Below are 56,139 nucleotides of genomic sequence, written 5' to 3'. Positions count from 1 at the left end.
CCATGCAAGGCTGATAAAACGTTCGATGCGCGCTTCCAGATGCGCGATCGGCGCGTCGGGCAACAGGACCAGAATGTCGATGTCGGAGTGCGGCGCTAGTTCGCCTCGCCCGTAACCGCCGACCGCGAGCAGCGCCAGTTCGGGCGGCAACTCACAGGTATTCCAGGCGGCGCGCAGCGACTCGTCGGTGGCGCGCGCCAGGGCGGCCATCAGCGAGTCGACGTTGGAGGCGGTCTTGAAGCGTTCCAGCAACTGGGCTTTGGCCACTTTATAGTCCGCCTTGAGCGACGTGGCATGGGATTGGGCGACGGCTGGAACACTACTCATTGGCAGGTGGGCGGGTGAGGTCGGAAGTCGTTCAGGCCGTGGCTGCGACAACCGGCGGCCGCGCGGGCGTGCCGGCTGAAACAGTCAGCACGTCGTAGCCGGTTTCGGTAACGAGCACCGTGTGTTCCCACTGCGCCGACAGGCTGCGGTCCTTGGTCTTGACGGTCCACTGGTCCGGCATGGTGCGGATGTCGCGCCGGCCGGCGTTGATCATTGGTTCGATCGTGAAGATCATGCCGGCTTGCAACTCGAGCCCGGTGCCGGGACGGCCATAGTGCAGAATCTGCGGGTCTTCGTGAAACACCGTGCCGATGCCGTGGCCGCAATATTCGCGCACCACGCTGTAGCCTTGTCCTTCGGCATGTTTCTGGATCGCGTAGCCGATGTCGCCGAGATGGGCGCCCGGGCGCACCTGATCGATGCCGAGCCACATGCATTCGAAAGTGGTCTGCACGAGGCGTTTGGCCATGATCGAGCCTTCGCCGACGATGAACATCCGGCTGGTGTCGCCGAAATAGCCTTCCTTGATCACCGTGATGTCGATATTCAGCGCGTCGCCGTTCTTCAGCGTCTTGTCGCCCGGAATGCCGTGGCAGATCACGTCGTTCACGGAAATGCAGGTGGCTTTCGGGTAAGGCGGGTAGCCAGGCGGCTGATAGTTCAGCGGCGCCGGAATCGTGCCTTGTTCCTTCAGCATGTATTCGTGACACAGCCGGTCGAGTTCGCCGGTCGTGATGCCGGCCGTGACGAACGGCGTAATGTAGTCGAGCACTTCGCTAGCAAGCTTGCAGGCGACGCGCATCTGCGCGATATCGTGTTCGTTTTTGAGCGTAATAGCCATAATTCTCTCTGAAGCCTTGTGCAGTAAGGGTTTCCGTCTTTGGTGGATTCTGGATTTACGAAAATTCCACCAGCATTCCACCGAATTGACGAGAAACCACCAGCCAGCAGGGTTTCAGCGGGACGACAGAACGAAAAATTCCGCCGGTAGACCGCGCTACACCGTGCATTTGGGGCCGAATAACACATTTTAGCACCGTCCCGCCCGGTGGACCGCCTGACGGCCTTGCGCAATTGATTGCAGGCACGCCCAGCGGCGGGAAACGAGGCGGATGAGAAGAAATCCGGCATGGCATGGCGATGCCATAGAACAGTTTTCTAAAAATACGCGCCCTGCGTACTCGACGCCGGTCTGCGCAATTAATTAGCACAGCGCTCACGCACAGCGCTCACAGCTACGGCGTGTGCGTCAGGCACCGCACATAGCGTTACGACAGGTACTTGAAAGCATCAGTTTTACCGGATATCGTCCGTTATTCCGGGCCTGCCTCGGTTCCGGTGTGTGTTTGACTAGCCTGCCTGTTCTTACGGCGGGCTTCTTTTTGTCTCCTATCTCTGCCGATCACCTCTATAAGCCAAAAGAATGTTCGCCCGGTTTCCTATATGCCATTCGATACGGTGGTGTTTTTTGGTCGATTTATGCGGTTTTTTATCGAGTTGTGATTTTCCACCGATTTTGCGTAATTCGCCGATGGTTCTAATATCGGTACATAAGGTTATGTATTCGTATTGAACGTTATGTACTCACTGGGAGATTAAAATGGGCGAACCTCTTGAAGCCGGAATGACTACCCTAAAAATGCCGATTGCGCTCAAACAGCGCATAGGGCAACGCAGCGCGAAATCAGGCGTAAGCCAATCGGAAATCATCCGGCGCGGTGTTGCCATGTATTTGGATAGTCTCGACTCCGTTGAATCACAGGTTCAGGCATGGGAAGCAAAGAAACAGCAGAAAATCATGCAATCAATTGCGCAGGAAGGTGGGCAAAATGAGTAACCTGAAAAAGACACTTGTGGCTTTCCTGTTGACGCTGGTAGCAGAAGCGCTGGTTGTATGGATTGCACTTGCACTTATCGGAAGTTTTACGGCTACTACCATGCTGTTAGCAGCAATCGCCATTCTGCTGTTTATGGGGCTGGTGGCCGTGGTTTATGCGGGCAGGCCGGTAACCGGTCATGTTCGCAGCTAGAGTAGTTGCAGTAGATTTACCTTTGCCACTGCGAGAATTAGCCCCCGTAATATAGGGGGCGTTTTTTGTCGCCACTGAATTATGAGACGCTTATAATCAGGAAGCGGCATCGGCAACCGTTAAGTGCGTGGAAGTAACAGAGAAATCCCGGATAGAGTTTTTTGAGGGTGAAAGATGGTGCGATCCTCCCCACGTAGGGATTGCATCATGGCTTGCCAAAGCCCGCCCTCAAAATGCTTTACTGGGATTTTTTGTTGGTGCACGACGATCCGCCAGAAAGGTGGACGACAAATAGGTAGTACACACAGTCTCAAAGCAGTAGTTTAAGAGTCCATCCCGAAGGGTGGCTAAAACACTAGATATCGGCAAAATTTGAGCGGCAAAGAAAAGCCCGGACCCTGCAAAGGAATCCGGGCTGAATTTGTCCTGTGTTAGCGCACAGGCGAGTGAGGTAACTCGAAATCAGTTTACCTCGTTCGACGCACCCGATCAATCTGTGTTTGAATGAGGTAACAAAAATGTCAGTTTTCAACGAAGCCGAATATCAGGCCGCCGAAGTCGTCAGTACTTCGCAGAATGCTGGGCAAGTTTCTGTGCAATCAATTGCAAGCGGCAATTCCCCGTTAGACAATCCCGGCACTTGCGTTAAAAAGGCCAAAGCGCCACCGCCTGCCGCGATTCGCACGGTTTCCGTTTTGCCGGATTCTCATTGGAGACGGCACTATCTGGCGGTATGCCGTGGCAATCACAATGCCGCTACAGTGCTGGGGAAAATCGTATTCCGTTATCAGCACGACAACGGCAAATCCCGCCTGTATCTTCGCAATGGCTGTTACTGGTGGTATCACACCATCAGGGAACTGGCCGACGAATGCGAATTGACGCTGGAGCAGACCAAATACGCACTGGTGAAATTGCGCGAATGGGGTCTGGTGGAAACGCGGGCGAAAGGAGCCAAGGTAAAGGGTGAAAAGAAATCCCTATTCTGCCTGCCCATTGCACAGGGTGCGGGTTCCCTGAATGGCTGGCCGACCTTTGATCATGTCCCAGCTAAAGTTGAAAATTCCACTTTAGCTCATGCCGATCAGACAGCGCAGAAGACCGACGACGACACCCCAGCTAAAGTTGAAAATTCAACTACAGCTAAAGTTGAAAATTCAACTATTAAAGCCTTTAAGGTTGTAGGAAGTAAGGTTGAAGGAAGTAAAGACTTTGTGACGGCACCAGCGCCCGTCACAACCCCTGTAATTCCAGAAGCGATTTCAGGCGAGGGCGATAAGTCAAAGTCAAAGGCAACCCCTGAAAACAAACCCAAGGCCGTGCCCGCGTGGAAGCCTACCGGAGTATGGGAAAGGACCATGAGCGAGTACCACCCGAAAGCAGCAGTTCCCCTGACCCAGACTCAGGGGAAGATTTTGCGGGACGTGCGAACCAAGCTAGGGATACTTGGCTTGGATTCCGACCTGTTGATGCGGTACATCGTGCAGCACTGGTATTCCGTCATGTCTTGCGTAAAGGGTGGTTCGCAGATTGCGCCCCGGCCTGAGTTCTTTAGCGCGCACCTTGCGGAGTTCGTGCTGTACTTCAACAAGCATTACGAGACCGACCTGCAACGGCAAGCCAAGCAGGCAGCGACAGCCAAGTATCTGGCAGAGCTTGCGCAGGCGCATACGTCCACGCAATCAATTGCGCCGAAGAAGCCGAACAAGTTCGTACAGCTATTGCAGGCTGAGCAGCAGGCAAAGGCCAGCGCGACCGCATAGGCGGGCCGACAAAAAGATGCTGAGGGGTGGTTGATAGGCAAGTGAGGGTGCGCAGTGTCAGGCCGTCACAGAGCGTTTTTAGGATGACTGATTTTGCAATCAATTGCACATTTGACAATCGCCATAACTGCGCTTTAGTTAGTTTTACAAACGATTTATGAGCCATCACAATGGAACAAATGACCCGCTTGGAGAGCACGTCCGTGACCGAACAAACCACCGTACCGGGTCGCCACACTCCAGACGCGGTAATCGACTCGATTCTGGCATCGGTGGCGCGTGGTGAGCCGTTGATGGCCGCGTGTGAATCAGCCGGTGTAGGGAGAACGTCTTTTTACAGATGGCTCGACGCCGACCCGGAATTGGTAGGTCGATACGCACACGCTGTACAGCAGCAAACGCAAAGCAGATTTTCTAGGAGCTAGGGCCATGGCTATCCGCAGCAAGTATTACGAGACAGTGAAAAACAACCCCCTGAATGATTGGCCGGGGACGCGTGAAGTACTCACAGATGCAGGAACCGCCTATCTGCTGCAACACGGCCAGATGCCACCACGCGATGACGGTGCACGCGCCGACAGCACGGTAACCGGCGACGGCCTGAAAATGACTGTTCGTTATGACGAGGCCAATCGACCCATTAGGGAATTCAGCAACACCGGCACGCGCAAACGCTGGATGCTCGACTTCACGAGTCCCGCCTATCAGATGCTTCGAATCACGAATAAGCCGCAAACGGTGGAGCAAAACGCTCGATTCGAAACGGAATGGCGTGCAACCCAAGCCATGATTGCCAGCGGCAACATTCAACTCCCCGAGGTTTGAAATGCAGAGCCTTGCTGAAACCATGGCCTTTGAGGCCGTAGCGGCAGAGTACGTAGTACCTGTGCAGGCCGCTGGTATGCGTGTGGGGATCATCGACATTTGCAAGGCCGATGCCGCAAGCCCTGACGACTTGCGCCGGATGTTGACGCGACAGCTACAGCGCTCACTACCTAAGTCGGTTCCGTTGAGCGTGCGCGCCGATGCCTCGACCATGCCCGCCACCGAATTCGCCAAGACAGAGCAGCGCGTGAAGGCCGCTGTTTTCGAGCAGGCGCACGAATCACCGGAATTGCGGCCTGTGATTACGCGTGATCGCAGCGGGCGCGAATGCACCGAATATTACGGCAAAAAATCTGGCTGGATGCGTCCGTATCAAGCGCCCCCCATGCTGGCAAAAACCATCGGTGGACAGCCAGTGAAATTGCCGGTGGTCTTGTGAGCCGATCATGGTCAAGCCGCTTATGAAACAGTGCTCGACGTGCAGGCGGTTCAAGCCACTTGTCGCCTTTGGTCGCTGTCGCGCTCGCGCAGATGGTCTGCAACCGCAATGCAAATCCTGCCGGTCTGAATTCATGCGCGTGTATTACGCACAGAACCGCGAAGTACTTCAGGCGAAAGGGCGCGCGAACGCGCTCAGGATCAGGACCGAACGCGAGCAACAGGGGAGCACATCATGAGCACCACACGTAGCAACCGCTGGCCGCAACCGATACCTCGCCAGCAGGTACGCCCCCGCCGTGTTGATCCACCAGCGGGCACTAGCTGGTGTGAGAGGTTTTGCACGCCGCAGCGATTGAAAGAGATTGAAGCACCGAAAAGAGGCCGGAAATGAACGCACACACACACCAGCGCATTGTTGACTTGCTTTCATGCTCGGTTCGAAATCTGGAGCTTGATATTCCATCAATTTATCGACATGCCGGACCCGGAGCGCACGCCGAGGCCGCAGTGATTCGCAGTCTGCAATTCTCGCTTGGCTTGATGGTCGAAGCTATTTCGCTGGCCGACGAGAATACCGCCCGAGCAATCACCGCCCGCGCCGAAAAGATTCAGGATGCTATCGCAGACCACCGCAAACAGCTTGCCGAATGGATCGAAGTGGAGGGGTGGATCGTAGTGGCCGAAGGCGAAAACGAGACGAAGCATTGAGCTAGTCCGCGCAATCAATTGCGCAGCATCACCCTGAGAGGCATGTCATGACGGATAAAAAGATCATCGAAATTCCGGTCGAAACGGCCCAATGGGATGCCTTTGTTACGTCTTTCCACAACTGGCAAGATGAACTGGAAAAAACTAACGGCGCATGGTCTGCAACTGACAAGGGAGTGAAACGCCTTGCGACCAGTTTCGATAACGTAGAGGACGCATTCAACGATTTGGTAAGGGCCGCGACGGACCCGAAATTCAGCAGTCCCACGTCCGGTACATTCGTACGGATTCGGAAAGACACCGTTGAAACCGAGAAAAGCTGGCGCAACATCGCAAAGGAAATCGAACGGTCATCACGCGGGCTGACTGGTATTGCCCGTAGTGGGCTGGGTGGCATGCTGGGGCTTGCCGGTACTGCTGGTGCACTCACCAGCGCGTTATATGGTGCGACGCTTGGCGCTTCCAACAGTGTGGCCGATGACTACAAAAGTAGTCGCCAGCTTGGCTTGCAACTGGGCAAGGAAAAAGAATTCGGTATTGCCGGTGAGCCGTATGGACTTGGCCGCGATCAGCTAGAGGAAGCGGCAAATGCAAAGCAGGACGTAACCAAGCAACAGTCATTTCGTAATGCTGGCGTTACTGACTTTACTCAGGATGCAGCAGAACTGGCGTGGGCAAAAGCCAAGGGCGAGGCCGCGTTATACAGCCAGTGGGAAAAGACCAGCCCGCAATTTGCAGTGACACAGGCTCAGGCATTTTTCCCCGGTGAGAACCCGGACCAGCTTCGCTTGCTGGCTGACGCGTATAACAAAGGTGACCTCGACAAGGCGCACGACCTGTATGAGCAGAACTGGGAAAAAACAGGATACAGCCAGCAGCAGGCAGATCAGGCCACGCAGTTCAAGCAGGATCAGGCGCAGAAATGGGCAGAAATAGAAACGGCGTGGAATAAGGACATTCTATTGCTTGCCCCTCACCTCGACCGGTGGAGCAGCGCAGCAACGCACCTCGTAACGGGTTTCCTCGACGCCAGCGCAAAGACCATTAACGATTTGGCCGATGCTGGCGACAATCCCACGCCACCCGGTACTGAGCCACCGCCAGCAGCGCAGAATGACTACCCTGCACGTATCGCACGTGGCTTTGCAATTGCGGGCCAGTGGATGCAACAGCACGGATTGACTAACCCGTTTGATGGCGCTGGTGCAGGCACGGTAGATCAACAGGGCTTCACGTCCGATCCTGACAAAGCCGCACATATGGCCGCGCTCGAAAAGGCAACGGGTATGCCCAAGGGCTTTTTGCAGGCACAGGAAAATATCGAGAGCAGCGGTGGGCGCAATCTCGCCAATCCGAACAACCCGAATCACATCGGTGCATTCCAGTTTGATGCAGCCACGGCAGCAAACTATGGAGTTGATCGGCGCAACGAGTATTCAAACGAAGTGGGCGCAGCGCGCTACCTTGCCGACCTCAAAAAGAAGTACGGGTCATGGGACAAAGCCGTGGCCGCGTACGATGGATTCGGTGGACTCGATAAGGACATTGCCAAGTACGGCGATGCATGGAAGGAACACATCAGCGAGTTTCAAAAGAGCGGCGAGACCGAAATGTATTTGCGGAAACTCGCATGGCAGGGCATCGACCTTAACAGCAGTCAACCGATCACGCCTTTTAACGATAGTAAGGCCGTGAAGGCAGCAAAGGACGTTGACCGGCTGAATGTTGATCCGCAGATTGTGCCGTTTGATGACGTGGATAAAAAGGCCGTGGATGCAGAGCCGCAAACGCAAACGCAGGCACAAACAGATAAGGCTTACGTAGGAGAAGGGCTGACAGATCGGCTAATGCGTGCCGCAGGCATGGTTAGTGGCTGGTTCGGTGAGGGCGGTGGTGCGGCCTTGCGCACGCCCGATGCACCGGCACGCACGACCAACAGCACGCCCCAGCAGTTCAATATCCAGATGCAGGTTACTGCGCCTGCTGGAACCGACGTACAGGTAACGGGTGCGCAACTCGCGCAATGATCCATGCGCTACTACACCATTACACTTATCAACCCGACCACCTCACAGGTGTTGGTTCCGAATACCAACCCTTATGGCACGGCCTTTGTGTTTTCGAACGACCCCACAACAACAACGTGGAGTAGCCTGAACGTCGGAGCCAATGCGCATACTGTAGGTGGCAGCAATCCCGCTGCATTGCGTGTAGAGCTAGACATTACGAGTACGCCGCTGCATAGCCCTGACAGTCACGCAAAGCCGTTCATTCGAATCTACGGCATCCCGCTTTCGATAGTGGCTCAGGCGGCTGATTTGAATGGCATGTTCATCAGCGTTAGCGGTGGCATGGCCGCTGGCCTGCCGTTGGCAAATCCTAATCAGTCAGGCTTGCTGGTGACCGGACAGGTATTGCAGGCGGTGGGCGAATGGGTGGGCACCGACATGTCGTTGACGTTGTATCTTGCGCCGGGTGGATCGAGTGCGGACTATAGCAACGCCAGTGGTGGTGCGTCTGCCATGCAACCGGTCACCGCCAACACGCCTGCCAATCTGACATTCACGTGGGCACTGGGTCAATCCATGAGTACTGCAATTGCTCAATGTCTGGCAACGGCCTTTCCTGCACTCAACATTCAAATGTCGATTAGCGACTCGCTGGTGTGGGGTAGTGGCGTAGCGAAAACAGCATATTTCCAGAACCTTGCGCAATTCGCCACGTTTATCAACGAGACCAGCAAATCCATACTGGCCGGGCCGAATCCCGCCAGTACGATCTACGCTCAGAATGTCAATCCGGCCTATGCGGGCGTGACGATTGTGCTGCAAGGTGGCACGCTGATTGTGCAGGACTTCACGACTCAGACCAACCCGATACCGATTGCCTTTTTGGACCTGATTGGGCAACCGAACTGGGCTGCACCCGGCAAAGTGCAGCTAGTGACGTGCATGCGCGGAGATATCACCACAAGTGATTTTGTGCAGCTACCGCCTGCACTTGGCACGACCAGTAATTTTAATAGTCCTAACGGTGGCGTTAGTCCGCTTGCTATAGGTAACGCCAGCAACAGCCCATTCAAGGGCAATTCCGCATTTACGGGCGTAGCGCTGGTGACGAAAGTGCGCCACCTTGGCGACAGCCGCAACGCCAGTGGGCTGGCATGGGTCAGCACGTACGAACTGGTGTTTCAACAGCCGGTAGTAAGCAAGCTATTGAGTGCCATTCCGTATGTGTATAAGAGCAGCAGCGGCAACAGTTACGGCTTTACCGGAGGTGCATCGTGAGTATCGCGTACCTACGCACGCCGTTGGTTAGCACCTTGCCGGTGGGCGTCCGCGTGCAGATCGCGGACGCCATGCAATTGCAGGGAAAGAGCCTGCCTTGTCACGTTATCAGCGTAACAGGGCCGCTAATTACCGTGGCGTTCGATCTTGCACCTAGCGTGTGGACGTTGCCGCAGATCACTGTTCCGTTGTTCGGCCCTGAGTACGTGCGATATCCGATCCAACCGGGCGATAAAGGCTATGTAGTTGCCGTGGATACGCCCGTAGGATTCAGCAGCGGACAGGCGAGTAGTCCCGCCGATTTGAGTCAGCCGGGTAATCTCGAAAGTCTGTTTTTCATGCCCATTGGAAATGCCAAGTGGGTAGCAGTAGACCCGAATGCGGTAACAGCTTATGGGCCGAATGGTGTAGTGCTACGCGATACTGCATCAGGGAGTGTTATCACGCTATTGCCCGGTAGTATCACCATGACTACCGGGAGTTGTTCTCTCACCATGAGCGCCGACACCATCACTTTGCAGGCACCGAACATCGTGCTGGATGGTCAACTCACACAAGGTACAGAAAGCGGTGGGTATCCGGCTACCCTGCAAGGCCCGGTGACCGTTGTGCATGACGTGACAGCGGCAGGTACATCGGTACATGGTCACGTGCATGGTGGTGTGACGCCGGGTAGTGGTGATACCGGTACGCCGGTTTGAGTTTGCAATCAATTGCGCAGAGGCAGCTATGAGCAGCGAACACGAAGTACATTTCGAAGGGCGAGATAAACCACGCGCAGAGCGTCTTGCTACTGCGCTGGGCACTGCAATTGGCATCGCAAAACTGATTGAACGCTCACGCCATGGCGACGCAGCAGAGGCCGATAGTAATACCTCATGCGCGTTATCGTGGGCACGCCTGCTGGTGAGCGAATTGGAACAAGTGCCACCAGCAGATAGAGACCGAACGGCTGAATAGCAGCACCAGCAGTACCGACTACTAACCGGCATGGAGGCCACCCCAATGATTAAAGAGGTGAGCCGTGCCAGTGAAATTTACGAACAAATCTACGCAATCAATTGCGCAGAAACCGGAAGCGCCAGCCAAGACCAAGGCGAAGAAAACGCGCCGGAGAATCACAAACAAGGGCTATTCCGCCGCTGTATATGAACGGCTATTCGAGTACGTTGCCGAGGGTGAGGACTTAACTAAAGCGTGTCGTCATCCGAACATGCCTCACCCGGCTACCGTGCGCCGTCGCATGCTGGTGGACGACACACTAGCCAGCGCATTCAAGACCGCACAGGCCATTCGCCTGCATGGGCTTGCAGATCAGATGGTGCGCCTACCTGACGAAGCGCTCGAAGGTTATGCCAAGGTTAGCCCCGCTGACCGTCTGACCGCCGCGAAACAGAAGGCTGATTCGATTCGCTTCCTGTTGACCAAGGGCTTGGCGGACTATCAGGGCATTGGCGAGGATGGTGGGCAAGTCACGCTCGTTATTCAAAACGCCCCCGATTTGCCAATCATCGGTGCGCCCGCCGCACCATATGTGCCCGCAGGCCAGCCGGTGTTAAAGATTGTTGGCGGTGGCGCTCCCACTCAATCAATTGCGCAGCCTGCCGAGGGCAAGGAAGCGGGCAATGGTTGATCGCGCTCTCCCACTAATGCAGCTACATGCAGGCCAGCGTGAGGTAGGTAGTGGCTTGGCAAAACACTCGGTACTGCGTATTGGACGCAGATGGGGTAAGTCCGCACTCATGGAAGTCATTGCAGAAACCGCAGCGCTCAGAGGCCAGAAAGTAGGTTTTTTCTTTCCCGACCTCACGCGCGCCTCACCCACGTTTGACAGCATCGTTAATACGCTTAAACCGGCCATAAAGTCATCTAACAAAACTGACCTTATGATCAAGTTGATTACCGGTGGTTTGATCGAATGTTGGACACTCAACGATAAACATTCGGGTAGATCGCGCGGATATGACCTAGTGTTGATTGACGAAGCTAGTCTATGTGAAAACTTGGAAGAGGTTTATCAGTTATCGATAGCGCCTACGCTGTTGCTAAGTGGAGGCCCAACGATCATGGCGGGCACGCCGCTGGGTACTGACGAAGATAGTTTTTTTTACAAGTGCTGCACAATCAAGGAACCATCCGAAAAATGGCCGCTGATATGGAAAGAGTTTCATAAACCGACTAGCAGCAGCCCGCTAATTACCCCTGAAGCAATCGCGCTGTTAAAGACTCAGTTTCCACCACTGGTGTACGCACAGGAATACGAAGCACAGTTCGTTAGCTGGGCCGGTGAGTCGCTATTCAAACTTCCTTCACTGCTGGTGGACGGTCACGGCGCAGAGTATCCGCAAGTGTGCGAAATGGTATTCGCCACGGTGGATACCGCCGTTAAAGATGGTGCGGAAAACGATGGCACAGCAGTCTGTTACTGGGCAATCAACAAGTACGGCAAAGGCGCACCACTCACCGTGCTGGATTGGCAGATAGAGCAGATCACTGCTGATATGCAAGTCAACTGGATGCCGAGCATCTTTAAGCGTCTCGAAGAACTAGCGAAGGCATGCCGCGCACGCTATGGCTCGATTGGCGTTTTCATCGAAGACCGGCAGACCGGCACCATGTTGCTGCAACACGGTGAGAAAGTAGGCTGGGATACGCACGGCATACCCGGTGAGCTAACGCAGATCGGAAAGAGCGGCAGGGCTTCGCTTTCATCGGGTCCGGTGTTTCAAGGCCGCGTGAAGTTGAGCCAGTATGCGTTCGACAAGGTAACCGAATACAAGGGCATCACGCGGAACCACCTCGTTACGCAGGTTATGTCTTTCAGTCTGGGCGACAAGCAGGCATACAAACGGGCAGATGATTTGGCCGATTGTTTCTTTTACGGTGTACTGGTGGCGCTGGAAGGTGAAGCGCCTTTGTTGGATTGAATTTTTAAGTAGTACTACATGGAGAGCATCATGACTATCGTTGTTCCGGCACCTATCAACGGCACACAGGGCAGGCAGGTAGCGTATGGCGCGGGCACGGTCACAGCCGTGGCGAATGAAATGCCAGTAGCCAGCAACCCCGGCAATGCAATCCCGCCAGTGGGGAGCGGGCCGCTGTTTACCGGCAGCTTTACTGGCACCGCACCTATTGATATCAGCCTGTACGACAGCCCCGCTAATCAACCGGGCACGCTGGCTAATCCCGGTACTTTGCTGGCGACTGTCAAGAGCGCCAACGGGTACGCACCGGCAAGCCTGAATGTGTCTTTCACTCATGGGCTGTTCGTGATTCAACGCAGCCCCAGTACCGTAGTAATCACCGACTAACCGGAGAACATCATGAGCGACAAATCGTCAGGCCGTAACCCCGCTACTAACGCCGGTAGTGATTCGGCAGTACATCACAAGGGCACTGCACACGGCCAGTACAGCAGCACGCCCAAGGTGGAGCGTAGTACGCCAGTCACTAACCGGCATCCGAATGGTGCGGTGGGCAATGGTACGCCGCTGAAGGCCGATCAACGCAGCGCGGTGAAGTAAGGAGAACATCATGACTGAACTGACAAAAGAAGAAATTGAAGCAAAGTTACAGATGGAATGGGAAGCCGAACGGATGGATGAGTGGGCACGACACGCGGAAAAACAGGCCGATCGTTTGAAGGAGCATCTTTATACGTACAGGACCTTAGTCTGGAAAAACTTCCCAGATATGCGCAAGTACTACAGCGGGAAGCTGTTCCGCGAGATATTGAATGAATTGCGGATTGCTGTTGACCAGATTGAGTTGCTTGCACAGGGCAAGACACTTACGCACGTACTGGAATCCAAAGCCGTATTTGTTCCGCTCGACGATCAGCCCGACGAAACTGCCGAGCAACCGCAGGACGAACAGCCGCTGGCGTCCACAGTGACACCCGGCACCAAGGCTGGCTAGGGGAACACCATGGCGCAACCATTTATCTCAGGCCCGCCCGGAAGTGCTGCATTCGCGTATTTCAGCAGCGCGGGCAGCAAGCTACTAAAGACCGGGCCGGGCAGTTTGCGAGCCGTATCTATTGGCGTGCCCGCCACAGCGGCGCAAGTGAAGTTATTCGACGGCGTAGACGACACAGGCACGCTGATAGCCACGGTGGACGCCGGTGAAGGGCGCGATATTGATTTTAGTGCGCAGTTCAATGTCGGTCTGTACGTACAGGTGACAGGCGGCAATCCGAATTTGACCATTACGTTTTTCTAAAGATGCACGCGCAATCAATTGCGCGAAGGGAGGGGGTTAGCCATGCTCAAGACGGTGGACGAAACGCTCGCCATGCTGGCAGCAGAGGCAGAGCAACTGGGGTATGTCGTCTTTGTATCTGGCAAGTTGCGTATTGATGCGGAGTATCACCGGGGGCAGACAGTCTGGTTTATCAATGAACGCAGAGCTACGCGCGAACTGGCGGCACAGAAGCTGGAAAACGCCCGCGCAGCACGCCGGGCAGAACAACCCGGCATAGCCTAGTGGAGCAGCGATGGAACAGCAGACCCAGCAGCTAAAGCGGTGCACGAAATGTCACGAGACCCGGCCTATCGAGCAGTTCCACCGGAACGCGAAAACGAGAGATGGACGTACCCCATGGTGCAAGCCCTGCTGCGCGAAACAGAGCCGTGACCCGTGGAGTATCGAAACACCGCTGAGGCAGGCCAGAACAGACAAGCCACGCGAACCAACGCCGTCACCTCTGGTAGCTAAGTCACTCGCGCCACCATTATCAATCGTCAGTTATTTTTTGGCCGACGCGCCCGCACTCGCGCACGCGGTAGACCCTGAGCGCTACACGTGCAGGATGATAATCGACGGGCATGAGGGGTAGCCGTGGAACGCCCGCGCATGCACGTACTCGACTGGGGGCGACGCATGGCCGCCTATGCATTCGACGGCCCAGCACGTCCGAAGTGCGCGCCGAAGAAACGCCCGAAGCACACCAGTGGCCTGAGCGGCAGCGGCATGACCCGCCACCAGCTAGGTGAAGCACTCAGGCCGGGCAAGATCAGCAAACCGCTTGCAATCAATTGCGCAGCGCCCGCACGCGCACCCGCATGTGCGCCCGCACGTCCCCTCTCACCATTCGACTAGACACCCCCCAAAAGGCCCATATAAGGCCCAAAACTCAAAATTTTTGGCGGGCGGGCGAAGCCCGAGAGGGGAGATTTTGAAGTACCACGCTATAACGCATTAGAAGGGCTTAAGCGTTGTTAGAGCGTACGAACAAGGTACAAGGTGCAAACAGAACAGAATGCTGTTCCTGATTCCCGCCTGTGTAGTTTCCCCAGCGATTCCACACCCGCACATAGCACCATCAGTATCTACAGTGCACGAGTACGAACAACCATGTACGTCCATCTGTTCTGGTAGCGCCGGAAAGTGGGCCACCGCCGTCCGTCCGCTCAAAGAAATTTTCAGCCCGCCCGCCGCAACAAACGTTGCAGACCTAACCACTACATGCGCTGCACTCGACGCCGCGTTTTTTGTGGCATCTGGTGGAGCGGTGGTGGAATTTACGCGCGTACTCGACCGGTAAATCAGCGTAAGCCGCGCTGCATAAGGCTATGCGGGTATTGGTGGCTATTACTCACGACAACAGACGGACGCTATACCCCAGCCAACCGGGTACGGGCAATGTCCGCGTAGTGCGCAGATAGCTCTATGCCAATGAACTGCATGTTCTCTCGCGCACATGCCACGCCGGTAGAGCCGGAACCACAGAAGGGGTCTAATACGGTTCCCCCGGCAGGCGTTACCAGCGTACACAGCCACCGCATTAGCTCCACTGGCTTGACCGTAGGATGATCGTTACCAGCCCCTCTATCAGCCGCGCTGGCCTTGGGGCAGTAGAAGTACCTCGACCAGCTTTCCTGCTGTTCAACAATCACATTGGCGGGCCAGCGTCCCTGTACGGCGCATGCGCTGAGATTGAGTGCGCCGGTCTGGTACTGCCGCAGGTTAGCTATCAGCCGCTCACCCTTGCGCCCGCCCTTCATGCCGGGTCTTGCAGCTACCTTTGCGCGTGGAGGGCGTACCAGCGGACGGCGGGCCAGCAGGATCGGCTCTATGCAGTTCCGCAGGGCCGTGCCATAGCCAGCCCACTGCTGGGCTTCTGCGCTAACTGGCACGTGCTGGTGCGCGTCCTTGGCATGTTGACCGGCATGTGGTGCGAATGATCGGCTCTGAGTGCCTAGCACGCCGTCGAATTTCTTCGCCACGTCCGTACTCACCGGAAAGGCACCCTGACGAATCCACGCGAGCATGTCCCGTACTTCGAAGCCTGCACGCTCGACCGCGCTCGCCAGATGGTGATAGTTCTGTGCATGGGCGAATGCCAGTAGATGACCGCCCGGTTTCAGCACACGCAGGCACGCGCTCCACATGATGCTATCGAACGCCACGCCGTGACCATCCCAGTGCAGGACCGTACCGGGCCGTTCATACGGTGGATCGGTCACGATGCTGTCTATCGAGCAGTCAGGCAGGCCCGCTAACACGGTCTGGCAGTCACCTACGTGCAGCACGTACCGATCATCCATGAGCGCCCCGTAAAGTCTCATTTTGGCTTTGCGAGCCAGCATACCAGCACGCACCGCCATGCAATCAATTGCGCAAGGCCACTGCGTGAGCGCAGAGCGCAGGCCACTGCGTGAGCGGCGCAGTAGAATGCCGACGATCAACCATCGACAGGGGAGCGCGGCATGAGCGCCAAGGAATTCAGGAATGACGATAAGCGCTATCTCGCATGGATCGACCAGCACCCGCGCGGATTCGTGTTGAACCGCCGCAGTGCCGGGAATTCAGCGTCGTACATGGTGCTGCACACCTCGACCTGTCGCACGGTCAGCCAGCTATCTGGCAACGGCAGTGAAGGCGGATTCACCGGGCGTGCGTACATCAAGGTGTGCGCGTCCGACAGACAGGCACTGGCAGACTACGTGCGCGCCAACGGTAGGCCGGATGGATCGTTTTCGAAAGAATGCGCGTTCTGCAAACCAAGCGCCACCATCTGACCGCCGCGCACGCACCCGCGCAATTGATTGCGCAGAACCCCAGCCAGCCGACGATTCACACACTTAGGGTGTGCAGACGGCGCGCTCTACAGAGTATGCAAGGGTATCTGGTTGGATTTGCATGACCGGAGTCTCGTGGTCTACTGACCTTACCTCCTTACCCCCAGCCGTCATTTTCATCGACAGGAATTTCATCGTGTCGTTAGCGCAATCGATATCCTCCCGCGTTAGCGCCTCGTCGTATGCGTCGCCTTGTGGGGTGAATTGCAGCTTCGCGTAATCTCTACGCTCCCACACCAACACATGTGATCCGTGGCGTTTTAACATCGTCTTTTCGATTGCACTATTCACAGTGGCGTCCTGACTGACAATCTGCCACTCAGCGGCTTGTGCGACAGCGGAGGCCACCAGCATCGCCAGCCCGATTAGCTTTTTCATTGTTCCCCCGGATTTTGCTCGCCAGCATATCACCAGCAATGCCAGTATTCCCCGCAACGAGCAGCACGACCCAGCCAGCATACGAACGACCACGACAGAGGCAACAGCACTGCCCATAGTGCGATCAGCAGGGGGATTTTCATTTCTTGCTCCCCGCGCAATTGATTGCATGGCCGGTTTTGCTTGTCGGCGTGCTGGGGCTTTCGCTAATGCCTAAATGCTGGCGAATAACTTCATTCGACCAGTAGGGCCGTGGATCGTGGCCGGTGGGGGCGGGAATATGGCCGCGCGCGAGTCGTTTAAATACCGTGCTGTACGAGCAATCGAGCAGATACATCAAGTGCTGGACGCGCAAGCTACCGGGACCACATAGGTATTCGAGAGAAACGGCCTTTGGCGGAACCCGGTAAGCCGGTTCTTTGGCTGGCTTTACGAAACTCACAGACATGGAGTCACCTTCTACTAAGGCCCGACTCCATTCGGTGGTTTGCAAACAACACGCGCCGGTAAATAGTCGGCGCGATCTAGCTACAACTGAATCATTCTAGCGCGTTATTAATAACGCTGCATATCATTTTCAAACGTTATGGCTGAAAGGGGCCGGTTACCAGCGCGTCAAGATAATCCGACCATTCGCGCATTAGCTCCACGCGCTGACTGAAATACGTGCTTTTGTTGTAGGACGACTCGACCTTGTTTTTCTTTCCATGCGCCAGCACTGCCTCGACGTAACGCGGTTCATAGTCCGCTTCATTAGCCAGGGTGCTGAATGTTGACCTGAAACCGTGCGGCGTGAATTCCTTGGCAGTGAGTCTATAAACCGCTTCACGCGCTGACGACTGCGGCATGGGCCGATCAGCGTCATTTTCGTTTTTGAATAGCAGGCCGGTTTGGCCGCTGACGTGCTGTAATTCCCGCAGCAACGTCAATACCTGACGACTAAGCGGCACGACATGCAGACGTTTCATTTTCATCCGGCCCGCTGGGATCGTCCACCGCGCGGCCTGTAGATCAAACTCGCTCCAATCGGCGCACCGCAGTTCAGACGACCGCACGCACGTGTGGGCCAGAAGCAACAGCATTAACCGGATACGCCGGTCACTTTTGTACGCCCATAGGGAATTGAGAAGGCCGCGCAGTTCGGCGGGTGACAGATCGGGGCTATTGACCGTGGTGGGAGCCGCGCCCACTGCCGTTTTGGTTTTCATACCGGCTATCGGATTTGCAGCCAGTTCACCGCCGTCCGCTGCATGCTCGAAGGCGGCATTCAGCCATTGCTTAACCAGTCGCGCGACACTAGGGGTATTCCCTGCAATTGCTGCGATGGTGTCTTTTATTTCCTTGCGGGTGACCTGTGCCGCAGGACGTGCACCCAAGGCCGTAGCGGGGCCGCAGTACCGGGCTAGGTAGGTCTCGACCTGCAACGCGTAGGACGGCACCCAGCCCGCCCGACTGGCCTTGAGCCAGTTCTGCACCGTAATCCAGACCGTTGCGGCTTTGGCGACCTCGACGGCCTTAGCCTTGTCTGCGGCCTTGGCGGTGCGGTGCTGCGGCGGGTGCTGGCCGCGCTCGACGTACTCAGACCACGCTTTAGCCTGTGCTGCCTCTGCCTGTTTGATCGACATGGTGGGCCACACGCCCAGCTTGACCTCATACTGGCCGTCCGCGTCTTTGGCAGGATCAAACAACCGGTAAGCCCAGCGCCATGTCTGCACGCCCTTGAGGGACGTGAATAAATAGAGGCGGTTCCGGTGACCCAGCTTTGAACCGGGCGCGGCTTTTTCAATGTCGGCCTTGGTGAGGCCGGTGGGCTTGGGTAGCGCCTTTGGCGATTGTTGCGCTGGTGTTACCAATGAGAGAGCGGGGGCAGCGGGCATGGTCGGAGTCCTTGAAAAATTCCACCAGAATTCCACCAAATTTTAACCCAGAACGCGCCAGATTGATTTAGTCGCCTACCCGAAAAGCCTTATTTGGCAAGGGTTTCGCGCCAGTACGCGCCAGATCGAAATACTATCCTCGATGGTTGAGCGTAATAGCCATGAGTCGGGCCTGAAATGCGATTTATTGCAAGATTATCGCACCATATTCCGGCTGCCGCAGGGTTTTGCCACGGTTTTGCAATAAGGAGGAGGGTGCGCAGGTGCAACCCGGCTGCGGCAAACAGGAGCTACCGCGCAGGTTGAGTCGGCCGATAGTCACGTGCTATAATCTTTGGCTAAGTCGATCTCTGTCTTATTTTGTTGCTCTTATTGTCGTTCCGATGAACGCAAAGTGGCAAGGAAAGCGGAGAGGCTTCTCGTGGCGATAGTTGCCTGCGCCACGGGCAAGGCAGTACCAAGGCAGCAGACTCGCAAGCCGGCGCACCCAGGGTGTCCGTCGCGTTTAGCCGGAAAGTGCAATGCACAACGGCGCGCGGCCGATACGGCAGCCGGCTTAAGACCCAACCCTCGCGGAGATTTTCATGGCAGTTACCATGCGTCAAATGCTGGAAGCCGGTGTCCACTTCGGTCACCAAACGCGCTTCTGGAACCCGAAGATGGCCCCCTTCATTTTCGGTCATCGCAACAAGATTCACATCATCAACCTCGAAAAGACGCTGCCGATGTACAACGACGCGCTGAAGTACGCGCGTCAACTGGCAGCCAATCGCGGCACGATCCTGTTCGTCGGCACGAAGCGTCAATCGCGCGACACGATCGCTGAAGAAGCACAACGCGCTGGCATGCCTTACGTCAACGCACGCTGGCTCGGCGGCATGCTGACCAACTTCAAGACGCTGAAGGTCTCGATCAAGCGCCTGAAGGACATGGAAGCAGCGCTGGAAGCAGGCGAAACCGAACGCATGAGCAAGAAAGAAGCGCTGCTGTTCGAGCGCGAAATGGCCAAGCTGCAAAAGTCGATCGGCGGCGTGAAGGACATGGGCGGTATCCCGGACGCGATCTTCGTGGTCGACGTTGGCTACCACAAGATTGCCGTCACCGAAGCGAACAAGCTCGGCGTGCCGGTCATCGCCGTGGTTGACACGAACCACTCGCCGGAAGGCATCGACTACGTGATCCCGGGTAACGACGACGCTTCGAAGGCTGTCGCTCTGTACACGGCTGGCGTGGCTGACGCGATCCTGGAAGGCCGTGCTAACGCGGTCAACGAAGTGGTGCAAGCTGCTCGCGGTGGTGACGGCGACGAGTTCGTCGAGGTCAACTCGGAAGCGTAAAGCTGCCCCGTGTCCGGCAAAAAAGGGGGCTTTCTACAGGCCCCCTTTTTTTAAGCCGCGACAAAGTAGTGGTGTGCTGTGTGCAGTGCTGAAACGTAGTCCGTAAAAAATACGTGCGACGTTGAAACGAATTCTTGCCGCCGGTATCGAAATCCGGGCGGCGTGTGACAGACGGAACTCAAGGAGCAAATGATGGCGGCAATTACCGCAAGCATGGTTGCAGAACTGCGCGCAAAGACCGACGCGCCGATGATGGAATGCAAGAAGGCGCTGACGGAAGCTGAAGGCGACATGGCGCGCGCTGAAGAGCTGCTGCGCGTGAAGCTGGGCAACAAGGCCAGCAAGGCAGCATCGCGCGTGACGGCTGAAGGCGTGGTCGCGTCGTTCATCGGCGGCAACGCCGGTTCGCTGGTCGAACTGAACTGCGAAACCGACTTCGTTTCGAAGAACGACGATTTCCTGGCTTTCTCGAAGACGATCGCTGAACTGGTCGCTACGCAAAACCCGGCTGACGTCGCTGCGCTGTCGGCACTGCCGCTGGACGGCTCGACGGTCGACGCAGTGCGTCTGGCGCTGGTCGGCAAGATTGGCGAAAACCTGTCGATCCGCCGTTTCGTGCGTTTCGACACCTCGAGCAAGCTGGCAGCGTACCTGCACGGCACGCGTATCGGTGTGCTGGTCGAGTACACCGGCGCGGATGAGCAGGTCGGCAAGGACGTGGCAATGCACATTGCCGCAATGAAGCCGGTTTCGCTGTCGTCGGACGACGTGCCGGCGGATCTGATCGCCAAGGAACGCAGCATTGCTGAACAGAAGGCTGCCGAATCGGGCAAGCCGGCTGAAATCGTCGCCAAGATGGTCGACGGCAGCGTGCAGAAGTACCTGAAGGAAGTGTCGCTGCTGAACCAGACGTTCGTTAAGAACGACAAGCAGACGATCGAACAGATGCTGAAGGCTGGCAACGCGAGCGTGCAGAAGTTCGCGCTGTTCGTGGTTGGCGAAGGTATCGAGAAGAAGCAGGACGACTTCGCCGCTGAAGTGGCCGCTCAAGTCGCTGCTGCAAAGCAACAATAAGTATCACCGCAGTACCGTTGGACCCGCGGCGGAGCAAGACTTTGCCGCGGTCGGCGGCGCCGCAAGGCTGCGCTCGGGTGACCCTCGTAGCGCACGCCGCTGGCGAACCCCAGGGTTCGCCAATTTGGCGACGCTTGCCCGAATCAGCATTTCACCCCTACATTAGTCCCTTGTTGTTGCCCTGTTCTGCGCGATCTGGATACCTCTATGCCCACTGCCTATAAACGCGTCCTGCTCAAACTCTCCGGTGAAGCTCTGATGGGCGACGATGCCTTCGGCATCAATCGCGCGACCATCGAACGAATGGTAGCGGACGTTGCCGAAGTGGTTCGTCTCGGAACGCAGCTGGCCGTGGTGATCGGCGGCGGTAATATTTTCCGCGGCGTCGCGGGCGGCGCGGCCGGTATGGATCGCGCCACGGCTGACTACATGGGCATGCTGGCCACCATGATGAACGCGCTGGCGCTGCAGGACGCAATGCGCCACGCCGGTATCGAAGCGCGTGTGCAATCCGCGCTTCGTATGGACCAGGTGGTCGAGCCGTACATCCGGCCCCGCGCGATTCGCCAGCTCGAAGAAGGCAAAGTCGTGATTTTCGCGGCCGGCACCGGCAATCCGTTCTTCACAACGGATACGGCCGCCGCGCTGCGCGGCTCGGAAGTCGGCGCGGAAGTCGTGCTGAAGGCCACCAAGGTGGACGGCGTCTATTCGGCCGACCCCAAGAAAGACCCGAGCGCGACCCGTTACACCACGATCAGCTTCGATGAAGCCATCGGCCGCAATCTGCAGGTGATGGACGCTACGGCCTTTGCGCTGTGTCGTGATCAGAAGCTGCCGATCCGTGTATTTTCGATCGTCAAGCCGGGCGCGCTCAAGCGCATCGTACAAGGCGAGGACGAGGGCACCCTCGTCCACGTGTAAACTCTCGTTCACATAACGTGGGCTTTAACGCGAGCCCAGGCCGCCGCATCATGCGCGCGCTGGCCGGCTCGCACCGTTTTGAAGGTTCGGAGGTTTAAAAATGTCTGTGGCTGATATCAGGAAGGGCGCTGAACAAAAGATGCAGCGTTCCATCGACGCGTTCAAGAACGACCTGTCGAAGATTCGTACGGGCCGTGCACACACGGGCCTGCTCGATCACATCCAGTGCGATTACTACGGTTCGCCGGTGCCGATTTCGCAGGTCGCGAACCTGACGCTGATTGACGCACGCACGATCGGCGTGCAGCCGTGGGAAAAGAAGATGGTCCAGGTCGTCGAAAAGGCGATCCGCGAGTCGGACCTCGGTCTGAACCCGGCTACGCAGGGCGACGTGATCCGCGTGCCGATGCCCGCGCTGACCGAAGAGCGCCGCCGCGAACTGACCAAAGTGGTCAAGAGCGAGGCGGAAACGGCCAAGGTCGCTGTGCGTAACCTGCGCCGTGATGCAAACGAGCAACTGAAGAAGCTCGTGAAAGACAAAGAAATTTCGGAAGACGACGAGCGTCGTGCAGGTGACGACGTTCAGAAACTGACGGACAAGTTCGTCACGGAAATCGACAAGCTTGTAGTGACCAAAGAAGCCGAGATCATGACGGTCTGAGGCCGTTGGCTCCCAGGAAAACGCCGGGCCGCCCCAGATTTTTCGCTCGCAGGACGTCCCCTTGGGGGATTGCCTCCTCAAGGGCTGGTGCGAAGCGGCGGATTTGGGGGCACTCAGTACTTCACGGTTTCCACATTCTTTTTTTGCAGTCACTGTCCCGACGGCCATGACCTATACCAGCTCAACCGTGCGCGTGCCTGATGTCGCCGCGGTGCCGCGACATATCGCGATCATCATGGACGGCAACGGCCGTTGGGCGACCCAGCGCCGTCTGCCGCGCGTGGCCGGCCATACGCGCGGCGTCGACGCGGTGCGTGCGGCCGTCGAAGCCTGCGCCCTGCAGGGCGTCGAATACCTGACGCTGTTCGCCTTCAGTTCGGAAAACTGGCGCCGCCCGAATGACGAAGTGTCGTTCCTGATGCGCCTGTTCGTCACCGCGCTGGAGCGCGAGATCGGCAAGCTGCACGCGAACGGCATCCGTCTGCGCGTGGTGGGCGACCTGTCGAAGTTCGACACGCGCATCCGCGACCTGATCAAGCGCGCGGAAACCAAAACCGCGCGCAATACCCGCCTCACGCTTACCATTGCCGCCAACTACGGCGGCCGCTGGGACATCATGCAGGCCACCCGCAAGCTCGCCGAACAATCGGCGCTGGCGGGCAAGGCGGTCGAGGTGAACGAGGATTCGTTCGCCGAACACCTGTCGATGGCCTATGCGCCCGAGCCGGACCTCTTTATCCGCACCGGTGGCGAGCGCCGCGTCAGCAACTTCCTGCTGTGGCAACTCGCCTACACCGAGTTCTACTTCACCGACACGTTCTGGCCGGATTTCGACGCCGACGCGCTCGGCCACGCTATCGCATCCTACGCGGAGCGTGAGCGCCGCTTCGGCCGCACCAGTGCTCAACTCGAGCCGCAATCGCAAAACGTCGATTCGCTTCCATGCTAAAAACCCGTGTCATCACGGCGATCATCCTGCTGGCGATCTTCCTGCCGGTCACGTTGTTCGCGCCGGTGGGCGCGTTCGGCGCGCTGATCGCCTTCGTCGTTGTGTTTGCCGCGTGGGAATGGGCGCGCCTGTTGAAGCTCGGCGGCGCCGGGCCGGTGATCTACGCGCTGGTCGCGGCGGTCGCGCTGGTCGCCAGCACGCGGCTTGGCACCGGTGTCGTGGAAGCCGGTCCGCTGTTCAAGGCAGCCGCTATTTTCTGGGTGATCGCCGGGCCGTTCGTGCTGCTGCGCAAGCCGACCCTCGCGCAAGGCGCCTGGCGCGCCTTTCTATTCCTTGCCGGCATTGTGGTATTTGTCGCGTGCTGGCATGCTCTCGTCGCCGCGCGCATGAAGGGCGTGCCGTTCGTGCTGTCGCTGCTGCTATTGGTATGGCTGGCCGATATCGGCGCATACTTCTCGGGAAAAGCCTTCGGGAAACACAAGCTGGCGCCTGCCATCAGCCCGGGCAAGACCTGGGAGGGCGCGATCGGCGGCTGGCTGGTGGTGATGATCGTCGCCGCGGCGGCGGTCTTTTTGCACGCGTTCGAGCCGACCCTGTATTCTGCGCTGCTGGCGCAATTGGGCGCCGTACGTACGCTGCTCGCACTGACCCTGCTGGTGGCATTCAGCGTGGTGGGCGACCTGTTCGAATCGATGATGAAACGCCAGGCCGGAGTGAAAGATTCAAGCGGCCTGTTGCCCGGGCACGGTGGCGTACTCGACCGCATCGACGCATTGTTGCCGGTGCTGCCGCTTGCCATGCTGCTGCTCGGCTAGAGAAAGAGATATGCAAAAACGTCTGACATTGCTCGGTTCCACGGGCTCGATTGGCGACAGCACGCTCGACGTCGTCGCGCGTCATCCCGAGCGCTTTTCGGTTTACGCGCTCACGGCGCATCGCAACGGCGACAAGCTCGTCGAGCAATGCCTGCGCTTTCAGCCTGAAGTCGCGGTAGTCGGCGATGCCGAGACCGCCGCCCGCGTTGCGGCGAAGCTGCGCGAAGCGGGTTGCAAGACCGAGGTCACGTACGGGCCGCAAGCGCTCGTCGACGTGTCGAAGAGTGATGGCTGCGATACGGTGGTGGCGGCGATCGTCGGCGCGGCAGGCCTCGCGCCGAGTCTTGCTGCCGCGCGCGCCGGCAAGCGCATTCTGCTTGCCAACAAGGAAGCGCTGGTGATGTCCGGCGCGATCTTCATGAACGCGGTGCGCGATAACGGCGCCGTGCTGCTGCCGGTCGACAGCGAACACAACGCGATTTTCCAATGCCTGCCGCGCGAAGCCGCGCTGCACGGCGGCGTCTCCAAGATCATTCTGACCGCGTCGGGCGGTCCGTTCCGCACGCGCGAACCGGCCACGCTGGTCGACGTCACGCCGGACGAAGCCTGCAAGCATCCGAACTGGGTCATGGGCCGCAAGATTTCGGTCGACTCGGCCACGATGATGAACAAGGGCCTCGAAGTGATCGAGGCGCACTGGCTCTTCGATCTGCCAGGCGAACGCATCGAGGTGCTGATTCACCCGCAAAGCGTGATCCATTCGATGGTGTCGTACGCCGATGGCTCGGTGCTCGCGCAGCTGGGCAATCCCGACATGCGCACGCCGATCGCGCACGCGCTGGCATTTCCGGACCGCGTCGATTCGGGCGTGGCGCAACTGGATCTGCTGCAGGTCGCGTCGCTGTCGTTCGAAAAGCCGGATTACACGCGCTTCCCATGTCTCGCGCTCGCCGTGAAGGCGCTGGCCGAAGGCGGGTTGGCGAGTGCGGCGCTCAATGCCGCAAACGAAATCGCTGTTGAAGCGTTCCTGTCGCGCCAGATCGGTTTCATGGCGATCGCGCAGGTAGTCGACGCCGTACTCAACGCGTTGCCGAATCGCAGCGCGCACGCGCTAGAAGACGTGATCGAAGCGGATGCGGCCGCGCGCCGCGCCGCTGCCGACTTCATCGCGCGCCTGCCGGACGGCGCCCGTCGCACGGAACGCGCCGTCCAGTGAGGCGCTTATGAACCTGCTGATTGAACTGCTTGCCTTCGCGGTCGCGATTGGCGTACTCGTGGTCGTCCACGAATATGGGCATTACAGCGTGGCGCGTTTGTGCGGCGTCCAGGTGTTGCGCTTTTCGATCGGCTTCGGCAAGCCGCTGTTCCAATGGGTGAGCCCGAAGACGGGCACCGAATGGACGATTGCCGCGCTGCCGCTGGGCGGCTACGTGAAGATGCTGGACGAGCGCGAGACCGGCGGGGCGCCGATTCCTGCTGAAGCCTTGCCGCACGCGTTCAACCGGCAGTCGGTGTGGCGCCGTTTCGCGATTGTCGCGGCCGGGCCGGTCGCGAACTTTCTGCTCGCCATTGTGCTGTTCGCCCTCGTGTTCGCCACGGGCGTGACGGAACCGGCGGCCGTGGTGGCCGCGCCCGCGCCGAATACGCCTGCCGCGCTCGCCGGTTTCGACGGCGGCGAAACCATCGTCGCCGTGCGTGCCGAAAATGCCGGCGAATCCGAGCATGTGCGTTCGTGGTCCGACCTGCGCTGGAAGTTGCTGGGCGCGGCATTCGATCACAAGCGCGTCGTGCTGAGCGCGAAAGATGCCCACGGCACTTCTGATTTCCAGCTGGATCTGCGCGGCATCACCGAGAAAGACGTCGACGACGACTTCATGTCGCATCTCGGCTTCGAGCCGGGTGGTGGCAAGCTGACGGTCGCGGGCGTGCAGCCGGATAGCGCAGCGCAAAAGGCGGGACTTACGGTGGGTGACCGCCTTCGCGCGGTCGACGGTGTGCCGACCGACAATGCCACGGCCTTCATCGCTTATGTAAAATCGCACGCCGGCGTGCCCGTGACGCTGCAGGTGGAGCGCGGCGGGCAGGCAGCGGGCAAGCTGGAAGACGTTCGCATCGTTCCGCAGTCGCAGCGCGATGACGCAACGGGGCAGCAGATCGGCCGTATCGGCGCGGAACTCGCCACCCAGGTGCCGTCGATCGACGTGCGTTACGGGCCGGTCGAAAGTCTGCAATTGGGCGCTCGCCGAACGTGGGACCTGGCTGTTTATTCGGTGCGCATGTTCGGGCGGATGATCGTCGGCGAGGCTTCGCTGAAAAATCTTTCTGGCCCCGTGACGATCGCCGATTACGCAGGAAAGAGCGCACGTCTAGGTCCTTCTGCATTCCTGTCGTTCCTGGCCCTTGTCAGTATTAGCCTCGGCGTACTGAACCTGTTACCAATTCCGGTATTGGACGGGGGTCATCTGTTATATTATTTGGTTGAAGCTGTAACCGGCAAAGTTGTCTCCGATCGCTGGCAACTCGTTTTTCAGAGGGCGGGTCTCGCCTGCATCGTCGCTTTATCGGCGATTGCGCTGTTCAACGATCTGGCTCGTTTAATCCATTTTTAAAGTGTCTGGCGGCGTTCACGATGGCGACCGTCTGACCTGATGCAGCTATACACACTGGGGAAGCACGTTGTTTAAACCTCATCGCTTTGTTCCAAAGACGGTTATAGCCGCGGCGTTTGCCGCGCATGGGCTGGTTGCTCACGCAACGACGCCCTTCGTGGTGCAAGACATCCGGATCGAGGGATTGCAACGCGTCGAACCTGGTACCGTGTTCGCGTACCTGCCCATCAAGCAAGGCGACACCTTTAGCGACGACAAGGCTTCCGAAGCCATTCGCGCGCTGTACGCCACGGGTTTCTTCAACGACGTCAAGATCGCGACGGAAGGCAATGTCGTCATTGTGCAGGTGCTGGAACGTCCGGCCATCGGCACGATCGACTTTGCCGGCATTCACGAGTTCGACAAGGACAACCTGACCAAGGCGTTGCGCGCGGTCGGTTTGTCGCAAGGCCGTTACTACGACAAGGCACTCGTCGACAAGGCCGAGCAGGAACTAAAGCGCCAGTACCTGACGCGCGGCTACTATGCCGCCGAAGTCACCACCACGATCACGCCGATCGACCGCAACCGCGTGTCGGTGCTGTTCTCGGTGGCCGAAGGTCCGAGCGCGAAGATCCGCCAGATCAACTTCATCGGCAACAAGGCGTTCAGCACGGGTACGCTGCGCGACGAAATGCAGCTGTCCACGCCGAACTGGTTCTCGTGGTACACGAAGAACGACCTGTACGCGAAAGACAAGCTCACCGGCGACCTCGAAAACGTCCGCTCGTATTACCTGAATCGCGGCTACCTCGAGTTCAACATCGAGTCGACCCAGGTGTCGATCACGCCGGACAAGAAGGACATGTATCTGACGGTCACGCTGCACGAAGGCGAGCCGTACACGATCAACAGCATCAAGCTGGCCGGTAACCTGCTCGACCGCGAGCCGGAGCTGGCCAAGCTCATCAAGATCAAACCGGGTGACCGCTTTTCGGCTGAAAAGCTGCAAGCCACCACCAAGGCGATTGTCGACAAGCTGGGCGAATACGGCTATGCGTTTGCCACCGTCAACGCGCAGCCGCAGATCGATCAGGAACATCACAAAGTTGACCTGACGCTGCAAGTCGATCCGAGCCGCCGTGTGTACGTGCGCCGCATCAACGTGGTCGGCAACACGCGTACACGCGACGAAGTGGTGCGCCGTGAAATGCGCCAGCTCGAAAGCTCGTGGTTCGATTCGAACCGCCTCGCGCTGTCGAAAGACCGGATCAACCGTCTCGGCTACTTTACCGATGTCGACGTGACCACGGTGCCGGTGGAAGGCACGCCGGACCAGGTCGATGTGGACGTCAAGGTGGCCGAAAAGCCGACCGGCGCGATTACGCTGGGCGCGGGCTTCTCGTCGACCGACAAGGTGGTGCTCTCGGCCGGCGTGTCGCAGGACAACGTGTTCGGCTCGGGTACGAGTCTCGCGGTGAACGTGAATACCGCCAAGACGTACCGCACCTTGACGGTCACGCAGGTCGACCCGTACTTCACCGTTGACGGCATCAAGCGGATTACCGACGTCTACTACCGTACGTACCAGCCGCTCTACTACTCGACAGATTCGAGCTTCAAGATTGTCACGGTCGGTGGTGACCTGAAGTTCGGTATCCCGTTCTCCGAAGTCGACACGGTCTACTTCGGCGCCGGCCTCGAGCAGAACCAGCTGGATATCGACGCGAACACGCCGCAAAGCTATATCGACTACGTGAACGAGTTTGGCCGTGTGTCGAACAACGTGCCGATCACGGTGGGCTGGTCGCGCGACGCGCGTGACAGCGCACTGGTGCCTAGCCGCGGTTACTTCACGCAGGCGAACGCGGAATACGGCACGCCGCTTGGCGGCACGCAGTACTACAAGGCTGACATCAACGCGCAGTACTATTATTCGTTTGCGCGTGGCTTTGTGCTGGGCTTCAACTTCCAGGGCGGTTACGGTAACGGCCTCGGCGGCAAGCCATACCCGATTTTCAAGAATTATTACGCGGGTGGTATCGGGTCGGTGCGGGGCTACGAGCCGAGTTCACTGGGTCCGCGAGACGCGAAGACGAACGACCCGATCGGCGGCTCGAAGATGCTGGTGGGTAACGTCGAATTGACATTCCCGTTGCCGGGCACGGGCTACGATCGCACGTTGCGGGTCTTCACGTTCCTCGACGCGGGTAACGTCTGGGGTACGGAAGGTAATAGCGTCGGCGCGAACGGCCTGCGGTACGGTTACGGTGTCGGTCTTGCATGGATCTCGCCGATCGGTCCGCTCAAGCTCAGCTTGGGCTTCCCGCTCACGAAGCACACCGGCGACCAGTATCAGAAGTTCCAGTTCCAGATCGGGACGGCATTCTGATCCCGGCGGAGGGTGGCTCCTGGCGGCGGGCCCGGCCAAACTACAGTATCGAGAGGATGACTTTGCGAACCGGTATGTTTTCGAAACGTGTGGCGTGCGCTTTCGCGCTGGCAATGACGCTGGGTGTCGGCGTGGCGGGTGCAGCGCACGCGCAGGAAGCCAGGATCGCTGCGGTGAATTCGGACCGTATCCTGCGTGAATCGGCTGCTGCGAAGGCTGCACAGGTCAAGCTCGAGGCGGAGTTCGCCAAGCGCGACAAGGATCTGGCCGACATGGCGCAGAAGCTGAAGTCGATGTCCGACTCGCTCGACAAAAACGGTGCGTCGATGTCGCCGGCTGATCGCGCGCAGAAGCAGCGCGATCTGTCGCAACTGGATACGGACTTCCAGCGCAAGCAACGCGAGTTTCGTGAAGATCTGAACCAGCGCCGCAACGAAGAGCTGGCGGCGGTGCTCGACCGGGCCAACAAGGTGATCAAGCAGATCGCCGAGCAGCAGCACTACGATCTGATCGTTCAGGAAGCGGTGTACGTGAGCCCGCGTATTGATATTACCGATCAGGTGCTCAAGGCGCTGGCGGCCTCGGGCAACTGAACGCTCCCGGGCTCGGTTTCAGGCTGGAGCGGTGACCACGCGTGGGATCGTCGGCGTTGCGGCTCGCTGCACGAGCCGTAGAACTGACAAGTTGGACTGATTTTGCGGTAACCATCGTGCGTGAGATCGGAGTAAGCGCTGAAACGTTAGCTCCGGTCGACAGCGTTGCATGGGATCGGAGTATGCGCTAAAGCGCTAACTCCGATCGACAGCGTTGCATGGGACCAGAGTAAGCGCTAAAGCGCTAACTCTGGTCGACACAGGAGACAGGATAGGCATGGCATTTACGCTTGAGGACATCGTCCAACGGTTCGGCGGTGAAATAGTCGGAGAGGGTTCGCAGCGCGTCAGCAGTCTGGCGCCGCTCGACCAGGCAGGCCCGGACCAGCTGGCGTTCCTCGCCAATCCGAAATACCTGTCGCAAGTCGAGACGACCCGCGCAGGTGCAGTGTTGATCAACGCCGACGACCTCTCCAAACTCTCTGCGCGCGACAATCCTTTGCATGCCGCGCGTAACTTCATCGTCACGCCGAACCCGTACGCTTACTTCGCGCGCGTCGCGCAAACCTTCATCGACATGGCAGCACCCAAGGCCGTGCCCGGTGTGCACCCGAGCGCGACGATCGATCCGTCGGCCCAGATTGCCGCGAGCGCGGTGATCGGCCCCCACGTCACGGTGGAAGCGGGCGCGGTGATCGGCGACAACGTGCGTCTGGATGCGAACGTGGTGATCGGTCGCGGCACGCGGATCGGCGCGGGCTCGCATCTGTATCCGAATGTCGCGGTGTATTACGGCTGCAAGCTCGGCGAGCGCGTGATCGTGCACGCGGGCGCAGTGATCGGTTCAGATGGTTTTGGCTTCGCGCCTGATTTCGTGGGCGAAGGCGATGCGCGTACCGGCAGCTGGGTGAAAATTCCGCAAGTTGGCGGTGTGTCGATCGCGGCGGACGTCGAAATCGGCGCCAACACCACCATCGACCGCGGCGCCATGGCGGACACGATCATCGAAGAGTGCGTGAAAATCGACAATCTCGTGCAGATCGGCCACAACTGCAAGATCGGCGCTTACACGGTGATCGCCGGCTGTGCGGGCATTGCGGGCAGTACGACAATCGGCCGTCATTGCATGATCGGCGGCGCGGTTGGGATCGCCGGGCACGTCACGCTGGCTGATTATGTGATCGTCACGGCGAAGTCGGGCGTCTCGAAATCGTTGCTGAAGCCTGGTATGTACACCAGTGCGTTCCCGGCTGTGAACCATGCCGACTGGAACAAGAGCGCCGCTTTGCTACGTAACATCGACAAACTTCGCGACCGTATCAGGGCGCTTGAGACTGCCGCTTCGGCAGGCAGTCCAGCTGGCGCAGCAAGCAATTCCGCAGGCGATAAAGCCTGAGATATTGGCTGGCTCGCAAGTCGCCCGCGGACCAGCCCGCAGGCGGGCCTGCGGGTCAACCCGCAGAACAATCCGCGCGGCAACCTGCTGGCACCGCGTAAAATAGCGGGCAAGCATCAGGAAGCAAAGTCGGTTGCCGAGACCAGGTGGCATGGCCGCCGGGTCTCGGCAAGCGCCGGCAGCACGCGTTACCAACCCACCTGCACCAGCATCCGCAGTCATCACCGCGCAGTCAATGCGTGAGTAGAAACACCATGAGCACCGAAAAAATCAATCTCGACATCCATAAGATTCTCACGCTGCTGCCCCATCGTTACCCGATCCTGCTGGTCGACCGGGTGCTCGAACTTGAGCCGCATAAGAGCATCAAAGCGTTGAAGAACGTGTCGATCAATGAGCCGTATTTCCAGGGTCACTTTCCGACCCGCCCGGTGATGCCCGGCGTGCTGATCCTCGAAGCGCTTGCGCAAACGGCGGCCCTGCTGACGTTTTCGGAAGAGCCGAGCGATCCGTCGAACACGCTGTATCTTTTCGTGGGCATCGACAATGCGCGTTTCAAGCGCGTCGTGGAACCGGGCGATCAGCTGATCCTGAACTGCACGTTTGAGCGTCATATGCGCGGCATCTGGAAGTTCAAGGCGCGCGCCGAAGTGGATGGTGTCGTGGCGGCGGAAGCCGACCTGATGTGCGCAGTGCGGCACACGGACAAAGACGCTTGAGGTCGGTGGTCGGGCAGTCAGCGGCTTATTCCAGGCCCTGCAAGCACCGGCTCCGCCCATCCAGACAACGCAACAGCATCACAAGCGAGGACGCATGAGCAGGATTCATCCCACTGCGATCGTCGAACCGGGCGCGCAACTCGACGAATCCGTCGAAATCGGACCGTATGCCGTCATCGGCGCACATGTGGCGATCGGCGCACGGACCACGGTCGGTTCACACAGCGTGATCGAAGGTCACACCACGATCGGCGAAGACAACCGCATCGGCCACTATGCATCGGTCGGCGGCCGTCCGCAGGACATGAAGTACAAGGACGAGCCGACCCGGCTCGTGATCGGCAATCGCAACACGATCCGTGAATTCACCACGATCCACACCGGCACGGTGCAGGACTCGGGCGTCACCACGCTGGGCGACGACAACTGGATCATGGCCTACGTGCACATCGGGCACGACTGCCACGTCGGCAACAACGTGATTCTGTCCAGCAATGCGCAGATGGCCGGCCACGTGACGATTGGCGACCATGCGATTATCGGCGGCATGTCGGGCGTGCATCAGTTCGTGCGCATTGGCGCGCATTCGATGCTGGGCGGCGCGTCGGCGCTCGTGCAGGATATTCCGCCGTTCGTGATCGCTGCCGGCAACAAGGCCGAGCCGCACGGTATCAATGTCGAAGGTCTGCGCCGCCGCGGTTTCTCCGCAGACGCGATCTCGGCGCTGCGCTCGGCGTATCGCTTGCTGTACAAGAACGGCCTGTCGCTGGAAGAAGCGAAGGTGCAGTTGCGCGAACTCGCCTCCGCGGGTGGCGATGGCGATGCGCCGGTACAAACGCTGCTCGCGTTCGTCGAAGCGTCGCAACGCGGCATCATCCGCTAACCGATGGCTTTGAACCCGAGTCCCCTGCGCGTCGCGATGGTGGCAGGCGAGCCGTCCGGCGACCTGCTGGCGGCGTCGCTGCTCGACGGCCTCACGAGCCGTCTGCCCGCCGGTACCCAGTATTACGGGATCGGCGGCCCGCGCATGATCGCCACGGGTTTCGACGCCCACTGGCCGATGGAAAAGCTGACGGTGCGCGGCTATGTCGAAGCGCTGCGGCATATTCCCGAGATCCTCGGCATCCGCAACGAACTGAAGCGCCAATTGCTGGCTGAGCCGCCGTCGGTGTTCGTCGGCGTGGACGCGCCCGATTTCAACTTTGGGCTCGAGCATCCGTTGCGCGACGCGGGTATTCCGACCGTTCACTTCGTATGCCCGTCGATCTGGGCGTGGCGAGGTGGGCGCATCAAGAAGATCGCCAAAGCGGTCGATCACATGCTGTGCGTGTTCCCGTTCGAAACGGCGCTACTGGAAAAGGCCGGCATCGCGGCTTCGTACGTGGGCCATCCGCTCGCCGACGAAATTCCTCTGGTGCCCGACACGCTCGGCGCGCGCCGTACGCTCGGCCTCGCCGAAAACGGTCCGATCATCGCGGTACTGCCGGGCAGCCGGCGCTCGGAGATCGATCTGATCGGTCCGACGTTCTTTGCCGCGATGGAGATGATGCAGCACCAGGAGCCTGGTTTGCGCTTCGTGATGCCGGCGGCCACGCCCGCATTGCGCGAGATGCTGCGGCCGCTGGTCGACTCACATCCCGGTCTCGCGCTGACTATTACCGACGGCCAGGCGCAAATCGCGATGACGGCGGCCGATGCGATCCTCGTCAAGAGCGGCACGGTGACGCTGGAAGCGGCGCTGCTGAAAAAGCCAATGGTGATCTCGTACAAGGTGCCCTGGCTGACTGGACAGATCATGCGCCGCCAGGGCTATCTGCCGTATGTGGGCTTGCCGAACATTCTGGCGGGGCGCTTCGTCGTGCCGGAAATTCTGCAGCATTTCGCCACGCCGCAGGCGCTCGCCGAAGCGACGCTGAAACAGTTGCGCGACGAGGCCAACCGGCGCACGCTGACGGAAATCTTCACGGAGATGCATCACGTGCTGAAGCAGAACACCGCGCAGCGTGCGGCGGAAGTCGTGGCAAGCGTCGTCGAAAAACGGAAGGCGCTGCCGTGACCACGGCACGCGCACCACGCCGCAAGACCGCGACCGTTGCAGGCGCGGCGGCGCGGCAGGTTGGTCTGGACTTCGAGACGCCGGACGACATTGTCTGCGGTGTCGACGAGGCCGGGCGCGGGCCGCTGGCGGGTCCCGTGGTTGCTGCCGCGGTGATTTTCGACCCGTCGAAGCCGATGATTCGCGGTCTCGACGATTCGAAAGTGCTCACCGCCAAAAAGCGCGACGAGCTTTACGACAAGATCGTCGACAGGGCGCTGGCTTACTGCATCGCATCGGCGACTGTCGAAGAAATCGATACGTTGAACATCCTGCACGCCACCATGCTGGCGATGAAGCGGGCGGTCGAGGGCCTCTCGGTCGTGCCGACGCTCGTGAAAATCGACGGCAATCGCTGCCCGACGCTGAGCATTCGCAGCGAGGCGGTGATCGGCGGCGATGCGCTGGTCAAGAGCATTTCGGCGGCGTCGATTCTCGCCAAGGTCACGCGTGACCGGATGCTGCTCGAATTGCATCAAACTTATCCGGTCTATGGTTTTAACGCGCATGCCGGCTATGGCACGCCGCAGCATCTCGCGGCGCTGCGCGAACATGGACCCTGCGAGCATCATCGGCGTTCGTTTGCACCGGTGCGCGAAGCGCATCAGCGTTTCGGCACGAGCCTGAAGCTGCCGGCGGCCGAGGTCATTGTCGTGTCGGAAACGCTCACCGACGCCATGCTCGACGACGACGCTTTCGGCGAGCGCAGCGGCGCGTAAGCGCCATGCCTTGCCCGGCACACTGCCCATTTTTTCCTCATTCTCACTGTCTTCGCTGCCTGTGAAAGCCATCACCTCGCGGGACAATCCGCTCTACAAGCGCCTCAAGGCACTGGCCGGCTCGACGCATCAGCAGCGTCGCAGCGGCCACGCGTTGCTCGAAGGATTCCATCTGGCGAGCGCGTATCTCGACGTCGCCGGGCAGCCGGAAATGTGCATCGTGACCGAAGGCGCGCTGCGTCACGACGAAGCTCAGGCGATCGTCTCGCGCATCGAGGAGCACCGTATCGTTACCTTGCCCGATGCCTTGTTCGGCCAGGTGTCGAACGTCGTGCACGGGGTAGGGATTCTGCTGCTGGTCGAAAAGCTCGATACGCCGTTGCCCGAGAAAGTCGCGCAGACTTGCCTCGTACTCGACGGCGTGCAGGACGCCGGCAACGTCGGTTCGATTCTGCGCAGTGCGGCCGCCGCCGGTATTCAGCAGGTGTTTTGTGCGCCGGGCACTGCATACGCATGGTCGTCGAAGGTATTGCGTTCGGGCATGGGCGCGCATTTCCTGCTGCAAATCCACGAGGACGTTGAGGCGCAGGAATTGATCGAACGCCTCGCGGTGCCCATCGTCATTACGGATTCGCACGGTGCTGAGGCAATCTACGACTGCGATCTGGGCGGGCCGCTCGCGTGGGTGTTCGGCAACGAAGGGGCGGGCGTATCGCAGACCTGGCGTGATGCGGTGTCGCTGCGGGTGACGATTCCTCAGCCGGGCGGCATGGAATCGCTCAATGTGGCGGCAGCGGCGGCTATCTGCGTGTTCGAACAGTGCCGCCAGCAGCGCGCCGCGCATGACTGACGCCAGCGGCGTGACATGAGTGACGTGGCATCAGTGGCATCAGTCACCTGAACGCCACGCCCGCATCCAGAACGGGCAGGCCGCCGTACTCAGTAAGCCGGCCGGTCCAGCTTGATCTCCTGCAGGATCGTCGTCGCGATCTCTTCGATCGACTTATGCGTCGACGACAACCACTTGACCCCTTCGCGCCGCATCATGGCTTCCGCTTCGTTGATTTCGTAACGGCAATTTTCCGGTGCGGCGTATTTGCTGCCCGGCCTGCGCTCGTTGCGGATCTCCGACAACCGCTGCGGATCGATCGACAAACCAAACATCTTTTGCCGATGCGCCAATAGCGGCGTAGGCAGCTTGCCGCGCTCGAAGTCTTCCGGAATCAACGGATAGTTGGCCGCTTTCACGCCGTACTGCATTGCCAGATACAGGCTCGTCGGCGTCTTGCCGCTGCGCGACACGCCCACCAGAATCACGTCGGCGTCGGCCAGATTGCGATTGGACTGACCGTCGTCATGGGCGAGCGAGAAGTTGATCGCCTCGATCCGGTTCTTGTATTCCTCGGTGTCGGCGTTCTGGTGGCCGCGGCCCATCGCGTGGCTCGACTTGAGCTCCAGTTCCTGCTCGAGCGGTTCGACGAAGGTCTGGAACATGTCCAGCACGAGCGCATTCGAGCCTTTGACGATCTGATTCGAGGCGCTGTCCACCAGCGTCGTGAAGACGATCGGACGGCGGCCGTCCTGCTGGATCGCTTCGTTGATCTTTTCCAGCGTGGCGTAGGCTTTTTCCGTCGAGTCGACGAAGGGCACGCGAACCAGGCGGAATTTCTGGTCGAACTGGGAGAGGATCGAATGCGCGAAGGTTTCGGCAGTGATCCCGGTACCGTCGGAGACGATGAATACGGTGGGCGGCATCAGTGGGGCTGGGGAACGTGAGCAGAAAAAACGCTCGAATGAAACATCGCTGCATGGTGTCGCTGCACGGCGGCTAACCGGAGATTGCAGCGGCGTCATTTCAGCGCGCCGTGGGCACCGCAACTGCGCCCGGAAGGCGGCGGGGCCTCGCGAAAGCCTCGCAAGAGCCCGTCAGCCGGTCCGGGGCGCGATTCGAGGCGCAATTCTCGTCCGACTGTCACATTTTGAGAGTCGGCACGGTAGAATAGCGGCAACCTGTTGGATAAGCAATTGCGGGCGATTGGCGTCTAACTTACCGCGAACGGTCGGTCAACGCCACGCTTTCAGCCGGTAACTTGCGGCGTATGGGTTGGATTGACCGGTAATTTCGTCCAACCGCTTTCTACGTCGCGCATCTGGCGCTCGTGCATGGTTGTTGATGCGTTCGAGCGCTTCCGGCCATTTGCAGCGATTGCTTCTCCAACAGGTTGTGCAAGACGCGAGGTCACGCTTCCAATGGGCGTCTCGCGTTCAAGCCCACTTGCACAGCCGTGAATTTCTTTCACACTTAGGGGCTTGTATGACTAACGCAGTTACCGTCGCAAAGGAAGAGGCGTATGTAGTTCCGTTCGAGCAGTTGCGGATGACCGATGTGGAGATTGTCGGCGGCAAGAATGCGTCGCTTGGCGAGATGATCAGTCAGCTCGCCGAAGCAGGCGTGCGCGTGCCGACTGGCTTCGCCACCACGGCGTTGGCTTTCCGCGACTTCCTGCATCACAACAATCTGACCGAACGCATCGCCAAACGTCTCGAAACGCTCGATGTCGACGACGTGAAGTCGCTCGCTGAAGCGGGTAAAGAGATCCGTCAATGGATCGTCGACGCCCCGATGCAACCGCGTCTCGAAGCGGATATCCGCGCAGGTTTCGACACCCTGCAAAACAGCTCGCCTGAAGAGTTGTCGTTTGCCGTGCGTTCGTCGGCAACGGCAGAAGACTTGCCGGACGCATCGTTCGCGGGTCAGCAGGAAAGCTACCTCAACGTGGTCGGCAGCGACGACGTGCTCGATCGCATGAAGCACGTGTTCGCGTCGCTGTACAACGACCGTGCGATTTCCTATCGCGTCCACAAGGGCTTCACCCACGCTGAAGTCGCGTTGTCGGCGGGCGTGCAGCGCATGGTGCGCTCGGACGTCGGTGCGGCCGGCGTGATGTTCACGCTGGACACGGAATCGGGCTTCAAGGACGCCGTCTTCATCACGTCGAGCTACGGCCTGGGTGAAACGGTCGTGCAGGGCGCCGTGAATCCGGACGAGTTCTACGTCTTCAAGACCACGCTCGCGCAAGGCAAGTACCCGATCATCCGCCGCTCGATCGGCTCGAAGCTGATCAAGATGGAATTCACCAAGGCGGGCGAAGAAGGCCGCGTGAAGACCGTCGACGTCGCGCACGAGCAGCGCAACCGTTTCTCGATCACCGACGAAGACGTGATCGAACTCGCAAAATACGCCGTCATCATCGAAAAGCACTACGAGCGTCCGATGGACATCGAGTGGGGCAAAGATGGCCGCGACGGCAAGATCTTCATTCTGCAGGCGCGCCCGGAAACGGTGAAGAGCCAGGCAGCGGGCAAGGCCGAGCAGCGCTTCAAGCTGAAGGGCCAATCGAACGTGCTGACGACCGGCCGCGCAATCGGTCAGAAGATCGGTGCGGGTCCGGTGCGCGTGATTCACGATCCGTCGGAAATGGACCGTGTGCAGCCGGGCGACGTGCTGGTGGCCGACATGACCGACCCGAACTGGGAACCGGTGATGAAGCGCGCATCCGCCATCGTCACGAACCGTGGCGGCCGTACCTGCCACGCGGCCATTATCGCGCGTGAGCTGGGTGTGCCGGCCGTGGTCGGCTGCGGCGACGCCACCGACGTGCTGAAGGACGGCGCGCTGGTGACCGTGTCCTGCGCGGAAGGCGACGAAGGCAAGATCTACGACGGTCTGCTCGAAACCGAAATCACCGAAGTGCAGCGCGGCGAACTGCCGCCGATTCCGGTGAAGATCATGATGAACGTCGGCAACCCGCAACTGGCTTTCGACTTCTCGCAACTGCCGAACGCAGGCGTGGGTCTGGCGCGGCTCGAGTTCATCATCAACAACAACATCGGCGTTCACCCGAAGGCGATTCTCGAGTACCCGAACATCGATCAGGACCTGAAGAAGGCCGTGGAAAGCGTGGCGCGTGGCCATGCATCGCCGCGCGCGTTCTACGTCGACAAGCTGACCGAAGGCATCGCAACGATCGCCGCGGCCTTCTATCCGAAGCCCGTGATCGTGCGTCTGTCGGACTTCAAGTCGAACGAGTACAAGAAGCTGATCGGCGGTTCGCGCTACGAGCCGGACGAAGAAAACCCGATGCTGGGCTTCCGTGGCGCATCGCGTTACATCGCTGACGACTTCGCCGAAGCGTTCCAGATGGAATGTATCGCGCTGAAGAAGGTGCGTGAGGAGATGGGCCTCGACAACGTCGAGATCATGGTGCCGTTCGTGCGTACGCTGAAGCAGGCGGAGCGCGTGGTGGGGCTGCTGGAGAAGTTCGGCCTGAAGCGCGGTGAGAAGGGCTTGCGCCTGATCATGATGTGCGAAGTGCCGTCGAACGCGATTCTCGCCGAAGAATTCCTGCAATTCTTTGACGGTTTCTCGATCGGTTCGAACGACCTGACGCAGCTCACGCTCGGCCTCGACCGCGATTCCGGCATGGAACTGCTGGCAGTCGATTTCGACGAACGCGACCCGGCTGTGAAATTCCTGTTGAAGCGCGCGATCGATACGTGTCTGCGACTGAACAAGTACGTCGGTATCTGCGGGCAGGGTCCGTCGGACCATCCGGATTTTGCGCAATGGCTGACCGATGAAGGCATCAAGTCGATCTCGCTGAACCCGGACTCGATCATCGAGACGTGGCAGCAGCTGGCGAAATCGTTGACGAAGTAAGCGGCGTACTTCAGCGAAGTAAACAAGCGCCGGGCAGATGCCCGATAAGCGGTTTGCATAAAGGGTGGTGCGGTACGTCAAAAGCACGTAAAAGCGTGCCGTACCGCCCGGTAAAATGCACCCGCTTCGTGCTATAAACACCCCGGTAGATCCGGGGTGTTTTGCTTTGTGGAGGTCGACGTGGCGCCAGGTGGATTGTTCTGGTGGATCGGGGCGGGTGTGCTTGTGGTGCTGGAGTTGATCAGCGGCACCTTCTATTTGCTGATGATCGCGTTGGGTTGTATTGCTGCCGCCATTGCGCACCTGGCGGGCGCCGCGGCCGATCTGCAGTTCGCGGTTGCGGCTGTGGTGGCGCTGGCGGCCGTTCTGTTGCTGAGGCGTTCGCGCTTTGGCCGCAGGACACGTAAGGAGGCGTCGAAGAACCCGGACGTCAATCTGGACATTGGCCAGACATTGAACGTGCCGGCGTGGCATGAGCGCCGGGCGCGGGTCAATTACCGCGGGGCGGCATGGGACGTCGAACTGGCCGCCGGCGAGCCCGAAGATGCACAGCTCTATGAAATTGCCGAGATGCGTGGCAGCTGCCTTGTCGTCGTGGCCAACCGGCAGGCGAAAGCCCGGGCAACTGCGGCCTGAGCGCGTACCCACGCGTGCGCTGAACCTCGCACAACTATTCGAACTACGGACCGGAGGGCAGGAATGGATTCAACCATTGTCGGGGCAGTGCTTCTGATTATCGTGATCGTGCTGGCGGCACAGACGCTGAAGATCGTGCCGCAGCAGCATGCATGGGTGCTGGAGCGGCTCGGCCGCTATCACCGTACGCTGACGCCGGGCCTGAGCTTCGCGTTTCCATTCGTCGACCGGATCGCGTACAAACACATTCTCAAGGAAATTCCGCTCGAAGTGCCGAGCCAGGTGTGTATCACGCGCGACAACACGCAATTGCAGGTGGATGGCGTGCTGTATTTCCAGGTCACCGATCCCATGAAGGCGTCGTATGGTTCGAGCAACTTCGTGTTCGCGATTACGCAGTTGTCGCAGACCACGCTGCGCTCCGTGATCGGCAAACTCGAACTCGACAAGACGTTCGAAGAGCGCGACTTCATCAACCACAGCATCGTGTCGTCGCTCGACGAAGCAGCCTCGAACTGGGGCGTCAAGGTGCTGCGCTACGAGATCAAGGACCTGACGCCGCCCAAGGAAATCCTTCACGCCATGCAGGCGCAGATCACTGCCGAGCGCGAGAAGCGCGCGCTGATCGCGGCATCCGAAGGGCGTAAGCAGGAGCAGATCAATATCGCCTCGGGTGGGCGCGAGGCGTCGATCCAGAAGTCCGAAGGTGAGCGGCAGGCGGCGATCAACCAGGCGCAGGGGCAAGCTGCGGCGATTCTGGCGGTGGCGGAGGCTAACTCCCAGGCGATTCAGAAGATTGCTGCGGCGATCCAGTCGAACGGCGGGATGGAAGCAGTGAACCTGAAGGTGGCCGAGCAGTATGTGAACGCGTTCGCTAACCTGGCTAAGCAGGGCACCACGCTGATCGTGCCGGGCAACCTGGCGGATATGAGCTCGATGATTGCGTCCGCGCTGACGATCGTGAACAAGGGGAAGGGCGCGGTCGACGCGCGCTGATTGACGTTCTTCCATGCAGAAAAAATGGCCCGCACAATCAGCGGGCCATTTTTCGTTGAATCGCAGCTTGGCTGGCGAGCCGGGCGAGCAGTAAAGCGCGGCAAATCCGCGCATCACGTTACGCTAATCAAGCCAGCTCGCAGGTAGGTGCCAACTCGCAGACCAGGCCGCGGATCAACCCGCAGCGGCACAAATCAAAGCTCACGATTCACGCTCACGACGGCGAGCGCATCAGGCGTGCCTTCTCGCGTTCCCAGTCGCGCTTTTTTTCAGTCTCGCGCTTGTCGTGTTGCTTCTTGCCTTTGGCCAGGCCGATCTCGCATTTGACCCGACCGCCCTTGTAATGGAAATTCAACGGGACGAGTGTGTAGCCGCGCTGCTCGACCTTGCCGATCAGTTTGCTGATCTCTTCGGCGTGCAGCAGCAGCTTGCGCGTGCGCACGGGGTCCGGGTTGATGTGGGTCGAGGCTTCGGGCAACGGACTGATGTGCGTGCCGATCAGGAACAGTTCGTTGTTCTTGATGACTACGTAGCCTTCCTTGATCTGGCCACGGCCGGCGCGCAGGGCTTTGACCTCCCATCCTTCGAGCACGAGCCCCGCTTCGTAGCGTTCTTCGACCGAGTAGTCGTAGAAGGCTTTTCTGTTGTCAATGATGCTCATGAATGGAAAGTGCCCAACTCGTTTAAAATCACGATTTTAGCAAAGCGGGGCAAGGAAAGCCCGCGGCGCTTGTCCACCCTTGCCACGCGCTGTTCAATTTATGGCAGATGTCCAGAAAACCGTGTTGATCCGCCATTCGGCGGAACAGATGTTCGACCTCGTCACCGACGTCGCCGATTACCCCAACTTCCTGCCTTGGTGCGGGGGAGTCGAAATCCGCCGCCAGGACGAAACCGGCATGGAGGCGAAGATCGATATCAACTTCAAGGGCATCAAGCAGCATTTCGCCACGCGCAACAGCATGGAACGGCCCACGCGCATCGACATGGAATTCGCGGACGGCCCGTTTCGCAAATTCACCGGTTTCTGGCGCTTTACGCCGCTGCGGGCCGACGCCTGCAAGATCGAGTTCGCGTTGCACTACGAATTCACCAATATCATTCTCGAGAAGATCATTGGGCCGGTGTTTAGCCACATTGCCAATACCTTCGTCGAATCGTTCGTGAAGCGCGCTGATCAGCGTTACGGTAAGGCATGAGCGCGCGCTTGTCGATTGAAGTCTGCTACGCGCTTGCCGGTGAGCAGGCGCTGATTGCCGTGGACTTGCCGCAAGGCGCCACGGTGCAGCAGGCAATAGACGCGAGCGGCATCTTGCAGCGTTATCCGCAGATCGATCTGGGCACGCAGAAGGTCGGTGTGTTCGGCAAGCTCAAGCCGTTGGATACGGTGCTTGCCGATCACGATCGTGTGGAAATTTACCGGCCGCTGCTGGTGGATCCGAAGCTCTCGCGGCAACGGCGCGTCGAGAAGACCCGTAAGGCGGGCTCGATCGAAGGGCGCCGCTGGCTCAACAAGGATTCGCGCTAGGCCAAGCCAGGCTAGGCTTGCAACCGTTGCTGTCGGCGCGCGGCGGCTGGCGTGGCCGAGTTGGTTCCAGTCTCACTTGGTGGCTGGCGTGGTCGAGTTGGTTCCAGTCTCACTTGGTGGCTGGCGTGGCCGAACTGATTCCGGTCTCGGTTGGTGGCTGCATAGCCGAACAGACTCTGGTCCCAGTTACCGCTGCTAAGGGGCAATGCGGCACGTCGGTGCGGAGCGCCCGCAGCCTCTCCCGTCAAGGCACTGAAAGCCCGGCCGCGTCTCAATGCACCGAAGGCTGCGCCTTTTCCTCAATCGACGCCGTACCGGACGTATCGTCGCCGGCATGCTGGCGCACCGACCAGCACACCCCCGCCACCAGCAGCAGAATCGCCGCCGTTTCCAATGGGCGCGGCAGGCGCTGGTCGTAGATAAACGCGTAGAGCAGCGCAAATAGTGTCTCGAACACGATCATCTGACCAGACAAAGTGAGCGGCAGCCGTTTCGACGCGGCGTTCCACAGCCCGTTGCCGAGCCAGGACGCGCCGATGGCGAGGCCCAGATTCAACATCCAGAAGGTGTGCCAGCGTTCGTCGCCGAGCGGCCCCTGCAGGCTGTCGGACGGCATGACGGCGATCACCAGCCACAATCCCGCGCCGAGCGCACCGGTCACCACGCCCCACAGCACCGACCACTCGTTGCCGCTGAAATGCGTCTGACGCTGCAGATAGCGTGCGTTTTCGACCGCGAACCAGGTCCAGCAGGCGAGCGCGCCGACCGCGCAGGCGAGGCCGAGGAGTTTCGTTGCGATACTCACGGGCGTGCTGTCCGCCACGGTGAAGACGTCGATATTGATGCAGGCGATGCCGGCCACCACCAATGAAAGCGGCCAGACGAGGCGGGCGAGCGGCACGGCGCCGTGATCGCGCCGGCCGAGCAGCGTCACCGTGACCGGCAGCACGCCGACGATCAGCGATGCCGGCGCGATGCCGATCATATGAACGGCCGCGGTCAGCAGCAGGTAATAGAGCAGATTGCCGGCCAGCGCCAGTTTGACCAATGCGCCGAGATCCTCGCGGGTCAGGCGTTTGACGAGCGAGCGCGCCATCGGCAGCGCGGCGGCCAGCGAGACGATGCCGTACATCGTGTAGCGGCCGGCGCTCAGCAGCAGCGGCGAAAAATCGGGCAGCACGCGCGGCACCAGAAACACCATACCCCATAAGGCCCCGGCCAAAACTCCATATGCCACACCGCGCTGCATCGACTGCCCCTGCAAGAAAAACTGGAATGGTCGGCAGAATAGCCGCTCGGCGGGCAGCGTGTCTTGTTTGATTCTGCATTCCGGCGGTTTTATCGGGCGTTATCGGGTGTTTTCAGGCGCCTTTTAACTTCCATGCGTGATCCGGGGGCGCAGAAGCGCCCCGAAATGCCCCCGCGCCAGCTGTGTGGCGCCTCCGTAAGCCCGAACGCGCAAACGAAACCGGATCGAACCCGAGGTGAACGTGGAAGCGAAATTGAAGGGCGCGAAGTGACGAAAAAAATTGCCCGAAATTCGCTAAGCTGCTGTTAGTGCAGTGAAAACCGGGGAGGTATCGCGTATAATTCGCTTTTGCGCCTATAGGATTTGCCATGCGTCTGATCCAAACAGCACTCACGTTCGATGACGTGCTCCTCGTCCCGGCTTTCTCCGATGTTCTGCCGCGCGACACCAGCCTCAAGACCCGGCTGACCCGCAACATCTCCCTGAATATGCCGCTCGTGTCCGCCGCCATGGACACCGTCACCGAAGCCCGTCTCGCGATCGCGATGGCGCAAATGGGTGGCGTGGGCATCATCCACAAGAATCTCACGCCGGCCGAACAGGCGCGTGAAGTTGCCAAGGTCAAGCGCTTCGAATCGGGCGTCGTGCGCGATCCGATCACCGTGCCGCCGCAAATGAAGGTGCGCGACGTCATTGCGCTGTCGCGCCAGCATGGCATTTCGGGCTTCCCGGTCGTCGAGGGCGCGCAACTGATCGGTATCGTCACGAACCGTGACTTGCGTTTCGAAGAGCGTCTGGACGAGCCGGTGCGCAGCATCATGACGCCGCGCGAGCGCCTTGTCACCGTCAAGGAAGGCACGCCGCTCGCTGAAGCCAAGGCGCTGATGCATAGCCACCGCCTCGAACGCGTGCTGGTCATCAACGACGCATTCGAACTGCGCGGCCTGATGACGGTAAAAGACATCACCAAGCAAACCGAACACCCGGACGCGTGCAAAGACGAACACGGCAAGCTGCGCGCAGGCGCGGCGGTCGGCGTGGGCGAAGACAACGAAGAGCGCGTCGAACTGCTGGTGCAGGCGGGTGTGGACGTGATCGTCGTCGACACGGCGCACGGTCACAGCAAGGGCGTGCTCGAGCGCGTCAAGTGGGTCAAGCAGAACTTCCCGCACGTCGAAGTGATCGGCGGCAACATTGCCACCGCGGCGGCGGCCAAGGCGCTCGTCGAATACGGCGCGGACGGCGTGAAGGTCGGTATCGGCCCGGGCTCGATCTGCACGACGCGGATCGTCGCCGGCGTGGGCGTGCCGCAGGTCACCGCGATCTCGAACGTGTCGGAAGCGCTGAAGGGCACGGGCGTGCCGGTCATCGCCGACGGCGGCGTGCGTTTCTCGGGCGACGTCAGCAAGGCGCTCGCCGCAGGCGCGAATTCGGTGATGATGGGCAGCATGTTCGCCGGCACCGAAGAAGCGCCGGGCGACGTGTTCCTGTTCCAGGGCCGTCAGTACAAGTCGTACCGTGGCATGGGCTCGGTCGGCGCGATGAAAGACGGCGCGGCAGACCGCTACTTCCAGGACAACTCCGCGAACATCGACAAGCTGGTGCCGGAAGGTATCGAGGGCCGCGTCGCCTACAAGGGCTCGGTCAACGCGATCCTGTTCCAGCTGATCGGCGGCGTGCGCGCCAGCATGGGCTACTGCGGTTGCCGCACGATCGCGGAGATGAACGACAAGGCCGAGTTCGTGCAGATCACCGGCGCGGGCTTGCGCGAGTCGCATGTGCATGATGTGCAGATCACCAAGGAAGCGCCCAACTACCACGTGGACTAAACGCCAATGAAGCCATTGCTGCGCGCTGTACTCATCCTCGATGCGTTGTTGCTGCTTGCGTTCGGCGTGCTGTTTCTGCTGACGCCCTGGATTTCGTTGTACAACGCGCTGCTATTGGTGCAAACCCAGCCGGCTCTGGTCGGCCAGGGGTTTGGCGTGGCGCTGATCGGGCTCGCGTGGCTTGCTTTGCACGCGTCGATCGACGGTTCGCTCACGTCGACGGTCGCCAAAGTCGTCGGCCATGTGAACTGGTTGACCGGTGTGCTGATGCTGGTCTGGCTGCTCGGGCTGTATACGCCGGCGCTGACCGGTTTCGGGCAGATCGTCGCGGTGCTGACCGGTGTGGTGCTGCTGGTGATCGGCTTGGGCGGTGTACGCCTGTCGGGCGCGGTTCGGCGGCGTGAGAAAGTGCGGCTGGTGGAAGCCGCTGCCGCTGAGCGTGCCGAAAAACAGGCCGCGAAAGACGCCGCCAAAGACGCGGCTAACAAGCGCGACGCCGGTCGTGTCACAGCCGGCTTTCCGGTCTATCGCGCCGAGCCGGTGGTCGATGTCACACCGGTCACACGGCCCGTCAGTCCAGTTTCGGTTGCGCCGATCGACGAACCGGGCCTGACGGCGTCTGAACGCGCTGCACGGGCCGAGGCGGCAACCGCGCGTGACGATGCCCGTAACGCCGCCGCCGACGCACCGGGTGCGCCCCGGCCGCCGTTTCATGGCTGACGCGCCGAGCGCCACAACGCCTGCCGAAGCTACCGGATTCCGTTCGTGCGCGCAGCAGGCGAGTGCCTGCTGCGCCCGTAGGTCCAACGCGCTTCATTGTTACGCTTCGTGCCCGATCGTCCCCACGTGGACTGCTTTGAATTCAACGCCGCGCTTCACGCGCGGTATCCCGTATCCGTTCACTTTTGACTCCGTCCGCTGCCATGCATGACAAGATCCTGATCCTCGACTTCGGTTCGCAAGTCACCCAACTGATTGCACGTCGCGTTCGCGAAGCCAACGTGTATTCGGAAATTCATCCCCACGACGTCGACGCGTCGTTCATTCGCGATTTCGCGCCTAAGGGCGTGATCCTCTCCGGCGGCCCGAGTTCGGTGACCGAAACGGATGCGCCGCGTGTGCCGCAAGTGGTGTTCGAACTCGGCGTGCCCGTGCTGGGCATTTGCTACGGCATGCAGGCCATGGCCGAGCAACTCGGCGGCAAGGTCGATATCGGCCACCTGCGTGAGTTCGGTTATGCCGAAGTGCGTGCGCGCAACCATACGAGCCTGCTCGAAGGCATCAGCGACTTCACCACGCCGGAAGGTCACGGTATGCTGAAGGTGTGGATGAGTCACGGCGACAAGGTTCTTGAAATGCCGTCAGGTTTTCAGCTGATGGCGTCGACGGAATCGTGCCCGATCGCGGCGATGGCCGACGAAACACGTCATTTCTACGGCTTGCAATGGCACCCGGAAGTGACGCACACCGTGCAAGGCCGCGCCATGCTTGAACGTTTCGTGCTGCAGATTTGCGGCGCGAATCCCGACTGGGAAATGGGTCATTACATCGACGAAGCCGTCGCGAAGATCCGCGAGCAGGTGGGTAACGAGCACGTGATTCTGGGCTTGTCGGGCGGCGTGGATTCTTCGGTGGCGGCCGCGCTGCTGCATCGCGCGATCGGCGATCAGCTGACTTGCGTGTTCGTCGATCACGGTTTGCTGCGTTTGAACGAAGCCGAGCAGGTGATGGCCACTTTCGCTGAGAGCCTCGGCGTGAAGGTGATCCACGTCGACGCGAGCGAAGTGTTCCTGTCGAAGCTCGCCGGCGTGACCGATCCGGAAGCGAAGCGCAAGATCATCGGCGCGGAATTCGTCGAAGTGTTCCAGACCGAAGCCAACAAGCTGACCGATGCGAAGTGGCTTGCGCAAGGCACGATCTATCCGGACGTGATCGAATCGGCCGGCAAGGGTAAGAAGGCGACGCAGACTATCAAGAGCCACCACAACGTGGGTGGCCTGCCTGAGACGCTGAATCTGAAGCTGCTCGAACCGCTGCGCGAACTGTTCAAGGATGAAGTGCGCGAACTCGGCGTGAAGCTCGGTTTGCCGCCGGCAATGGTGTATCGCCATCCGTTCCCGGGCCCGGGTTTGGGCGTGCGGATTCTCGGCGAAGTGCGCCGCGATTTCGCCGATCTGCTGCGTCGCGCGGACGCGATTTTCATCGAGACGCTGCGTACGTTTATCGACAAGGAAACCGGCAAGTCCTGGTACGACCTGACGAGCCAGGCGTTTGCGGTGTTCCTGCCGGTGAAGAGCGTGGGCGTGATGGGCGACGGCCGGACTTATGAGTATGTCGTGGCGCTGCGCGCCGTACAGACGCTGGACTTCATGACGGCGCATTGGGCGCATCTGCCGCACGAGTTGTTGGGGCATGTGTCGAATCGCATCATTAATGAAGTGCGTGGGATTAACCGGGTGGTTTATGACATCTCGGGGAAGCCGCCGGCGACGATTGAGTGGGAGTGAATTGACGTCCTTCGAGGACTATTGCCAGCTATCGAAAAGCTGTCGTAACGTGTTGACTTTAAAATAAATACGTCGCGGCACCTATCGGTGGCTATCGCCGGCCAGCAAAACAAGTTGGCGGTAGAGCTGACGGTAAAAATCGAGGCCGGATTAAGACATTCTCGTTCACTATTCAGACTTTTACCGTCTTTGACGGTAAAAGTCTTCTCGGGAAAGCTTGTTTTACGCGGCTTTCCGGGCATCAACAGGTCTCCCGATCCCTGACGGTAAAACCTGACGGTAAAGCCGTCAAGATACCGGAGGAAACCTCGATGCTCACCGACGCTGCACTACGCAATCTCAAGCCTAAGTCCAAGATTTATAAGGCTTCTGACCGGGACGGGATGTACGTGACGGTATCGACTAGCGGTACGATCACCTTCCGCTACGATTACCGTCTCAACGGTCGCCGCGAAACACTGACCCTCGGGCGCTATGGGCCCGACGGTATTTCGCTGGCGATGGCGCGTGAACTGCTCCTGGACGCCCGCAAAGCCGTTCTCAAAGGCACATCGCCTGCGCTTGAAAAGCAGCGCGAGAAACGCCGCGTGACCGACATCAAGACCTTCGGCGCGGCGATGGACACATTTTTGGCTCATGCCCGATGGGCCGACAGCACCCGCGCCGCACGCAAGCACATCATTGACCGGGACATCCTGCCGGTTTTCCGCAATCGCCTGCTGACCGAAATTCAGCCTGACGACCTGCGGACTTTGTGTAGCAAGGTCAAGGAGCGTGGGGCACCGGCTACGGCGGTGCAGATTCGGGACATCGTGAAGCAGGTCTACGTCCACGCCATCGCTCACGGGGAAAAGGTGGACAACCCCGCCGACAGCGTGGGGCCATCCACGATCGCTACCTTCGTGCCGAAGGATCGCGCCTTGTCGCCGCTGGAAATCCGGCTGATGGTGCAGCAGATGGAATCGGTGGCGACCTATCCGACCATCAAGCTGGCGTTGCGCCTGATCCTGCTGACGCTGGTACGCAAGAGCGAATTGATCCAGGCCACGTGGGATGAGGTCGATTTCGAGAACAAGACCTGGACAATTCCTAAGCAGCGGATGAAGGGGCGTAATCCGCATGTGGTCTATCTGTCGCGCCAGGCGCTCGACATTTTCGTGACGCTGCACGCTTGCGCAGCCGGCTCTAGGTTTGTTTTCCCCTCTCGTTACGATGCACACCGGTACATGTCCAATGCAACCTTGAATCGGGTCACAGGACTCGTGGCAGAGGCCGCACAAGCCAAGGGGCTGCCGCTGCAATCGTTCACCGTCCATGACCTGCGCCGTACCGGCTCGACGCTGTTGAACGAAATCGGCTTCAACCGCGACTGGATCGAGAAGTGCCTGGCGCACGAGGAGGGGCGTTCCTCGCGCGCGGTCTACAACAAGGCCGAATACGCTGAACAGCGGCGCCACATGCTGCAGGAGTGGGCCAATCTGGTCGATGCGTGGGGCAGTGGCCAGACCTACGGGCCGAAGCTGATGCCGGAAAACGTGGCTGTGCCGGCGTTGAGCGCGATGGCTTGAGCTTGGCTGACTTGCCTCGATGGCAGAAGTTGACAAAAAGTCAACTTCTGCCTATCCTTTTATCCATGAGCATGGAACGACATGCACGTCATATCCAGAAAGCCGTTCAGCGACGCAGCCAAGGCTTATCCGAACGACGCCGAAGCGATCGACCGCACGTACCGGGTGCTGCGATCCGGCGATTTCGATACGCCGCAGGCATTGCGGCAGGTTTTTCCGTCACTGGACAACTTCAAGTACAAGGACAAGTGGTGGGTGCTGGACATCGGCGGCAACAATCTTCGACTGATTGCCTTCATCGAGTTCCGCGATAACCGTATGTACGTCAAGCACATCACAACCCATGCCGAGTACGACAAGCTTTGCAAACGCTACCGGAAGGAGGGTGACTGAAATGGGATTTGCCGCCATCAAGGAACGCGCCCATGCCTTGTTCGACGAGGCGGGTTTCATTGGCCACATCGCCAGTGAGGACGACTACGCTCAGGCGCTGGCGTTGATGGATGATTTGGTTGAGGACTACGAGGCTAACCGTCCGCTGATTGAGATCCTGGCCCGTTCCATCGAGAACTGGGAAAACGAGTCCGACGAGTTTGCGGCGTTCAACGCGCGCGTAGCTAATCTGGGTGGCGTCGACGTGCTCCGGTTACTAATGGAGCAGCATGGGTTGGGCGTGGCCGACCTGCCGGAGATCGGTAGCAAGTCGCTGGTGTCGAAGATTCTCAATGGCCGGGGCCGCAATCTGACTCGCGACCACATCGCGGCATTGAGCAAGCGGTTCTCGGTCAGCCCGGCTGTTTTCTTCGGATAAGTTGATTCCTGCGCCGGTGCATGAGAGCGGCGCGTCGATCTGGCACATAGGGGACGTGTTGTACGTGGCGCGGGCGGCTTCGCAGATCAACGTGACCGAGGAGGGGGGGCGCTTGCCTCGGCGTCGAAAGGCTGGAAGCTTTGTTTGGATATGAGTCGCTGCCCAGCCTCATTCCTCACTCGAACCCGCCCGAACTGGGCGGGTTTTTCGTAGGCGGACATCCGGCTTTGAGACACCGCGGCGAGGGGCTTGCTTGCGCTGCTCGATCCACGCTTCCACTTCGGCCAGGTCCCACACGACACAGCGCGGCGTCAGGTTGAAGCGGCGCGGGAACTCGCCGCGGCGCTCCATTTCGTAGATCGTCGTTTCGGCCAAAGGGACGATCTGCCGCAGTTCATGGCGGCGGATGGTGCGGCGAAAGGGCAAGACACTACTTCCTGGGAACTGAGGGAAATCGTCGTAGGCGTCCGAACCGGGCAGGGGAACGGATATACATCGCGGCGACTTACCAGCATCGTTTTCTCGGCTGATTCGCTGTAACGGGTTATTCTCCATACTGGCCTCCGAGGATGCTCGGCGCGCAAGGTTTGCTGCCGCACGAAGCAATGGTGGCTTTCATTGGCTATCGTGGAAACTCGCTGAGGCGTAGCCGGGCGTATTAAAGAAAAGGTGCCTGCGTCAGGCTGGAGGGAGCCGGCGCGGTACTGGTGCGGCACGCATGGGGATGCGATGAAGATCAGAAAACTTAAGATCCAGAACTTCAGGGGAATCAAAAGGCTCGAATGGGATCTCCCCAACGTGAAGACCTTCTGCCTGATTGGCAGGGGCGATTCTACGAAAACGACTGTGCTAGAAGCGATCCGCTGCGCCTTCAGCCCGCAGTGGAATCATGCGTTCTACGATTCCGATTTCCACCAGTGCAACACCGACGATTCGATCCAGATTGAAATTGTTATCGGGGATTTGTTGCCCGAGTTTTGCGCGGAGCAGAAGTACGGCGCGCATCTACGCGGCTGGAACAAGGATGCGTTCAAGTTGAACGATGAGCCCGATGACGATGACGAGCACGTTCTCAGTATTCGGCTTGTTGTCGCAAAGGATCTGGAACCGAAGTGGAAGGTCTTTACCGACCGCAATCCCGACGGCGTCGACTTCAAGGCGGCTGATCGCGCTAAGGTCGGCGCTGGCTTGATCGGCACGTACAGCGAGAAACAGCTGACTTGGGCTGCAGGAACGGCGCTCGCGAAGATCACCGAATCTGAAAATCTGAATGAGTCGCTCGTTGAGGCGACACGTGCGGCAAGAAGCTCCCTCGACGGTCAACGGGCACTGGTCTTGAAGAAGTTTGACGCCGCGGCAGCCAAGTCGGAGCAAGTGGCGAAGGGACTTGGTGTTCCAGTCGGACACGAATACAAGGCACACCTCGATCTCAACGCGATCAGCATCAGAATCGGCGGGCTGACTTTGCACGATGGCGACATTCCTCTGCGGCAGTTGGGTCTCGGCTCGAAACGCATGCTGCTGTGTGGTATCCAGCAGGAAGGCTTGGAGGATCAGCACATCACCTTGTTCGATGAAGTCGAGTACGGGCTGGAGCCGCACCGGGTTGCGCGCCTGATCAAGCACATCCGCGACGACCAGAAGGGGCAGTATTTCCTCACGACACATTCTCCTACCGTGCTGCGCGAGTTGACGGTGGAACAGTTGTACGTGCTCCGCAAGGAAGACGCTGGCGTGCGCGTGATTGCGGCAGCAGGCAACGCACTGGAAGGACTGAATATCCAAGGCCATATCCGCTCCAGCGCGGAGGCGTTCCTGTCCCGCAAGGTGGTTGTCTGCGAAGGCGCGACCGAGGTTGGGTTCCTGCGCGGTATGGACGATCTTTGGGCGGCTGCAGGAAAGCTGCCGTTCTCGTACCTGGGGGTGGCACCACTCGATGCGCACGGCGCAAGCAAGGTCAAGAGTCTCGCGACGGGGTTCAAGGCGCTGCACTATGACGTCATGGTCCTCGCCGATGGCGACGCTCAGGACCAGTTCTCCGATAAGGATGCCGCCGACCTGAACGGGAAGGAGGTACCGGTTGTGATGTGGGCCGATAGACTGTCGATCGAGCAGCGGGCGATGGTGGATTTGCCCTGGGAACAGGTGCTGGCGAGCACCAAGCTTGCTAAGGAGCTGGGGTTTCCAGTCCACGATCAGATCAGATCGAAATTGAACATCCAGTTCGACGAGGATATCGGTAAATGGCAGGACACGGCCGAGCTGCGCAAAGCGATCGGCGCTGCCGCGAAATCGTCCAATTGGTTCAAGAACATCGCGTATGGAGAGCAATGGGCGCAGGCTATCTTTCCCGCGTTCGCGGATGCCGCGTTCCTGCAGAAGGAGTTTGCGACCAAGCTGGGGCAGTTCCGCGCATGGGTGGACAATGGATGACGATCTGCCCAAACTCTTGGCGGAGTTTAACGGCAAGGGATATGTAATTGCCCCGGCCGGTTACGGAAAAACTCATCTGATCGCGAGGGCCGTGCAGGCGGCTACCCGTCGCCAGTTGGTGCTCACCCATACCTATGCTGGCGTGAACGCGATCAGGCGGAAGATGCAACTCCTGCGGATTCCGCCGACGCATTATCAGATCGACACCATCGCGAGCTGGGCGCTGCGTACCTGCCTTTACTTCCCGAAGACGTCAAAGTGGAAAAAGGACCACCCAGCTGGAAAGGACTGGGGGAAACTCTACGGAGCCTGCGCCGCGCTGCTGAACAAACCATTCGTGCAGCACATGATCAAGTGCTCATATGGCGGCGTTTACGTCGACGAATATCAAGATTGTTCCGATCAGCAGCATGAACTGGTGGAGTCCTTGGCAAAGTTGCTTTCATGCCGACTGCTCGGTGATCCTATGCAAGCCATCTTCGACTTCGGTGAGCCGCCGATCAATTGGGACGTAGCCGTCTATCCTAACTACCAACTGCTCGGCGAATTGAAGACGCCTTGGCGGTGGAAACTGGCGCAGGCCGATGAGCTCGGGGAGTGGCTGAGTCAGGCTAGGGCGCTTCTGGCCGAGAATCAAAAGATTCCACTCGCCGGGCAATTGCCCAATGGGGTTCGTCATTGCGCTGTCGATTTGAACGACTTTGGCAATAAGAAACGGTTGAGCGTGTTCTACGACCACCTTAAGAATCAGGATTCAGTCATCGCTATCCACGCGGGCGACCAAAAATCAAAAAACAAGACACATAAGCTGGCACAAAGCATGTCCGGCAAGTTTTCCAGCCTGGAGGAGGTCGAAGGCAAGGATCTCTTTCGCTTCATAAAAAAGATCGACAGCGCCAAGTCGGCGGGGGAGCGGCTCCGATCTGTGATCGATTTTTGCAAGACCTGTTGCAACGCGGTGGATGGCGTACTCACAGCGGCAACCAAGAGAGGTCAGGAGGGGAAGGCGACAAAGGCGACGAAATGCCCGGAGATTCTGAACGTGGCGAATCGTTACTTGGCGACGGAATCATTCAAGGACATGGCCATCTTGCTTGATCTTGTCCGCGGCCACCCCGAGGTCACGACCTACCGCCGTGATCTCTTTGGCCGGATGATGGGAGTGTTACGCGCGCACGAGGACAACCCAAGCCTCACGTTTACAGAAGCCGCGAAGCGATACCAGCGTGAGTTTCGCCATTCGGGCCGACCGATTCGTCACAACAAGCTAATTGGGACGACGCTGCTGGTCAAAGGCCTTGAGTACGACCATGCCATCATCCTCGAGGCGGAGTCAATGTCATCGAAACATTTGTATGTGGCGTTGACCCGTGGCGCGAAGTCAATCACCATTGTCACGACGGGTAACGATGTTCCGCGGTAGTGGTCTTTCTTCGATCGGGGAAGACTACTCGATCTCCGGTGATCGCCGAGCATCGTCGGCGTGCAACTGATGTGTACTAGCCCCGACTTGACCTGGCACTCTACGTCCGATGACCGGTATCTTTTACCGCCTTACGAACATCAGTGACAACGCGAACCGGTTCGGTATTCGCTCCTAATTCAGGATAGCCAAGCCTTATGTCAGGCTATCGTTTTTTCGGTCAAATTCTTCTATTATTTTTGAATGTTCATCTAATAGTCTTTGAGAGTGGTGATACTTAATATGTTGTAGATGTTTCTCTAAAGATATTTTCTCTCGAACTGCCGAACTGATTTGCTGAATGCCGCCAGAAAATTTAAATCCTTCTGAAATTAATTTTTCAAGTGAGAATTGATTTTTTTCAGATGCGACATTGTGCGATGCTTCAGGTACGGATTTCATTATTTGTGCGGAACCTTCACTTACAATTGATAGCACTGCCTCTCCGAAAGAGATCGCCTTATCAAAAGAAGGGATGAGACCCTTGTGAACTGCTGAATTTCTTATTTCAGTCATTTTTTGAGACAATAGTTGAGGGTTCTCCTTGAAATGAATTGAATAAAGATAGATATAAGCGCCCAGCTGTCTTTCGGATTGAGAGGAAATATCTTTCCAGATTTTATTCTCTAAAAATGCCGGACATCCGTGCGCTCGCGCTATAGACCGAATTGCGAATTCATAGTAACGCTCAAGGCTTGCAGCAAACGATGTGATGGCTTCTCTGTAATATCCATCCAAGATTGCGAAAACTCCGGTTTCGAACAAGATCTCATGATTCATTAGGTTGATGCCAATCACTGACGAATGGCCAAAATCGCACTTAACCACATACATACCTTCATTGGTTAAATGTACTGGATAGGATGTTAAGCGTCTCCTTGTATTGATAGGGTTGGGTGCATTAGAGGATGATTCATGTTTCTTCTGTTCTTCAAGGCAATCAGGGCAGATCAAGTTGATTTTCATGGCTTTGTGAAGACTTTAATTCATCTGACAGTTTGTGTTGGGTCAAATCTGAGCTTGTACAACTGATGCTTGGCGGCGAACTTGGCTGGCGGGATTCGGCACCCATCATCTAAGGTTGTTTCGCTTTGGCAAACTTCGTAAGGTCGCTTGGCCTCTTTCTTCGGCCAGGAACCTTGACGATCAGGACCAGCCGTGACTGAGACTCACCACTGCGGCGGACGGGGCGCATCTCAAACAAACTCGTTAGATGCGGAGTACCTTCCCGGTTAGGTGTCGCCAAGTCGAGCACCAACAGCACTCCCAATCGGATGCTGACGTTCTGGTAGTCCGTCGTTTGCGCCGAATATGATTTAACGAGCGCGTCAAACGAGCAGTCCGCTTCCTCGCGCTTCACCTCGACAACAAGACGTTCGGGGCCAGATTTCAGGCGTATGTCGGCTCTGCCACTCGCAAT

The 56,139-nt window shown here is 59.0% G+C and carries 60 protein-coding genes (2 of these 60 cut by a window edge); 48 read left to right on the top strand and 12 right to left on the bottom strand.

Going from position 1 to position 56,139, the window contains the following annotated elements:
- Positions 1-327: the 5' portion of a [protein-PII] uridylyltransferase gene (locus PQQ95_RS08030; protein ID WP_408436670.1), read on the bottom strand. Its footprint begins 2,253 nt before the window's first position; 327 of the gene's 2,580 nt are visible here — the first part of the coding sequence; it begins with the start codon at positions 325-327; its stop codon lies beyond the left edge, outside the window.
- 31 nt (positions 328-358) lie between these two features.
- Positions 359-1,192, bottom strand: coding sequence for a type I methionyl aminopeptidase (map, locus tag PQQ95_RS08025; protein ID WP_408436989.1), 834 nt, complete (start codon positions 1,190-1,192; stop codon positions 359-361).
- Positions 1,193-1,927: 735 nt separating this feature from the next.
- Here map and PQQ95_RS08020 point away from each other — a divergent pair.
- From PQQ95_RS08020 to PQQ95_RS07935, 18 genes are all read left to right on the top strand, one after another.
- Positions 1,928-2,164: a ribbon-helix-helix domain-containing protein gene (locus tag PQQ95_RS08020; protein ID WP_408436668.1), complete on the top strand. Its 237-nt coding sequence runs from the start codon at positions 1,928-1,930 to the stop codon at positions 2,162-2,164.
- A complete protein-coding gene (locus PQQ95_RS08015; RefSeq protein WP_408436666.1) occupies positions 2,157-2,357 on the top strand; it encodes a hypothetical protein in 201 nt (66 codons plus the stop codon). Before PQQ95_RS08020 ends, PQQ95_RS08015 begins: the two co-directional genes overlap by 8 nt.
- Before the next feature lie 518 nt (positions 2,358-2,875).
- On the top strand, positions 2,876-4,120 hold the full coding sequence (locus PQQ95_RS08010; RefSeq protein WP_408436664.1) for a hypothetical protein: 1,245 nt from the start codon (positions 2,876-2,878) through the stop codon (positions 4,118-4,120).
- A 170-nt stretch (positions 4,121-4,290) separates the two neighbouring features.
- Positions 4,291-4,545, top strand: coding sequence for a terminase small subunit-like protein (locus tag PQQ95_RS08005; RefSeq protein WP_408436662.1), 255 nt, complete (start codon positions 4,291-4,293; stop codon positions 4,543-4,545).
- Positions 4,546-4,549: 4 nt separating this feature from the next.
- Entirely contained in the window at positions 4,550-4,945 is a 396-nt protein-coding gene (locus PQQ95_RS08000) for a hypothetical protein (RefSeq protein WP_408436660.1), read from the top strand.
- 1 nt (position 4,946) lies between these two features.
- Positions 4,947-5,384: a hypothetical protein gene (locus PQQ95_RS07995; RefSeq protein WP_408436658.1), complete on the top strand. Its 438-nt coding sequence runs from the start codon at positions 4,947-4,949 to the stop codon at positions 5,382-5,384.
- A 389-nt stretch (positions 5,385-5,773) separates the two neighbouring features.
- On the top strand, positions 5,774-6,094 hold the full coding sequence (locus PQQ95_RS07990; protein WP_408436657.1) for a hypothetical protein: 321 nt from the start codon (positions 5,774-5,776) through the stop codon (positions 6,092-6,094).
- 47 nt (positions 6,095-6,141) lie between these two features.
- Complete coding sequence (locus PQQ95_RS07985; protein ID WP_408436655.1) at positions 6,142-8,121, top strand: hypothetical protein; 1,980 nt, start codon at positions 6,142-6,144, stop codon at positions 8,119-8,121.
- A gap of 3 nt (positions 8,122-8,124) precedes the next feature.
- Positions 8,125-9,381, top strand: coding sequence for a hypothetical protein (locus tag PQQ95_RS07980; RefSeq protein ID WP_408436653.1), 1,257 nt, complete (start codon positions 8,125-8,127; stop codon positions 9,379-9,381).
- Positions 9,378-10,082 (top strand): phage baseplate protein, encoded by a 705-nt coding sequence (locus PQQ95_RS07975; RefSeq protein ID WP_408436652.1) that lies wholly within the window; start codon positions 9,378-9,380, stop codon positions 10,080-10,082. The genes PQQ95_RS07980 and PQQ95_RS07975 overlap by 4 nt, the downstream gene beginning before the upstream one ends.
- Positions 10,083-10,411: 329 nt before the next feature.
- Positions 10,412-11,014, top strand: a complete 603-nt coding sequence (locus PQQ95_RS07970) for a terminase small subunit-like protein (protein WP_408436650.1) — start codon at positions 10,412-10,414, stop codon at positions 11,012-11,014.
- Between the two features lie 109 nt (positions 11,015-11,123).
- A complete protein-coding gene (locus PQQ95_RS07965) occupies positions 11,124-12,308 on the top strand; it encodes a hypothetical protein (protein WP_408436648.1) in 1,185 nt (394 codons plus the stop codon).
- Positions 12,309-12,338: 30 nt separating this feature from the next.
- Positions 12,339-12,695 (top strand): hypothetical protein, encoded by a 357-nt coding sequence (locus PQQ95_RS07960; RefSeq protein ID WP_408436646.1) that lies wholly within the window; start codon positions 12,339-12,341, stop codon positions 12,693-12,695.
- 12 nt (positions 12,696-12,707) lie between these two features.
- On the top strand, positions 12,708-12,908 hold the full coding sequence (locus PQQ95_RS07955; protein ID WP_408436644.1) for a hypothetical protein: 201 nt from the start codon (positions 12,708-12,710) through the stop codon (positions 12,906-12,908).
- 10 nt (positions 12,909-12,918) lie between these two features.
- Positions 12,919-13,302, top strand: coding sequence for a hypothetical protein (locus tag PQQ95_RS07950; RefSeq protein WP_408436642.1), 384 nt, complete (start codon positions 12,919-12,921; stop codon positions 13,300-13,302).
- Positions 13,303-13,311: 9 nt separating this feature from the next.
- The gene (locus PQQ95_RS07945) at positions 13,312-13,605 is read left to right on the top strand and encodes a hypothetical protein (RefSeq protein WP_408436640.1); all 294 of its coding nucleotides are present in this window, start codon (positions 13,312-13,314) and stop codon (positions 13,603-13,605) included.
- Positions 13,606-13,647: 42 nt separating this feature from the next.
- Positions 13,648-13,869 (top strand): hypothetical protein, encoded by a 222-nt coding sequence (locus PQQ95_RS07940; RefSeq protein ID WP_408436638.1) that lies wholly within the window; start codon positions 13,648-13,650, stop codon positions 13,867-13,869.
- Positions 13,870-14,223: 354 nt separating this feature from the next.
- The gene (locus PQQ95_RS07935; protein ID WP_408436636.1) at positions 14,224-14,484 is read left to right on the top strand and encodes a hypothetical protein; all 261 of its coding nucleotides are present in this window, start codon (positions 14,224-14,226) and stop codon (positions 14,482-14,484) included.
- 515 nt (positions 14,485-14,999) lie between these two features.
- On the opposite strand, the gene PQQ95_RS07930 is transcribed toward PQQ95_RS07935, so the two are convergent.
- The gene (locus PQQ95_RS07930) at positions 15,000-15,932 is read right to left on the bottom strand and encodes a DNA-methyltransferase (protein WP_408436634.1); all 933 of its coding nucleotides are present in this window, start codon (positions 15,930-15,932) and stop codon (positions 15,000-15,002) included.
- Positions 15,933-16,094: 162 nt separating this feature from the next.
- Here PQQ95_RS07930 and PQQ95_RS07925 point away from each other — a divergent pair, with 162 nt between their 5' ends.
- Positions 16,095-16,406 carry a hypothetical protein gene (locus PQQ95_RS07925; protein ID WP_408436632.1) on the top strand — a complete coding sequence of 104 codons (312 nt, stop codon included), beginning with the start codon at positions 16,095-16,097 and terminating at the stop codon, positions 16,404-16,406.
- A 63-nt stretch (positions 16,407-16,469) separates the two neighbouring features.
- Here PQQ95_RS07925 and PQQ95_RS07920 read toward each other — a convergent pair whose 3' ends face one another.
- The 3 genes from PQQ95_RS07920 to PQQ95_RS07910 form a co-directional block, all read right to left on the bottom strand.
- Positions 16,470-16,844, bottom strand: coding sequence for a surface-adhesin E family protein (locus PQQ95_RS07920; protein ID WP_408436630.1), 375 nt, complete (start codon positions 16,842-16,844; stop codon positions 16,470-16,472).
- Between the two features lie 139 nt (positions 16,845-16,983).
- Positions 16,984-17,181 carry a hypothetical protein gene (locus PQQ95_RS07915; protein WP_408436628.1) on the bottom strand — a complete coding sequence of 66 codons (198 nt, stop codon included), beginning with the start codon at positions 17,179-17,181 and terminating at the stop codon, positions 16,984-16,986.
- A 247-nt stretch (positions 17,182-17,428) separates the two neighbouring features.
- Positions 17,429-18,721, bottom strand: a complete 1,293-nt coding sequence (locus PQQ95_RS07910; RefSeq protein WP_408436626.1) for a tyrosine-type recombinase/integrase — start codon at positions 18,719-18,721, stop codon at positions 17,429-17,431.
- A 584-nt stretch (positions 18,722-19,305) separates the two neighbouring features.
- On the opposite strand from PQQ95_RS07910, the gene rpsB reads away from it, so the two are divergent.
- From rpsB to PQQ95_RS07830, 16 genes are all read left to right on the top strand, one after another.
- On the top strand, positions 19,306-20,058 hold the full coding sequence (rpsB, locus tag PQQ95_RS07905) for a 30S ribosomal protein S2 (RefSeq protein WP_073427980.1): 753 nt from the start codon (positions 19,306-19,308) through the stop codon (positions 20,056-20,058).
- Positions 20,059-20,250: 192 nt separating this feature from the next.
- Complete coding sequence (gene tsf, locus PQQ95_RS07900; RefSeq protein ID WP_408436988.1) at positions 20,251-21,132, top strand: translation elongation factor Ts; 882 nt, start codon at positions 20,251-20,253, stop codon at positions 21,130-21,132.
- Positions 21,133-21,339: 207 nt separating this feature from the next.
- Positions 21,340-22,053, top strand: a complete 714-nt coding sequence (pyrH, locus tag PQQ95_RS07895; RefSeq protein ID WP_012400732.1) for a UMP kinase — start codon at positions 21,340-21,342, stop codon at positions 22,051-22,053.
- Positions 22,054-22,153: 100 nt separating this feature from the next.
- The gene (gene frr, locus PQQ95_RS07890; RefSeq protein WP_054035184.1) at positions 22,154-22,714 is read left to right on the top strand and encodes a ribosome recycling factor; all 561 of its coding nucleotides are present in this window, start codon (positions 22,154-22,156) and stop codon (positions 22,712-22,714) included.
- 166 nt (positions 22,715-22,880) lie between these two features.
- Entirely contained in the window at positions 22,881-23,663 is a 783-nt protein-coding gene (uppS, locus tag PQQ95_RS07885) for a polyprenyl diphosphate synthase (RefSeq protein WP_408436623.1), read from the top strand.
- Complete coding sequence (locus PQQ95_RS07880; RefSeq protein WP_408436621.1) at positions 23,657-24,478, top strand: phosphatidate cytidylyltransferase; 822 nt, start codon at positions 23,657-23,659, stop codon at positions 24,476-24,478. Before uppS ends, PQQ95_RS07880 begins: the two co-directional genes overlap by 7 nt.
- Before the next feature lie 10 nt (positions 24,479-24,488).
- Positions 24,489-25,694 carry a 1-deoxy-D-xylulose-5-phosphate reductoisomerase gene (locus PQQ95_RS07875; protein WP_408436619.1) on the top strand — a complete coding sequence of 402 codons (1,206 nt, stop codon included), beginning with the start codon at positions 24,489-24,491 and terminating at the stop codon, positions 25,692-25,694.
- Positions 25,695-25,701: 7 nt separating this feature from the next.
- Positions 25,702-27,087 carry an RIP metalloprotease RseP gene (gene rseP, locus PQQ95_RS07870; RefSeq protein ID WP_408436617.1) on the top strand — a complete coding sequence of 462 codons (1,386 nt, stop codon included), beginning with the start codon at positions 25,702-25,704 and terminating at the stop codon, positions 27,085-27,087.
- A gap of 67 nt (positions 27,088-27,154) precedes the next feature.
- Positions 27,155-29,458: an outer membrane protein assembly factor BamA gene (gene bamA / locus PQQ95_RS07865; protein ID WP_408436615.1), complete on the top strand. Its 2,304-nt coding sequence runs from the start codon at positions 27,155-27,157 to the stop codon at positions 29,456-29,458.
- Between the two features lie 56 nt (positions 29,459-29,514).
- Positions 29,515-30,051, top strand: a complete 537-nt coding sequence (locus tag PQQ95_RS07860; RefSeq protein ID WP_408436612.1) for an OmpH/Skp family outer membrane protein — start codon at positions 29,515-29,517, stop codon at positions 30,049-30,051.
- A 277-nt stretch (positions 30,052-30,328) separates the two neighbouring features.
- Complete coding sequence (gene lpxD / locus PQQ95_RS07855; RefSeq protein WP_408436609.1) at positions 30,329-31,447, top strand: UDP-3-O-(3-hydroxymyristoyl)glucosamine N-acyltransferase; 1,119 nt, start codon at positions 30,329-30,331, stop codon at positions 31,445-31,447.
- A gap of 254 nt (positions 31,448-31,701) precedes the next feature.
- Positions 31,702-32,166, top strand: a complete 465-nt coding sequence (gene fabZ, locus PQQ95_RS07850) for a 3-hydroxyacyl-ACP dehydratase FabZ (protein WP_006048683.1) — start codon at positions 31,702-31,704, stop codon at positions 32,164-32,166.
- Positions 32,167-32,260: 94 nt separating this feature from the next.
- Positions 32,261-33,049 carry an acyl-ACP--UDP-N-acetylglucosamine O-acyltransferase gene (lpxA, locus tag PQQ95_RS07845; RefSeq protein WP_408436606.1) on the top strand — a complete coding sequence of 263 codons (789 nt, stop codon included), beginning with the start codon at positions 32,261-32,263 and terminating at the stop codon, positions 33,047-33,049.
- Between the two features lie 3 nt (positions 33,050-33,052).
- Positions 33,053-34,222 (top strand): lipid-A-disaccharide synthase, encoded by a 1,170-nt coding sequence (gene lpxB, locus PQQ95_RS07840; RefSeq protein WP_408436603.1) that lies wholly within the window; start codon positions 33,053-33,055, stop codon positions 34,220-34,222.
- Positions 34,219-34,980 carry a ribonuclease HII gene (rnhB, locus tag PQQ95_RS07835; RefSeq protein WP_408436600.1) on the top strand — a complete coding sequence of 254 codons (762 nt, stop codon included), beginning with the start codon at positions 34,219-34,221 and terminating at the stop codon, positions 34,978-34,980. The genes lpxB and rnhB overlap by 4 nt, the downstream gene beginning before the upstream one ends.
- Before the next feature lie 61 nt (positions 34,981-35,041).
- Entirely contained in the window at positions 35,042-35,830 is a 789-nt protein-coding gene (locus PQQ95_RS07830) for a TrmH family RNA methyltransferase (RefSeq protein WP_408436597.1), read from the top strand.
- Positions 35,831-35,919: 89 nt separating this feature from the next.
- Here PQQ95_RS07830 and ppsR read toward each other — a convergent pair whose 3' ends face one another.
- Positions 35,920-36,735, bottom strand: a complete 816-nt coding sequence (gene ppsR / locus PQQ95_RS07825) for a posphoenolpyruvate synthetase regulatory kinase/phosphorylase PpsR (protein WP_054035190.1) — start codon at positions 36,733-36,735, stop codon at positions 35,920-35,922.
- Between the two features lie 559 nt (positions 36,736-37,294).
- Between ppsR and ppsA the strand changes: the two genes are divergently transcribed.
- From ppsA to PQQ95_RS07810, 3 genes are all read left to right on the top strand, one after another.
- Entirely contained in the window at positions 37,295-39,700 is a 2,406-nt protein-coding gene (ppsA, locus tag PQQ95_RS07820) for a phosphoenolpyruvate synthase (RefSeq protein ID WP_408436594.1), read from the top strand.
- A gap of 180 nt (positions 39,701-39,880) precedes the next feature.
- Positions 39,881-40,336: an NfeD family protein gene (locus PQQ95_RS07815; protein WP_408436986.1), complete on the top strand. Its 456-nt coding sequence runs from the start codon at positions 39,881-39,883 to the stop codon at positions 40,334-40,336.
- A 63-nt stretch (positions 40,337-40,399) separates the two neighbouring features.
- Positions 40,400-41,332 (top strand): SPFH domain-containing protein, encoded by a 933-nt coding sequence (locus PQQ95_RS07810; protein ID WP_408436591.1) that lies wholly within the window; start codon positions 40,400-40,402, stop codon positions 41,330-41,332.
- A gap of 214 nt (positions 41,333-41,546) precedes the next feature.
- Here PQQ95_RS07810 and smpB read toward each other — a convergent pair whose 3' ends face one another.
- Complete coding sequence (gene smpB / locus PQQ95_RS07805) at positions 41,547-41,993, bottom strand: SsrA-binding protein SmpB (protein WP_054035193.1); 447 nt, start codon at positions 41,991-41,993, stop codon at positions 41,547-41,549.
- 100 nt (positions 41,994-42,093) lie between these two features.
- Here smpB and PQQ95_RS07800 point away from each other — a divergent pair, with 100 nt between their 5' ends.
- Positions 42,094-42,531, top strand: a complete 438-nt coding sequence (locus tag PQQ95_RS07800) for a type II toxin-antitoxin system RatA family toxin (RefSeq protein ID WP_028199353.1) — start codon at positions 42,094-42,096, stop codon at positions 42,529-42,531.
- Entirely contained in the window at positions 42,528-42,860 is a 333-nt protein-coding gene (locus PQQ95_RS07795) for an RnfH family protein (protein WP_408436589.1), read from the top strand. Before PQQ95_RS07800 ends, PQQ95_RS07795 begins: the two co-directional genes overlap by 4 nt.
- A 271-nt stretch (positions 42,861-43,131) precedes the next feature.
- Here PQQ95_RS07795 and PQQ95_RS07790 read toward each other — a convergent pair whose 3' ends face one another.
- On the bottom strand, positions 43,132-44,109 hold the full coding sequence (locus tag PQQ95_RS07790; protein WP_408436586.1) for a DMT family transporter: 978 nt from the start codon (positions 44,107-44,109) through the stop codon (positions 43,132-43,134).
- A 368-nt stretch (positions 44,110-44,477) separates the two neighbouring features.
- Between PQQ95_RS07790 and guaB the strand changes: the two genes are divergently transcribed.
- The 6 genes from guaB to PQQ95_RS07760 all read left to right on the top strand — a co-directional run bounded on the left by guaB (position 44,478) and on the right by PQQ95_RS07760 (position 50,824).
- Complete coding sequence (gene guaB / locus PQQ95_RS07785) at positions 44,478-45,938, top strand: IMP dehydrogenase (RefSeq protein ID WP_408436583.1); 1,461 nt, start codon at positions 44,478-44,480, stop codon at positions 45,936-45,938.
- A 6-nt stretch (positions 45,939-45,944) separates the two neighbouring features.
- A complete protein-coding gene (locus PQQ95_RS07780; protein WP_408436580.1) occupies positions 45,945-46,658 on the top strand; it encodes a hypothetical protein in 714 nt (237 codons plus the stop codon).
- Between the two features lie 203 nt (positions 46,659-46,861).
- Positions 46,862-48,445 carry a glutamine-hydrolyzing GMP synthase gene (guaA, locus tag PQQ95_RS07775; RefSeq protein ID WP_408436577.1) on the top strand — a complete coding sequence of 528 codons (1,584 nt, stop codon included), beginning with the start codon at positions 46,862-46,864 and terminating at the stop codon, positions 48,443-48,445.
- Positions 48,446-48,756: 311 nt separating this feature from the next.
- The gene (locus PQQ95_RS07770; protein WP_408436574.1) at positions 48,757-50,013 is read left to right on the top strand and encodes a tyrosine-type recombinase/integrase; all 1,257 of its coding nucleotides are present in this window, start codon (positions 48,757-48,759) and stop codon (positions 50,011-50,013) included.
- Positions 50,014-50,094: 81 nt separating this feature from the next.
- The gene (locus PQQ95_RS07765) at positions 50,095-50,406 is read left to right on the top strand and encodes a type II toxin-antitoxin system HigB family toxin (protein ID WP_013698487.1); all 312 of its coding nucleotides are present in this window, start codon (positions 50,095-50,097) and stop codon (positions 50,404-50,406) included.
- Position 50,407: 1 nt separating this feature from the next.
- A complete protein-coding gene (locus PQQ95_RS07760) occupies positions 50,408-50,824 on the top strand; it encodes a helix-turn-helix domain-containing protein (RefSeq protein WP_408436570.1) in 417 nt (138 codons plus the stop codon).
- A 168-nt stretch (positions 50,825-50,992) separates the two neighbouring features.
- On the opposite strand, the gene PQQ95_RS07755 is transcribed toward PQQ95_RS07760, so the two are convergent.
- On the bottom strand, positions 50,993-51,379 hold the full coding sequence (locus tag PQQ95_RS07755; RefSeq protein ID WP_408436567.1) for a helix-turn-helix transcriptional regulator: 387 nt from the start codon (positions 51,377-51,379) through the stop codon (positions 50,993-50,995).
- A gap of 174 nt (positions 51,380-51,553) precedes the next feature.
- On the opposite strand from PQQ95_RS07755, the gene PQQ95_RS07750 reads away from it, so the two are divergent.
- The gene (locus PQQ95_RS07750; protein ID WP_408436564.1) at positions 51,554-53,257 is read left to right on the top strand and encodes an ATP-dependent nuclease; all 1,704 of its coding nucleotides are present in this window, start codon (positions 51,554-51,556) and stop codon (positions 53,255-53,257) included.
- Positions 53,250-54,680: a UvrD-helicase domain-containing protein gene (locus tag PQQ95_RS07745; RefSeq protein WP_408436561.1), complete on the top strand. Its 1,431-nt coding sequence runs from the start codon at positions 53,250-53,252 to the stop codon at positions 54,678-54,680. Before PQQ95_RS07750 ends, PQQ95_RS07745 begins: the two co-directional genes overlap by 8 nt.
- Before the next feature lie 195 nt (positions 54,681-54,875).
- Here the strand turns inward: PQQ95_RS07745 and PQQ95_RS07740 are convergent, their stop codons facing one another.
- Both PQQ95_RS07740 and PQQ95_RS07735 read right to left on the bottom strand, forming a co-directional pair.
- Positions 54,876-55,685: a hypothetical protein gene (locus PQQ95_RS07740; RefSeq protein WP_408436558.1), complete on the bottom strand. Its 810-nt coding sequence runs from the start codon at positions 55,683-55,685 to the stop codon at positions 54,876-54,878.
- Between the two features lie 109 nt (positions 55,686-55,794).
- Positions 55,795-56,139 carry the 3' portion of a hypothetical protein gene (locus tag PQQ95_RS07735; RefSeq protein ID WP_408436555.1) on the bottom strand. Its footprint extends 1,623 nt past the window's final position, so only the last 345 of its 1,968 coding nucleotides appear in the window; the start codon falls outside the window, past its right edge; the stop codon is at positions 55,795-55,797.

Origin of the sequence: Paraburkholderia caffeinilytica, assembly GCF_046030355.1 — a bacterium.
Lineage (GTDB): Bacteria > Pseudomonadota > Gammaproteobacteria > Burkholderiales > Burkholderiaceae > Paraburkholderia > Paraburkholderia caffeinilytica_B.
The sequence above is the reverse complement of the archived record's forward strand: the minus strand, read 5'-3'. Positions and strand labels throughout refer to the sequence as shown.

Excerpts from the sequence above, each read along its gene's own strand:
- PQQ95_RS08020 (WP_408436668.1), top strand. The coding sequence starts at position 1,928 with ATGGGCGAACCTCTTGAAGCCGGAATGACTACCCTAAAAATGCCGATT.
- PQQ95_RS08015 (WP_408436666.1), top strand. The coding sequence starts at position 2,157 with ATGAGTAACCTGAAAAAGACACTTGTGGCTTTCCTGTTGACGCTGGTA.
- PQQ95_RS08010 (WP_408436664.1), top strand. The coding sequence starts at position 2,876 with ATGTCAGTTTTCAACGAAGCCGAATATCAGGCCGCCGAAGTCGTCAGT.
- PQQ95_RS08005 (WP_408436662.1), top strand. The coding sequence starts at position 4,291 with ATGGAACAAATGACCCGCTTGGAGAGCACGTCCGTGACCGAACAAACC.
- PQQ95_RS08000 (WP_408436660.1), top strand. The coding sequence starts at position 4,550 with ATGGCTATCCGCAGCAAGTATTACGAGACAGTGAAAAACAACCCCCTG.
- PQQ95_RS07995 (WP_408436658.1), top strand. The coding sequence starts at position 4,947 with ATGCAGAGCCTTGCTGAAACCATGGCCTTTGAGGCCGTAGCGGCAGAG.
- PQQ95_RS07990 (WP_408436657.1), top strand. The coding sequence starts at position 5,774 with ATGAACGCACACACACACCAGCGCATTGTTGACTTGCTTTCATGCTCG.
- PQQ95_RS07985 (WP_408436655.1), top strand. The coding sequence starts at position 6,142 with ATGACGGATAAAAAGATCATCGAAATTCCGGTCGAAACGGCCCAATGG.
- PQQ95_RS07980 (WP_408436653.1), top strand. The coding sequence starts at position 8,125 with ATGCGCTACTACACCATTACACTTATCAACCCGACCACCTCACAGGTG.
- PQQ95_RS07965 (WP_408436648.1), top strand. The coding sequence starts at position 11,124 with ATGGAAGTCATTGCAGAAACCGCAGCGCTCAGAGGCCAGAAAGTAGGT.
- PQQ95_RS07960 (WP_408436646.1), top strand. The coding sequence starts at position 12,339 with ATGACTATCGTTGTTCCGGCACCTATCAACGGCACACAGGGCAGGCAG.
- PQQ95_RS07955 (WP_408436644.1), top strand. The coding sequence starts at position 12,708 with ATGAGCGACAAATCGTCAGGCCGTAACCCCGCTACTAACGCCGGTAGT.
- PQQ95_RS07950 (WP_408436642.1), top strand. The coding sequence starts at position 12,919 with ATGACTGAACTGACAAAAGAAGAAATTGAAGCAAAGTTACAGATGGAA.
- PQQ95_RS07945 (WP_408436640.1), top strand. The coding sequence starts at position 13,312 with ATGGCGCAACCATTTATCTCAGGCCCGCCCGGAAGTGCTGCATTCGCG.
- PQQ95_RS07940 (WP_408436638.1), top strand. The coding sequence starts at position 13,648 with ATGCTCAAGACGGTGGACGAAACGCTCGCCATGCTGGCAGCAGAGGCA.
- PQQ95_RS07930 (WP_408436634.1), bottom strand. The coding sequence starts at position 15,932 with ATGGATGATCGGTACGTGCTGCACGTAGGTGACTGCCAGACCGTGTTA.
- PQQ95_RS07925 (WP_408436632.1), top strand. The coding sequence starts at position 16,095 with ATGAGCGCCAAGGAATTCAGGAATGACGATAAGCGCTATCTCGCATGG.
- PQQ95_RS07920 (WP_408436630.1), bottom strand. The coding sequence starts at position 16,844 with ATGAAAAAGCTAATCGGGCTGGCGATGCTGGTGGCCTCCGCTGTCGCA.
- PQQ95_RS07915 (WP_408436628.1), bottom strand. The coding sequence starts at position 17,181 with ATGTATCTGCTCGATTGCTCGTACAGCACGGTATTTAAACGACTCGCG.
- PQQ95_RS07910 (WP_408436626.1), bottom strand. The coding sequence starts at position 18,721 with ATGCCCGCTGCCCCCGCTCTCTCATTGGTAACACCAGCGCAACAATCG.
- rpsB (WP_073427980.1), top strand. The coding sequence starts at position 19,306 with ATGGCAGTTACCATGCGTCAAATGCTGGAAGCCGGTGTCCACTTCGGT.
- tsf (WP_408436988.1), top strand. The coding sequence starts at position 20,251 with ATGGCGGCAATTACCGCAAGCATGGTTGCAGAACTGCGCGCAAAGACC.
- pyrH (WP_012400732.1), top strand. The coding sequence starts at position 21,340 with ATGCCCACTGCCTATAAACGCGTCCTGCTCAAACTCTCCGGTGAAGCT.
- frr (WP_054035184.1), top strand. The coding sequence starts at position 22,154 with ATGTCTGTGGCTGATATCAGGAAGGGCGCTGAACAAAAGATGCAGCGT.
- uppS (WP_408436623.1), top strand. The coding sequence starts at position 22,881 with ATGACCTATACCAGCTCAACCGTGCGCGTGCCTGATGTCGCCGCGGTG.
- PQQ95_RS07880 (WP_408436621.1), top strand. The coding sequence starts at position 23,657 with ATGCTAAAAACCCGTGTCATCACGGCGATCATCCTGCTGGCGATCTTC.
- PQQ95_RS07875 (WP_408436619.1), top strand. The coding sequence starts at position 24,489 with ATGCAAAAACGTCTGACATTGCTCGGTTCCACGGGCTCGATTGGCGAC.
- rseP (WP_408436617.1), top strand. The coding sequence starts at position 25,702 with ATGAACCTGCTGATTGAACTGCTTGCCTTCGCGGTCGCGATTGGCGTA.
- PQQ95_RS07860 (WP_408436612.1), top strand. The coding sequence starts at position 29,515 with ATGACTTTGCGAACCGGTATGTTTTCGAAACGTGTGGCGTGCGCTTTC.
- lpxD (WP_408436609.1), top strand. The coding sequence starts at position 30,329 with ATGGCATTTACGCTTGAGGACATCGTCCAACGGTTCGGCGGTGAAATA.
- fabZ (WP_006048683.1), top strand. The coding sequence starts at position 31,702 with ATGAGCACCGAAAAAATCAATCTCGACATCCATAAGATTCTCACGCTG.
- lpxA (WP_408436606.1), top strand. The coding sequence starts at position 32,261 with ATGAGCAGGATTCATCCCACTGCGATCGTCGAACCGGGCGCGCAACTC.
- lpxB (WP_408436603.1), top strand. The coding sequence starts at position 33,053 with ATGGCTTTGAACCCGAGTCCCCTGCGCGTCGCGATGGTGGCAGGCGAG.
- ppsR (WP_054035190.1), bottom strand. The coding sequence starts at position 36,735 with ATGCCGCCCACCGTATTCATCGTCTCCGACGGTACCGGGATCACTGCC.
- ppsA (WP_408436594.1), top strand. The coding sequence starts at position 37,295 with ATGACTAACGCAGTTACCGTCGCAAAGGAAGAGGCGTATGTAGTTCCG.
- PQQ95_RS07810 (WP_408436591.1), top strand. The coding sequence starts at position 40,400 with ATGGATTCAACCATTGTCGGGGCAGTGCTTCTGATTATCGTGATCGTG.
- smpB (WP_054035193.1), bottom strand. The coding sequence starts at position 41,993 with ATGAGCATCATTGACAACAGAAAAGCCTTCTACGACTACTCGGTCGAA.
- PQQ95_RS07800 (WP_028199353.1), top strand. The coding sequence starts at position 42,094 with ATGGCAGATGTCCAGAAAACCGTGTTGATCCGCCATTCGGCGGAACAG.
- PQQ95_RS07795 (WP_408436589.1), top strand. The coding sequence starts at position 42,528 with ATGAGCGCGCGCTTGTCGATTGAAGTCTGCTACGCGCTTGCCGGTGAG.
- PQQ95_RS07790 (WP_408436586.1), bottom strand. The coding sequence starts at position 44,109 with ATGCAGCGCGGTGTGGCATATGGAGTTTTGGCCGGGGCCTTATGGGGT.
- guaB (WP_408436583.1), top strand. The coding sequence starts at position 44,478 with ATGCGTCTGATCCAAACAGCACTCACGTTCGATGACGTGCTCCTCGTC.
- PQQ95_RS07780 (WP_408436580.1), top strand. The coding sequence starts at position 45,945 with ATGAAGCCATTGCTGCGCGCTGTACTCATCCTCGATGCGTTGTTGCTG.
- guaA (WP_408436577.1), top strand. The coding sequence starts at position 46,862 with ATGCATGACAAGATCCTGATCCTCGACTTCGGTTCGCAAGTCACCCAA.
- PQQ95_RS07770 (WP_408436574.1), top strand. The coding sequence starts at position 48,757 with ATGCTCACCGACGCTGCACTACGCAATCTCAAGCCTAAGTCCAAGATT.
- PQQ95_RS07765 (WP_013698487.1), top strand. The coding sequence starts at position 50,095 with ATGCACGTCATATCCAGAAAGCCGTTCAGCGACGCAGCCAAGGCTTAT.
- PQQ95_RS07760 (WP_408436570.1), top strand. The coding sequence starts at position 50,408 with ATGGGATTTGCCGCCATCAAGGAACGCGCCCATGCCTTGTTCGACGAG.
- PQQ95_RS07755 (WP_408436567.1), bottom strand. The coding sequence starts at position 51,379 with ATGGAGAATAACCCGTTACAGCGAATCAGCCGAGAAAACGATGCTGGT.
- PQQ95_RS07750 (WP_408436564.1), top strand. The coding sequence starts at position 51,554 with ATGAAGATCAGAAAACTTAAGATCCAGAACTTCAGGGGAATCAAAAGG.
- PQQ95_RS07745 (WP_408436561.1), top strand. The coding sequence starts at position 53,250 with ATGGATGACGATCTGCCCAAACTCTTGGCGGAGTTTAACGGCAAGGGA.
- PQQ95_RS07740 (WP_408436558.1), bottom strand. The coding sequence starts at position 55,685 with ATGAAAATCAACTTGATCTGCCCTGATTGCCTTGAAGAACAGAAGAAA.